The organism is Bacteroidota bacterium (assembly GCA_013360915.1).
Taxonomy (GTDB): domain Bacteria; phylum Bacteroidota; class JABWAT01; order JABWAT01; family JABWAT01; genus JABWAT01.
The window spans coordinates 1-57,671 of the sequence record JABWAT010000012.1 but is presented as its reverse complement, the minus strand read 5'-3'; the positions used below and the strand labels follow the sequence as shown (position 1 = coordinate 57,671).

Genomic DNA, 57,671 nt, shown 5'->3' with positions numbered 1-57,671 from the left:
TGTACCATCTGGCTTGTGTCATGGTCAGCAATTACCTGGTCACGCTGTCGGCCCTGTCGGGCGATGTGCTGGCTGCTTGCGGGGTTAATCGTGAAGATGGCCGTAAAATGATGCTTCCGCTCATTGAAGGAACTCTCAGGGGACTCGAAGGCAGGTCTCCGGTGCAATCCCTTACCGGCCCGATTGCCCGGGGTGATGAATTCACCATCCGACAACATATTGACGAATTGGGTAATCAGTTGCCCCATCTGGTGCCGGTTTACGCCGAACTGGCTCTCGAAACCCTTCGTCTGGCCGTCAGGAAAGAAACGCTCTCTCCAGCCCAGGTTCAGGAACTGAACCACCTGCTGACCGATGCACTCAACCGTCACCGTCCGGATCGGGAGTGATGCGGATCGTTCTGATCGGTCTGTTGCTTGTCCCTCTGATGACCACTGGTCAGACCACCCTCCGTTATGATTACCGGCAGTTTCTGAAAACCTGGAAGACCGACTGGATGGCCTCGGGAATCCATCCCCTTCTTGACTGGTCGGTGAACTGGCAGTCCGTTGTCAATGAGACCACCACCCGTCAGCTTCGCGATGAAGTCTCTGCATCTTTTCTGGGATCCTACCCGCTGATTGATTCCGTTTCCGCCATCGTTCGGATGGAGGGGCTGAGTCTGTGGCAACGTCAGGATGGGCCGGTCAGTACCAGTCATGACTGGAAACCGGCTGCCGGTCTGCAATGGATCGGGGAAGGACATTCCACCGCCGGCGGGGCCGGTATCTGGATGGTTTCTCAATCCAATCAATCCCTGTCGGGTCCTTCTCTCTGGCTGAATCATGAATCGCGCCTGGTGGCTGCCGACCGGTTGGCCATCGACCTGAGTGGATCCCATTACAGCAGCACCGCCGACCGTCGCGGATTGAAGAAACAGCAGGTGAGCCTTGCCTTAAGTGATCCGGTTATGCAGGCCTTCGATATCAGATACACCCGGTCCGTGAATGAACGGGATTTTGTGACCACTCTCGTCACATCGGGGTATCAGCTCGATCATCGTGAAGAAACCACCGATCAGCTGACCGCCGGATTCACCCTGCCTCTTTTCTTTTCAGATCTGACGTTGGCTTTTTCGGGATCCTGGAAAAACCGGCAGATTGACCGGAAGACCGATCTGGCCGGACCGCAAAACCCAAATTACCAGGTTCTGGCAGGTGAAACGTTTACCGACTGGAATCTTTCATGGCAACCGGGGCCGTGGCAGGTCGGACTGATGGCTCAATTGGGCGAGGGAAGTGATTCCTACGGCCTTCTCGAAACGCAAGGCCTGGCAGGATTGAATGAATCCATCCAGTCGGAAAAACTAAAAAAACGTAACATCAGCAACCGGTTCATCCGGCTGGTTCAATCAACCACCTGGTCGTCGGGCGATTGGTCATGGAAGTCGGGCCTGTTAATTTCCCGTGATCAGCTGTTTAATCCGAACAACAATTCCCTCGATGACCGTGATGCAGGAACCATCGGAATCAGTCAGGGGGCTGTCTGGAAGGGAACTCAGCACCGGTTGTCGGGCGGAATAGACTATCAGCAGACCCATCAGGTGTTTATTCACCGCGACCGCTCGGGCGATAACTACCGAAACCACTATGTGCGGTTGATGTGGGAAGCCGATAACCAACTGTCTGAAGATGTGGCCAATTCAGTTAAAAGTCTGCTCAGTTCACAACTGAGATTCTTTGACTATGATGCCAATTTTCTGGTTCCGAAAAGCTTTGTTCTCCGGACGCTGACGGTTGAAGATTCACTCCGGATTTCCATACTCAATGAAGTTTTTATTCTTCGCGCCCTCTGGACCGAGACTCAGCAGGGAACACTGAACACGGAAACATTCCGTCAGTGGCCAACCCGGCGGTTATGGGGACGAATGGCAGAAGCGGGCTGGCTGATGGTGCCTGCGGTTTATGTGGGCTACCGTCTGTATATCCAGGATCAGGACAGGTGGCAATCAGAAACCTGGCAGTTGGTACAATCCATCCGCCAGCAGGGAGTGCTGTTTCGCCTGTTCTCGGCCGGAGCACGGCTGGATCTGTCGGCTGATGGCTGGCTGATGCAGCAATCCGATGGAGAAACCCGTGCGCGGTGGTATCCGACCCTGACCTTCCGGGCTGGTTATCGTTTTTAAAACCGGATTGGTTGCATCTGCATAATCTTCAATCGTATTTTCAATCACCACAACAATCTATGTCTACATCCCTATTTAACAGGCAACTCCAGTTTGCCTCCGATCCAAACAACGCCCGCCTGGTCGAAGATTGTATCATTGACATGGCCGAGTCCTGCGGGCTGGATGATGACACCACCAACTCACTGATGATTGCAGTGACCGAAGCCACCAACAATGCCATCCATCACGGGAATAAGGACAATCCGGCCAAACAGGTCTGGGTCGAAATGGATCTGAAAGCCGATCGTCTGACCGTTTCTGTCCGTGATGAAGGGGCTGGATTCGATCCGGCTGCCATTCCTGATCCTCTTTCCGAAGAAAACCTGCTTAAAACCTCGGGCCGTGGTGTCTTTCTGATGAAAAACATCATGAAGTCGGTCGATTTTAAATTTGAACCCCGTGGTACCACCGTCATAATGACTTTTCAGGTCGGATTTATCAGCTGATTCAGATCTGGTGAATGGTGATTGGTGAAGGAAAAACCAGGATCCAGGTTGGAAATCAGAAATCAGTAAAACCCGGACCCCGGGTGCCGAATCCGGTGGCTGAGGCGCTCGAAGCCACAAGGATAGGATAGCTGAAAGTCCGGCACTGACGGATATCGGGGGGACAAGGGTTTTTCAACGGTTGTGTGATCAGAGAGCCAGAAGCCAGAAGCCAGAAGCCAGAAAACTCCATGATCAGCTGTCATCCCGGCGCTGTGAGTCCGGCCCAGACGGAAAAGCCGGGGACTCTGAATGATGTAAATAAGCACTTTATCCAAATTATTTTAATATGAGATTCCTGCATCTTCGTTAGGGCCGGTTTTTCAGCGCCGGAACGGGAACCGTCTTTAAATAATGGTTTATTAGGAGTATTGTCCCTCTGAATTCTGTATTCTGAATTCTGACTTCCGGACCCTGAGGTTCTCGAAGGGTCTGACTCCTGTCTTCAGATTCTCTATCTTTGCCCCAATTGAAAGTTCCGGAGCCTTCTTGTCGAAAAAAACCTACGTCCGGTCGATGTTTAACAACATCGCCAGAACTTATGATTTGCTGAATCATGTCCTGTCCTTCGGGATCGACTATTACTGGCGTTACCGGGCCATCCGCCTGTTGCGACCTTCCCAACCTGGCCTGATTCTGGATATGGCCACGGGTACCGGAGATTTCGCTCTCGAAACTCTCAGGCAACTTCCCTCCTCACGGATTGTTGGCATGGACCTTTCTGAAACCATGCTGGCAGTGGGTCAGACAAAACTGAGAAAACGCCAGGTCACAGACCGGATCCATTTTGCCTGTGCGGATGCAGAAAATCTGCCGATACCCGATGCGATTTTTGATGCGGTGACGGTCGCTTTTGGTGTCAGGAATTTTGAAACCCTTTCCACCGGCCTGCGCGAAATGGGTCGTGTGCTGAAACCAGGTGGGCAGCTGATTATTCTGGAATTTTCCAGGCCAGTTTCCTTCCCGATGAAACAACTGTATTTCTTTTACTTTAAGCGGGTCTTGCCACTCATTGGCCGGCTGGTCTCCAAAAATCAAACAGCATATACTTACCTGCCCGAGTCGGTTCTTCAATTTCCAGATCCCGATCTGCTGGCCCGCATGCTGAAAACCGCCGGGTTTCAATCGGTCCGGATTGAATCCATGACGGCCGGCATAGTGACCATTCATCATGCCATCCGTTAAGCCATGGTTCGAAGAGTGGTTTAACCATCCGCTCTACCTCGATGTGTATTCACACCGCGATGATGCCGATGCGCGCCGTCTCATTGCCGCCGTTCTGCCATTCCTGAATATTCCGGCCGGGTCTCCCGTTCTGGACCTCGCTTGCGGAACCGGTCGCCATGCGGTGGTTCTGGCTGAAAGCGGACTTCAGGTAACCGGTGTGGACCTCTCCGAAAATCTGCTGGCTATCGCAGGGAAGGAAACAGCCAGACTGGGTCATTCCATCGAACTGATCCGCTCGGATATGCGGTATCTGAACCTGAAAAAATCCTTCTCGGCGGTCTTCAGTTTATTTACCAGTTTCGGCTATTTCGATGATGACCGGGAAAACTTCAGTGTCTTCCGGGTGATTTCTGACCACCTGGAACCCGGTGGATGGTTTGTCTTTGATTACCTGAATGATCCCTTTATCCGACAGCATCTGGTTCCATCGGATGAACGCCGCCTGGAAGGAGCCCGCCTGATTCAGAATCGCCGGATTGAGGGCAGGGTGCTGATCAAACAGGTAACAATCGAAAAACCCGGTCAGGAGCCGCTTCACTTTAATGAAAAGGTGCATTTATACACAGCAGATGAATTGGTTCCGGTCCTGTGGGCCATGGGACTGACCGAGATGCACCGGCTCGGGACGCTGGATGGTGATCCCTGGACGCCTGAATCACCCCGGTTGATTCTGATCTGTAAAAAATCATGAAATACCTGACAGGCTCACTGGTTGTTTTACTCCTGCTGACTGGTTGTGACTGGTTCGATCTTCGCGATCCGGAAGAACCTTCTCAGCGCCGGTCATCCTTTCAGGAACCCTTCCAGCCGGAATTCGTGCTCGATAATCTTCGATTTGCGTTCAGTGAAGCCAATCCCGAAAATTTCAGGAAATGTCTGGGATCCGATGGTGATTACCAGTTTATCCCGTCACCCGAGTTTCAGTCGAGTATTCCTCCCCTGACACGTGAAGATGAAATTGTGGTTTTTACCAATCAGATGCGTGATCTGCTTCCGCAGGAAACCATGACGGTAACGTTTATCAACGCGGCTTTTCAGCCAACACAGATTGATTCGGTGGAATGGGTGGCCGATTACCGGTTGTTCATCCCGAGATCCAGTACCGATTATCCGAGTAACATCGATGGTAAAATGGTGCTGAATTTGCGGAAATCGCCCGAAGGATTGTGGTACATTTACCGGTGGCGTGATTTTTCGGTGCTGAACAATTTCTGCTGGTCCCAGCTGAAGCTGCGATTCATGCAGTAAAAAATTCAATCATCCTCATCAACCTGCAGCGCTTTTCCGGTAAAATCAATGGATTCCGATTTCTGGTACTGATTAGAGGGGAATGAACGAATGACCCTGGCCGGCGTCCATCTGACCAGAATCCGGTCGGTACGGAAAAGTTCATCCGGGTAAACCGACTCGGGAAATGATGATTGACTGAGACTGATGGAGGCAGGAAGGGTAAACCACTGACGCAGGTCAGCCATCTCAGTCGCGGTTCCCACTACCTTCATCACCTGGCCCCCGATCCACAGGACCTGAAGGAACGTGTCAAATCCATCCGGTTCATCCACTTCCTTGTTTTCCTGTCGCTGTTTTTCCCGCTCTGCTTCCCGATCATCAAGAATGGCTCCCGTCACTGTGGTAACACCGGATGAAAGCAGAAATTTGGTTGCCGCCCGGCTAATCCGCTCCTTGGCCATGATCGATTCACGGGCATTAAAATCTTCCTCAAATCTAGCATTAACCGGCAGGGAAACGTCGTCAGACTTCTTCTCCCCCGGATAAACGGGATGACCGGGTTTCGGGGCAAACCGGTCAAACAATACCGGATAAGCGACCTTGATGCTGTGAAAATCAGACTCGGTTGTGATCAGCAGATGGATCGACCCTTCAAACAGTTCCTGAATAAATCCATCCAGCCGGATGGTAAGCGGTTGTTTTCCCGGAGCAGATCCGGCTGTGACCAGGGAATCATAATCCAGACCGGCATGAAGAAAAGACACCCGGGCATCATTCTCTTCACCTGCCATGGCAAACAGGTGACCCGCGTAAAGGTTCAGTAACCGGAAATGAGACCGCTTTCGCTTGTATGGCTCCGGATGATCTTCCAGATAAGTAAAACGCTCATTCATTTTCCGCATTTCAACCACCGCAGCATCCGGGTCATTTTTCTGCATCAGGGAAAGCGATTTGAAAAAATGCAGGAGCAGATGTTCAATCGGGTATCCTTCATAATTTTCGGAATACTCATTTGAAACCATGCTGGTTAGCTTTTGCGAAATCCGCCGGGTGTACTGATCGTCAATAATCCGCTCAGCCCGGTTCCAGTACTGAAGGGCTGTATCAGGCTGTCCGGCCGAAAAGGCCAGCATCCCGCTGTTCAGTGTCTGAAAAAGTGCCGATTGGTTTCCGGGTTGCATATTCCGGATGATCTGACGTTCAGCCGGACTGCTCTCACGGTTCTGAATGGCTTCCTGGATGGATTCCCGTTTCTGCAGGAAAGAGCTCTGCCCGCAGCCGGAAAGGATCAGAAGTGAAAGGACTAAAATGGGATAGAGTAACCTCATGCTCCGTCTTACGTTTCCCGGCTGGTGGAAGATTCAATCCGAATTGGTCCGGCGTTTTATCAGATCGGGAACCGGCTGAGCCTCCCTGATCCAGTCTGTCAGAACCAGACTTGCATGGCGGATGGCCATTTCTTCGTTGGCTTTCCATTGTGAATGAGAATCGGGACCGACCAGATTGCTGATACCCAGAATGGCGGTAAAGGAAATGTGGAAATAAGCGGCTACCCGTGCCACAGAAAAAACCTCGAGCTGTTCGGCATCGGCCCGGTAAAAATCACGCAAGGCCACCGAAGCGCTTGTTTCGCGGGTGATGGATGGTGTGGTCAGAACCACGCCGTTTTTAACCTTGAACGGGTAGTGAGGTAACTGGCAATGGCGTTCGAAGGATAGCTCGGATGGCTGCGGATCGGGCATGTAGGAGTTGCCCATGGCTGTGGCCACGTCTCCGAACCGGTATGAAAATGGAATAACCACATCGCCAGGTGAGAGAAACCGGTTTGGATAAGAACCGGCGGTTCCGATAAAGAAAATTTCGGCCGGATGAAGACTGGTGATGTACCGGGTGGTATGAATGGCCGCTTCCACCGGACCAACACCGGTGAACGCCGATTTCACATTCGGTTGGATTTTATCGACATTGAGAAAACGCTGCTCCGGTTCATAAGCGCTCAGGATCAGTCTGAGGGAAGAAGAATGACGATTCATATCAATTACAGCCCCGATTCCGATGATTTTTTTATGTTCTATCCGGCGCTGGCAGGATTGATTCCCACCGGGGATTACCGGTTTTCCGCAATGACCCTGGACACTCAGAAGTTAAACGATCTGGCATCTGAAAGCAATCAGACCGATGTGTCTGCTATTTCACTGCATGCATACGCCGGACTGGCCGACCGGTTTCTTATTCTCCCGCATGGTGCCAGTGTGGGACGAAATTACGGTCCTGTTCTGATTGCTGGTAAACCCATGACTGTCGCTGATCTGGCCGGCAAACGAATTGCCATTCCCGGATTAAAAACAACCGCCTGGCTGATCCTGAAACTCATGGTTCCTGATGTGCAGCCGGTTGTGGTGCCGATCGAACCGTTTTACCGGATTTTCGATGCCATTTCCTCGGGTGAAGTGGATGCTGGCCTGGTGATTCATGAAGGCCGGCTGATTTATCAGGAGCGAGGTTTCCACCTGGTAGCCGATACGGGTCAGTGGTGGCATCAGACTTACGGTCTCCCGCTTCCTCTGGGGGTGAATGTGATCCGCCGCGGGTTGGGAAAAAAAGTGATACGGGAGGTTTCCGCCATTCTGAAGGATTCCATCCGCTTTTCACTGGACCACCGCGATGCCATGATCAGAAAATGGGTGAAAGAAGATCCCCGCGGTATTCAGGAACTGGCCGATTATAACCGGGTTGATGATTATCTGGCCCTTTACGCAAATGCAGATACCGCCTCCATGACTTCCGAACTGAAAAAAGCCTGTCAGATGGTTCTTGATGAGGGTTTCAAAGCCGGAATCATTCCCAAAAAGGTGAAAATTGACTGGGCGTGAAGGCAGAAATGCAGGAGAGAGAAGTCAGGAGTCAGGAGTCAGGAGCCATTACCCGGTGGCTGAGGGTCTCGAAGCCACCGGAGGACAGAATACAGAATTCAGAATTCAGAATTCAGAATACGCAATACGGAGTACGGAATACAGAATTTCTCCCTCTCCGCCGGAGAGGGAAGGTGTGAGGGTCTGTTGGCTGTTTTTTCCTGAAAAACCCACGATGTCTTTCTGGCGCTGTGAGTCCGGTACTGACGGAGAAGCCGGAGTATTCACCTGTGATGTCATTCTGGCGCAAGCCGGAATCTCTATTTTAAATAATTTGGATAAAGTACTTACCTACATCATTCAGAGATCCCGGCCTGTCCGTCTTGGCCGCACTCACAGCGCGGGGATGACAGTTGATCATGGATTTTTCAGTCTCCTGACTCCTGACTCCTGACTCCTGACTTCTGATATTTTTAACCCCGTCACTCTTAACCGCAAATCCCCACCCCTGTCCATTTCACCATTCATCTCTTTGATCAGAAAAATAGACAACTCAGGAACCAGAACGACCGTTTATCCCGTTTTTGATACAGGGCACAATTTTTGCACTAAAAGGGACCATGGAATCTGAAAGTTGCATCCGGCTGGAGTGCCGGAGTCAGTTAGAGCTCGATCTGCTCATGGAACTGATGAATCAATACAATCTGCATCCGCTCGGGATGCACCGGCTGAAATCGGACGGAATAGAAATCATCCTCCGGGTCAGCGACCGGATCAACAAACCGGCCTTTTTTGGCAAGCTCGTTCTCTACGAAATCTACTACACCCCCTACGCCAACTAACCCATCCTGATAAAATACTTGCCCGGTAACTGCCGGACGAGTCCCTTAAACTCCATCGTCAGTAACTGAATCAGCAAATCGCCGGTTGTTCGGTCTACCAGATCGGCAAGAACATCCACATGGACCGGGGTAGATGATAACTGATCATAAATTGCTGCTTCAAACAGCGTAAGGTCGGGAGGAGGAGGCAGTGGCTGTCTGGGTCCGGATCCCGAAAAGCCGGGAAGTTCCTGAAGAATATCCTGTGCGGTGATGACCAGCTTGGCCTGACCGTTCTGGATCAGCCGGTTGGTGCCAACCGCCCTGGGCTGAAAAATGTCGCCGGGAACCGCAAACACCTCACGGTTCATATCCAAAGCCATGGCAGCGGTGATCAGTGCACCTCCCCGGTCGGCGGCTTCGACCACCAGTGTTCCCAATGATAAGCCTGCGATGATCCGGTTGCGATCAGGAAAATGCCTGGCGTCGGGTGGTGAATCGGGTGGGTATTCGGTTATGACACAGCCAGTCCGGCACACATCATCGACCAAAGGCTGGTTTTCGGGAGGATAAATCTGCCCCAACCCGCTGCCAAGTACTGCAACGGTGGTTCCCCCAGCCGCCAGGCAGCTCTGATGAGCCACTGTATCGATGCCACGTGCAAATCCGGAAACAATGGTAAGACCTGCCTGAACCAGACCTGTCGTGAGTTTTTCTGCGGCCAGTTTTCCGTATGGCGTGGGAATCCGGGTACCCACAACAGCCATTGAAACGGCCGATAATGCAGACGGATCCCCCAAACCGAATAAATGAGTAGGCATGCCGGATAGCCGGTTCAGGGAAGCCGGGAAACGCTCATCCCAAAAGGGAAGAATCCATCCACCCGTGTCATCCACCTGCCGGATCAATTGGTTGTGGATTTCTTCATCCACAGGAAAGACAGTCAGGTCAGCGGCATATTTCGGACCAATAACCGGATTGGCAGCCAGATGATCGGTTCTGCACCGTTTCAGCTGGCTGATGGATTGCATGGAGGAAAAAAGAGACCGGATCCGTGTGGGGCCAAGACCGGGCACACGGGTCAGGTGAAGCAGTAAATGCAGTTTGTCGTCGGATATCATGGCGGATCAGGGCCGCCAGGTTGTCTCCGGTTTGGGATTGGCCTTTTCCTCATCGCCGGATGTGCCCGAAACGAGCAATTCCCACAATGAATGGACAAGTGGTTTAAGTCCTTCTCCCAATACAGCCGAAACCAGATAGACCGGGCCGTGTTTTTTTATACTCGTCAGTTTTTTCTTCAGGGAAGCGGAATCCTGAGCAAGATCGGTCTTGCTGATGACGATTACAAATGGCTTGGTCAGCAGATCGGGTGAGAACCGTTCACATTCCGAGCGTAAAATGGAGAATTCCTTTGCGAAATCTTTCGAATCGGATGGGATCAGAAAGGCAAGCACCCGGGTTCGTTCTATGTGCTTCAGAAACTGAATGCCGAGTCCTTTTCCTTCCGAAGCTCCTTCAATAATCCCAGGCATGTCGGCCATGACAAAACTCTGTCCCTGATCGTGGAACACAATACCGAGCGCAGGAACCAGCGTGGTGAATGGGTAGTCGGCAATTTTCGGACGGGCAGCAGAAAGGGTAGAAACCAGAGTGGATTTTCCGGCATTGGGAAATCCGACCAGCCCGACATCGGCAAGTAGTTTCAATTCCACATGGATGTCTCTTTCCTCACCGGGTTTTCCTTCGGTGGCATAGCGGGGCGCCCGGTTGGTTGGTGTGGCAAAGTTTGCATTGCCCAATCCGCCCGATCCACCCCGGGCGACACAAAGCTCCTGCTGATCGGCTGTTATTTCGCCAAGCCTTTCGCCGGTGTTGTGATCGTGAACAATGGTTCCAAGAGGAACTTTGATACGGATATCGTCGGTGTTTTTCCCGTGCTTGAGGCTTCCCATTCCATGCTGGGCACGGGGAATCTGATACTTTTTCTGATACCGTAGGTCAAGCAGGGTATTAATGTTACGGTCCCCGACCAGAAACACCGATCCGCCATTTCCGCCATCGCCCCCGGAAGGGCCGCCTTTGGGAATAAATTTTTCGCGGCGGAAGGCCACGCAACCATGCCCGCCACCGCCGGCTTTTACATGTACGACAACTTCATCAATAAAATTCATGGCGCAAAGATACCCCATGACCCGTCCGAATTGAATTCGGATGCCGGTGCGGACTACCTTTGGGCGTGTCTGAACCCATCACCGCCGACCTGATTCTGTACGGATATACCCGTGGGGTGTTTCCCATGGCCGATCCCGATACCGGGGAAATCGCCTGGTATTCACCAGATCCGCGGGGTATTATCCCCATCGACACCTGGAAACCCAAACGTTCCCTTCGCAATCTGATGAACCGCGGTTGGTACGAGTTCCGGATCAACACCGATTTTGATGCAGTCATCCGGCACTGCGCCAACCGGGATGAAACCTGGATTTCCAACGATATCATTCACCTTTACACCGAGTTGCATCACCGTGGATTCGCCCATTCGGTGGAAGTCTGGCGTGACGGTGAGTTACGGGGCGGGTTGTATGGAGTCGCTATCAACGGGGCATTTTTCGGAGAGTCGATGTTTTCACTGGAAAGCAATACCAGTAAACTGGCCCTTCATTTTCTTGTTCAGACCATGAAACACCGGGGACTGGTGCTGTTGGATACCCAATGGATCACCTCCCATCTCGATTTTCTTGGTGGAGTATATATTTCCCGTCAGGAATACATGCGCCGTCTGAGCCGGGCCATGCAACTGGCGGTCAGTTTTTTATGAGAAAACGGGAAGGATGAACAGGCAAAATGTGTCGGGTATTATCGGTCATCGAGTATCCCGCGAAGCGGGATGCTGAAAGTCCGGCGCAGACGGATATCGAGATGACCAGCAGGGCCGTGAGTCGTTTTTCTTTTTTAACGATTCAAGTATCCTTAATATACTACTCAAGAATCCCGGGAAAGTTATAATGGCCTATATGTACATTCTGCATTGCAACGATGGTACTTTTTATACTGGAAGCACTATCGATTTAACACTTCGCTTCATACAATATCAATCTGGATTTGGTGCAAATTATACGAAGCGACGGTTACCGGTTACCCTCGTCTATTGGGAAGAGTACGACAGAATCACAGATGCATTTAACCGGGAAAAGCAGGTACAGAACTGGTCACATCAGAAGAAATTGGTATTAACCGAAGGTGAATCCGGTCTATTGTCAGGGCTTGCGAGAAAGGTGTTTACCGTCAGCAAGTGAACCGGGCCCCTCGATACAATTCTCCCTTCGGTCGAATCACTCGGGGACCGGGGAAAATCGGTCATCGAGTGACGAACGCAGTGAGTCGTATCGAGATGACCGGAAGGTTAGGAAGCCGGCCCCCTCCCCGATTTAATCGGGGCAAGCGGGATCACTCGGGGTCCGGTGGCACAAAAACTGGTCCACGGTTATAGAAATAAGCGTTTCTGCCATGAAATTCCTCACTCCTGCTGCGTATTTTCTTGGTGTTTTCTTTTCTTCTGAACCCAATCAGTCTGAAAAACTGAAATTACAGTGACAAAAAAGTCCATAAAAAGGACGATTTTGCAGGTATGAAGACACCCGATATTTCACGGTTGGACCGGGAACGGAAAACCATCCGGGTTATGATTGCTCTCTGGTGCCGGGGGAACCATAACAGGGACCTCACAGAGTGTCCCGATTGCACCGCCCTTTTTACTTATGCCCTGAACCGGATTTCCCGCTGTCCGTTTGCCGGGAACAAACCCACTTGTGCTCAATGCACCGTTCATTGCTACCGGTCCGATCCGCGCGAACAGATCAGAAAAGTCATGCGGTATTCCGGTCCCAGAATGCTGATTTATCATCCCATCCTGACGGTCAGGCACTACTGGGATGAATGGTCCCACGCCCGAACCAGCACCTGAAGCCGTTTTATTCTCCGGTCAGTTTGATCATTTGATGGCGGTTTGCTATTTAGCAAGGCCTTTTTTTAACTGAAACGGAGAAACCATGATCAGAAAATCACTCCTGCTGGTGCTCTCGGCCCTTCTCGTGGCCGGTGTGGCTGTTGCACAGCAGAAATCTGCCAAGAAGCCGGCTGCAAAACCGGCAAAAACCGCAAAGGCACCTGCCAAAGCAGTGAAAGCCGACAAAGTTCCTGCTGCCTGGGAAGGCATGACCGCAGAAATTCCCTATGAGGAATTCACGCTTTCCAATGGTTTGCGTGTGATTGTTCACGAAGACCGGAAAGCACCCATCGTGGCTGTGAATGTCTGGTACCACGTGGGCTCTAAAAATGAAAAACCCGGAAAGACGGGTTTCGCCCACCTCTTTGAGCATCTCATGTTCAACGGCTCGGAAAACATGGATGATGATTATTTCCAGGTGATGGAACGGATCGGTGCCACCGACCTGAACGGCACCACCAACAATGACCGCACCAACTATTTCCAGAATGTACCCACCCATGCCCTCGATGTGGCTCTCTGGATGGAATCGGACCGGATGGGTCACCTGCTTGGTGCTGTCACCCAGGCCAAACTGGATGAGCAGCGCGGTGTGGTACAGAACGAAAAACGCCAGGGAGATAACAATCCTTATTCCATCGGATGGGAACTGACCACCAAGGCCACCTGGCCGGCCGGTCACCCCTATTCCTGGACGGTGATCGGATCATTGGAAGATCTGAACAATGCCAAACTGGAAGATGTACATGAGTGGTTTAAAACCTATTACGGTGCTGCCAATGCGGTGATTGTACTGGCTGGTGATATCGATGTGAAAACAGCACGGACCAAGATGGAAAAATACTTTGGTCATATTCCATCTGGACCCCCGGTTGCAGCCTTCGATTCCTGGGTGGCCAAACGAAGCGGCGAGCAACGTCAGGTTGCTCAGGATCGGGTAAAGCAGACCCGGATTACCATGACATGGAATGTCCCGGCCTGGAGAACTCAGGAGGCTACCGTTCTGGATATCGCCACCGATGTGCTTTCCGCGGGCAAAAACTCCCGCCTGTATAAGCGATTGGTTTATGATGATCAGATTGCCACACAGGCTTTTGCCTATATCGATCAGCGTGAAATTGCCTCACAGGTAACCATCGGAGCCATGGTGAAACCCGGTATCGATGTGGCCAGAGTTGAGAAAGCACTTCGTGAGGAGCTGACCCGCTTCCTGACCGACGGTCCGACAGTAGAAGAACTGGATCGCGCAAAAACCGAATCCATCGCCGCTTTCATTCGCGGAATTGAGCGGATTGGCGGATTCGGAGGAAAGTCAGACATTCTGGCTCAGAATGCCATCTATGCCGGCCGCCCGGATTTTTACAAAACCCGCTATCAATGGATCAGGGAAATCACGCCTGAACAAATGAAAAAAGTATCGGTGGATTGGCTGAGCGATGGGGCTTATGTTCAAACCATCAACCCGTTCCCCGAGTTTACCAACGCCGACAGCAGCGCGGTTTCCCGCAAATCATTACCGGTGACCGGTGCAACTGTCGAACCCAAATTCCCTGCTTTCCAGTCAACCACGCTACCCATGGGACTGAAAGTGTATCTGATTGAACGGAAATCCATTCCAACAGTTCAGATTGATCTGCTGCTCGATGCCGGCTATGCGTCGGATCAGGGCATTAAAGCAGGTACGAATCGTCTGGCCATGGATATGCTCGATGAGGGAACCGCCACCCGGACCTCCCTGCAGATCAGCGAACAGCTTCAGAAAATCGGAGCAACGGTAGGAACAGGTTCCGACCTGGATGCCAGCTATGTTTCTCTGGATGCATTGAAAGCAAATCTGGATCCGGCACTGGAAATTTTTGCGGATGTCATTCTGAATCCGGCTTTCCCTGCTGCCGATTTCGATCGGATTAAAAAGCAGACTCTGGTTGGCATCCAACAGGAAAAAACCCGTCCTGTACAAATGGCCCTGCGTACGTTCCCGGCGTTGCTTTATGGTAAAGGTCACGCCTACTCGAATCCGCTGACCGGATCGGGCACCGAAGCATCGGTTGGTTCGCTTACCCGTGACGATCTGAAAGCCTACCATGCAGCCTGGTTCAAAGCCAATGCGGCTACTATGATTGTGGTGGGTGATATCACCATGTCTGAGTTAAAGCCGAAACTGGAAAAATTGTTCGGCGGATGGCGCTCGGGTGATACTCCGAAAAAGAACCTGTCCGAGGTGAAATTGCCGGCCAAACAATCGCTCTACATCATCGATAAACCGGGTTCACCCCAATCGGTGATCATGGCGGGGCATCTGGTTATGCCGAAAAACAATCCGGATGAAATTGCCATTGAGTCCTTTAACAATGTGCTGGGTGGATCGTTCACCTCCCGCATCAACATGAACCTGCGCGAGGATAAACACTGGTCATATGGTGCCTCCAGTTTTATGCGCGATGCAAAAGGACAGCGGCCGTTTATCGCTTATGCCAATGTGCAGACCGATAAAACTGCCGAATCGATGGCTGAAATCCGGAAGGAATTCAACGACATTCTTTCAACCCGGCCGGTCAATGCCGGAGAGCTGGAAAAAATACAGAAAAGCATGATCCTCGAATTGCCAGGTGCCTGGGAAACCAATGCATCGGTTCAGGGATATCTTACTGATCTGCTCAAATTCGGCTATCCGGAAGATTACTATACTACCTATCCGGGGAAAATCCGCGATCTGAATCTTGAGAAACTGGCCGAGGCAGGTAAAAAACTGTTGCGTCCTGATCAGGTGATCTGGGTAATCGTTGGTGACCGTGCTAAGATCGAAGAGAAGATCAAAGCATTGGGCTACGGCGAGGTGAAATACCTGGATGCCGATGGAAATGAAGTAAAGTAATTCAGCAAAGGATGAATCCCGGTCTGTAAATGGCCGGGCCATCCCGGGGGTTGTCTTAAAGGAAATGGTTGCCGGTTCCGGTTGAATGACGGAATGGAGACCTGCGAAAAGGGGCAGTCAGCAAACCGTAAGAAAGGGAGCTGACCAGAAACACGCCGCTTTTCTTCTTTTGGGGCACCCCCCTTTGTTTTAAAAAAGGAAGGAACCTGCATGTCTGGATGCGGTTGCGGCCCGGATGAAAAGGAACTGATCAGCAGACGGGTGCTTTTATCGGTTTTCTGGATCAATTCGATCATGTTTCTAACCGAGGGTATCCTGGGTTGGCTGGCCGATTCAAGTGGTCTGTTGGCTGATTCCCTCGATATGCTTGCTGATGCTGCCGTCTATGCCATTGCACTGTCGGCCGTCGGGAAAAATCTTCAGAGAAAGAAGCGTGCAGCCAGTGTGAGCGGGTATCTTCAGGTCGGTTTGGGAGTCCTGGTTCTTGCCGATGTGGTAAGAAAACTGATCACCGGGTCCGATCCGGTGGATTGGCTCATTATGGGGACCGCATTTCTCGCTCTGGTCGCCAACTCGGCCTGTCTGATGTTGTTGAATCCGCATCAGAAAGGGGAGGCACACATGCGTGCTTCCTGGATTTTTACCAAAAATGATGTCATTGCCAACGCAGGGGTGCTGCTTGCCGGCCTTCTCGTCCTTTTAACCGACTCATTCCTGCCCGATCTGATGGCCGGCGTGTGTATTTCGGCTCTGGTGATCAGAGGTGGATGGCAGATTCTCCGTGAGAATGAACCGAAGGACAATCTGAATGTGACTAAATAAATGATGCAAATTTAGAGTAACTGCTAAATAATTAAGGCATAAACATAAATACACATTACAATAGTATTGTAAATCGGTTTACCATTGAATATCTTTAACCTGTCATGACTGCTGCAAGATCTTTTTCTTCATTTGAATCGCCATTGGTAATGGTTCTTTCTGAGCCCAGGTTGCATCAGTTTATTGATGATCTGGCCCGCCGAAAAGAGGAATTGGAAAGCAGACCCGGCAAGCAGCAGACGCTGACTTTTTCAAGGAGTTATCTTGAGCAGGTTCGTCAGGCGTTCAGAACCCAGATTCTGAAGGGTGAAAACAATCTGCATCAGTTGGCTCACCTGCTGTCCTCGTGTTTCTTCTACAATGAGTTTGAACTTCACAGCAATGTAATTGGCGTTCTGCCGGGTGGTGAACGCCCGTTTATGATCAGGGAACGGATTTTACGTCAGGATTTGCTCTCCTTGACCGATCTCGATCTAGGCAACCAGATGATTGGAAATTTCAGGTATCAGCACCAGGGAGAATGGAAAAGCCTGGTCCTGTCAGCCAATTTTGTTGAGTACATCCCCTCAGGTAAAACCCTGTTCAATATCAACCGGATTACCAGCCGGGTGAAAGCAGAAGAGGAAATCTGGAACAAGGTGACTGATGAACTCTTTCACATTGACCAGTTGATCCGCCGGGATAAGCAGCTCAGACAATACAGCAAGTACGTGAAGGACGTGTTTGGTGTGAAAGTGGTGTGTGAATCTGATCGGGATTGCAAGGTGGTTCAGGAAGTACTTGAACAGGATGGTCTTACCCAGATTTCCTGGCTGAGCAGAGTCAGACATCAGGGCCGGAAGGTTAGTCCGGTCAAATTTATCGAAACGAAGGATTACCTGTTCTGTCCGCCGGAAGCCATGAAAAAGACCGGTTGGAAAGCCATTAAGTCGGTGGTGAAATGGAATGACCACCTGTTCGAGATTCAGTTTCAGCCGTTGAGTAATTACTACCTGGAACTGGATCACATGGCTGAACCCAGTCACCGATCATTTAAACTGAACCGCGATCAGATGCGGGAAGAGCTGTCCCGTCACTTACCCTTTTACGGATTTTTCAGGGATCTGCTCAGAATGGTGTTCATGGAGAAGGTGATGGAATTTGATCATCCGGTGGCGCGGGTGATTCTTACCGACTAACCGGATCGGCCAGATATCCTGCCACCTGTCTGGCAATGGACTGTCCGAATTGCCGCACGGCTTCCTCCCTTGACGTCCCTGCCGATTTTCCTGCTGCAGAAAAGGTGAATACAACCTCACCATTTTCATTCAAACCGGTTCCTTCCACCCGTCCCCGTAATTTCAGATCCGGTCCATCCTGCTGAAAAGTGAGTCCCTGCAAACGGATATTCAGAAAGAGAGTGTCTGATGAGGCAGTATTCCACAACCAACCAGAAACCCGTTGGCGTATGGCTGGTTCAAATCCGGAAAAAATCAGCTGATCCACACCATCCGGTATGCCGGCGGTGGAATCGGTAGAAGTTTGAAAGGACGTCCGGATGGAATAGTACCTCCGGTCTGCTTCATAACGATCGCTTACTGCTTCCAGATTGGTTTCCGGAGCAGGAACCCCGATTACATCTAAGTACCGGGCAAACAACCGTGCATCTTCCCGTTTACGTTCAGATCGGTAACCCGCCATCAGGCGTTTCCACGGATCATCGCCAGCTGCAGAAAAATCGCGGTCGGTATTGGCAGCGATGGTCTCAATCCGCCCGGTTAAATCTTCTGCAAATTCGGTGAGATCAAGGGTGGCCCTGATCACCGTTTGTCCGTTTGAAGTACCGGGCTCTGAGTAACGGACTCCAGTCAGCCGGTTCTGGGTCGATTGAAAGATGGTTTCTGACCATGCATCGGTTCGTTCCACAGTGGTCTCATTGCCAGTGGTGGTTTCCGTGAAATCGGTCTTGAGCATGCTGCGTGAGGAAATTTTTACTTCGAACCAGGAGGAGAGTTCACGCAGCGCCTGCCGTTTGGCCATCTCGGGGGTTGATCCGGTGCCGGTTCCGGTCAGAATCTGACCGGATCGCTGAACACCTGCAGTGATGACATCGGTTTTGGCGGTTTTAGTGTTGTCGGTACTCCCGCAGCCAATGAGCAGAAGCAGCGAAACGCTGATGATTCCCGTTTTTACCATTGCCATTTATCCTGTTCAATGAACTTTTTAATTTTTTTCTGTCCGGTCCAGACGATTTCCCCGGTTTCGATGTCAACGGCTTCAAGATCCATCTGGTAGAAAATCACCGTTTTTCCTTCAAAACGGTCCGGAACGGAGGACAATTGACCTTGTAACATCACATCAGCTCCGGTTTCGGCGGCCATTTCCTTCACCGTTTCCTCCCGGGCAAATTCCTGCTGATCGCGTTTCTCATCGCGCAGTTCTTTCCGTTGAGGTTTGGATGCAATGAATTTTGCTTTGCCCGATTCGACGATGGCCTTCTGAAGATCTTTGATAAACACAGACACATCGATGTGTTCAGAGGTTTTGTTCCGGATGTTTCCAACCGTCACAACAGGGATTTTTCCCGAAAAATCGGCCTGCTCCAGCCAGGCAGAGGCAAATACATCATTAATCAGAGCATCGGCAACCAACCGGGAGTCGGAATCATTCCACCGGCCAGAAAGGTCGATGGTTTTTTCAACCTCCACACGTGAGACCGTTCGTTGGGCAGGTTCGGTGGATGAGCATCCCACGAGGACCATGGTCATCAGTGCAAGAGGAAAAGTGGTAAGGGGGTTCATACGTCACTCCATGAGCAGTTTCTGATCCGGTTTACGACCGCCGGCGTGAAAAAGTTACCGGATGTCCTATTTTTGTCGGGTATGAAAACATCGCATATTTTAACGGGAACATCAACCGGGATTGGCAAAACACTCGCTTCTGCTATCCTGATGGCAGGAACCAGCGCAAGGTACTGGAAACCGGTTCAGAGTGGCATCACCGAGGGCTCAGACACCGATTTTGTTAAACAGGTGACGGGTCTTCCCGATGACCGGTTTTTTCCGGAGGCCGTCCGGCTGACTCAGCCATTGTCTCCGCATCTGGCCGCCGATCTGGATGGGGTTTCTCTCGATCAGGATTTGCTTCTTCAGGTCCCTCATTCTTCAGAACCGCTTCTTATTGAAGGGGCCGGCGGGCTGATGGTTCCGCTTACCTGGTCCTGGCTCCAGATCGACTATTTTGCCGAACTGGGATTCCCGGTCATACTGGTCACCAGCACACAATTGGGGACCATCAATCACACCCTTCTGTCACTTGAGGCCCTCAGACACCGTCATATTCCTGTTGCGGGCCTCATTCTGAATGGTGAGTGGAACGATGGCAATGACCGGTCCCTTCGTCATTTCGGAGAGGTACCCGTTCTTGGTTGGATTCCCCCGCTTGCCGGACCCTTCACGCCAACACTCCTGACTTCGGTTTTCAGGCAACATTTCGATCTGAACTGGTTTGGTGCTGAATGAACTGGCTGGCACAAAGCAAGGCACACGTCTGGCATCCTTTCACCCAGATGAAAACGGCGCCCGATCCGTTACCGGTTAAATCCGCAAAGGACGAATTTCTTTACCTGGAAGATGGCCGCACCCTGATTGATGGGATTTCTTCCTGGTGGGTGACTTTGCATGGTCACAGTTATGAACCCCTGGTCAGGGCCCTTCAAAACCAGGCCACCCTGCTGGATCAGGTCATTTTTGCCGGATTTACCCATGAACCTGCCGCCCGTCTGGCTGCCCGGCTGTCGGCACTTTGGAACCATCAGCTCCCTCGGGTTTTCTATTCTGATAATGGCAGCACCGCGGTTGAAGTGGCCCTTAAATTGTCGGTCCAGAGCCGTATCAACCGGGGAGAATCAGATCGGACAGGCATCGTGGCTCTCGAAAATGCCTATCATGGTGATACCCTCGGTGCCATGTCGGCCGGAGACCGCGGCCCCTTCACGGTGGCATACGGGTCTATGTTGTTTGATGTGTACCGGATTCCTTCACCGGCCGGTTTGACTGGTCCTGTCTCGGATGAAACGGGAAAAGCAAGTCTGGATGCTCTCAGTGTCCTTCTGGACCGGCATGGTAAGACCATCAGTGCGGTAATCGTTGAACCAGCCGTTCAGGGAGCCGGAGGAATGCGCATGTGGCCTGCGGGAATTCTGAAAACCTTCAGAGAAATAACCGCCAGACACGGGGTTCATCTTATCGCCGATGAAGTGATGACCGGTTTTGGCCGGACCGGTTCCCTCTTCGCCTGCCAGGCAGAGTCGGTGGTTCCTGATCTGCTGTGCCTGTCAAAGGGGATTACCGGCGGAATGATGCCTTTATCGGTCACCATGGCCTCTCAGGACATTTATGACGCTTTTCTGAGCGAGGACCGGTACAAAACCTTTTTTCACGGACATTCGTACACGGCCAATCCGATGGCCTGTGCCATTGCAAATGCCTCACTGGATGTCTTTGAAACTGAACCGGTGATGGATCGGGTTTCAGCCATCGGAAAGGCTCATCAGAACCGGTTTGCCGATTTCAGAATGCTGAAAAATGTCACGGATGTCCGACAAAGGGGCACCATCCTTGCCGTGGAACTGGATACCAGCGATGCGGGGTATTTTTCAGGGTCAGGACCGAAACTATACCAGCATTTTCTGGAAGCGGGAGCACTGATCCGACCATTGGGGTCGGTTGTGTACCTGTTGCCGCCTTTTTGCATTTCACCAGCCAGTCTTGACCGCTTGCATACGGTCATGCTGGATCATTTATCGGATCTGAACAGACAACCATAACTGATCCGACCGGTTTTTTTCCGATATTTACTGGACTGAATGGAAGGTAAAGATTGAGACATCTCCTGATTGCCCTGTTCTTCCTGTTTCCGGCACTGACCGGCAGGTCACAGCCAGGCATACAATCCCAGAACGACTCTCTGTTACTTGCTGCTGGTATCACCGTTCTCGATACCACAGCGGTCAGAACCTTGTCGCAAAAATGCTGGGAACTCAGAAATACCGATGTGAACACGGCTACCGTCTATGGGAAGCTGGCCATAGACATTGCCCGTCGTATCGGATTCCGTGCAGGTCTTGCCCAGGCCCTGAATCTGACCGGTGTTGTTTACAGGAATCGGGAAAACTATCCGAAGGCGCTCGAGTTGCTTCTCGAGGCAAAAACCATTGCTCAGGAAGATTCCATCCTCACCGAATTGGGTTACGCCTATAACAACATTGGTGAAATTTACCGCTACGAGAAAAACTACAACGAATCCATCCGTCACATCGACAGGGCCCTGGCCATTTTCTCCCGTCTGAATAATCTGACCGGCATGGGATATGCCACCATTCGTCTTGGCGAAGTTTCGGTCGATGCAGGATTGTATGAACAGGCAATGGCCTATTATGAACATTCCGCCCAGATCAGAAAACAAATGGGAGATGAGCGTAATTACTCGGTTGTATTGAATCGGGAAGGCGAACTGAACCTGCTCATGGGAAAATATGATCAGGCCATGGAGTCTCTCCGTGCAGCACTCGAAATCAGAGCACGGTTACAGGATCACCGCGGAAGAGCCGAAACACTGACCACCATCGGATCGGTCTATCTGAAACAGGGAAACTACCCGAAAGCCATTGAATATGCCTCTGACGGATTGGCTGTTGCCCGTCAGGTAAACTCCTACCTGCGCATTTACACAGCAAGTGAAATTTTAACCCGTGCCTATGCTTTATCGGGTAATTACCGCCAGGCATGGGAAATGCAGAAGGTGTTTATCCAATACAAGGATTCGGTCTTCTCTCTTGAAAAAAGCAGGCAAATCCGCACCATTATCGAAAACACCACCGAAAGGGAACAGCAGGCACGAATCGAAGCACTCGAACGGGAGACCCTGCTTCAGGAAGAGGAGTCCAAACGTAAAAACCTGGTACTTATCATCGCCATTGCAGCCTTTTCGGTTTCCACTCTGATGGCCATTTTTCTGTTCAAGGCTTACCGTGATAAACGGACCGCCTTTGACCTGATGGAAGCCAAAAATGAGGAAATCAGAAAACAACGGGATGAAATTACCTTTCAGGCAGAAAGCCTGACCGCAGCCAATCAGCTCATTCAGGAATCGAATCAGCAGTTGTCCCACATCAATCAGGCATTGATTACAGAAATAAATGAACGGAAACAAATTGAAATGGCCCTGCTTGAGGCTAAACAAGTGGCCGAGGCAGCCACACGGGCCAAAAGCCGTTTCATTTCCACCATGAGTCATGAGATCAGAACTCCCATGAATGCGGTTATCGGGATTACCGATTGGTTACTGCAGGATCAGCCCAAACCAGAACAGACCGAATACCTTCAATCACTCAAATTTGCCGCCAATAACCTGATGGCCATTCTGAGTGATATTCTTGATTTCAGTAAGATTGAAGCAGGTAAACTCGATATTGAATCGGTTCCCTTCAGTTTATCTCATCTCTGTCAGAACCTGGTAAATACCTACCGTACTGAAGCCTCCCGGAAAGGGTTGTTGTTTACTTACGAGGCAGTTGGTCCGTTACCAGACCGTTTGTTGGGTGATCCGGTCCGAATGGGACAGGTGCTTACCAATCTCATCAGCAACGCCATCAAATTCACCCGGTCCGGTGCGGTTCAATTACGTTTGACACCTGCAAAACCGGCTTCCAACGGATCCGTTCAGGTATTGTTCGAGGTCATTGATTCCGGAATTGGAATACCTCCCGAACAACAGATCCGGATTTTCGAAAGTTTTACTCAAGCCAGTTCTGCCACAACACGTGAATTTGGAGGAACCGGTCTTGGACTGTCAATTGTGCAGAAACTGATCAACCTGATGGGTGGTCAGATCCGTGTTAAAAGTGAACCCGGCATCGGAAGTACTTTTTATTTCACGCTGACCTTCCGGCCTGCCTCTGAAATGAAAGATGCATCCGATTCCGAGGTACCTACCCAGATCGACTGCCTGGTTGGTAAACGGGTGCTGCTGGTAGATGACAATCACCTGAATATTAAAATGGCCAGCCGGTTCCTGACCAGGTGGGGAATGGAAGTCGATACGGCCGATAATGGGGAAGTTGCTGTGGAGAAAGCCACCAAAACCCGGTATGATGTCATTCTGATGGATATTCAGATGCCGGTGATGGATGGATTGACAGCCTCCCGGAAAATCAGAATGGAACGGCCCGACCAGCCCATCTTTGCACTCACAGCTGATGCCATGGAAGAAAACCGTGAGCAGGTTTTTAATGAAGGTCTTAATGGTCTGATTATAAAACCGTTTAAATCGGAAGACCTCCGGTCAAAACTGGAACGGTTGTTCCCTTCCGATCCTGCCTGAGAAAACTACCATTATAATTTCAAAAAATCATATGTCTGGATTTTTTAAGAACCTTTTTTCTGGAATTTCCTTCGGGAAACAAATGGATATGGTCTCTATTGTATTTTTCCTGAAGGAAAGAAGGACGATTGATTTATCAATTATTGAAAATGCATGTGACTCTGCATTCAGAAATAAATTCCTACCAAAAAATGAAACCAATTTTGTTGTTGACGGAAGTAAAGAAACTGAACGAACAGACGAAATTGATAAAATACTGATTAAATCTGTGATTCCGGAAAACTCCGGATTATTTTTAATAACCATTGGAAATGGAAAGTACTCCCAAACACCACCGAGTAAAATTGTTCTTGATAATACTCTGATTGGCAATAAAGGAGACATTGAACACAATCAATATATACTTTTTGACCTGATTGGTGAAATTGGCTCAAAAGCAGATGCATTCAGATTTATTGGTAAAGTTGGATCCTTTTTATCAAAAGAATTAAACCCCGGAATAATATACCTGCCGAATCTATCGAGATTTTATTCTGTAAATGAAAGCACCCTTGAAAAACTTAATTCCAGATACGTTATTGACGAGTTATTAAAAAATTGAATTTATAATTCCAGTAAACGAGAAAGAGGATGTTGATGCGGTTTGAAGACAAACTGGAAACGATATTACCCCGTGTAACCAACCCCGGCCGGTATATCGGCGGGGAAGCCAACCTGATTAAAAAGGATCCTGAAAAAATTCTGGCCTCCATGGCTTTGGTATTTCCCGACGTCTATGAAATCGGCATGTCACACAACGGGACCAAAGTCCTCTATCACCTGATCAACCGGGAATCAGATCTGGCTGCAGAACGGGCCTTTGCCCCCTGGCCCGATATGGTGGCCGAAATGAAAGCCAACGACATACCTCTGTATTCCCTGGAAAGTTACCGTCCGATACGGGATTTTTCGGCCATCGGACTTTCGCTTCAGACCGAACTGAACTATACCAACATACCTTTTTTACTTGAGTTGGCTGGTCTGAAGGCATTTTCACGAGATCGATCAGGGGCAGATCCGTTTATCATCGGTGGAGGTCCCTGCATGGCCAACCCGGAACCAGTGGCCGATTTTTACGATCTGTTTGTTATTGGTGACGGAGAAATTCTTGCAGTACAGATTTTGCGGATGATCGGTGAAGGAAGGCGGGCTGGTTTATCTAAACTGCAAATACTTGAAAATCTGGCTGGTTTAAAAGGAGTCTATGTCCCTGTTTTGCTGCCAATGCGTCCCAATTCCTTTGGTGAACTGGTTCCCGATACCGATTCGGCCAGGGGGGCTTATCATGGGTCAAAGGGAATAAAACGCCACTGGGTCGATGTGTTGAACAAGGAAGATTACCCGGTTAAGAACGTGGTTCCCAATATGAATCTGGTTCATGACCGGTTTTCGGTAGAAGTCATGCGCGGCTGTACACAGGGTTGCCGCTTCTGCCAGGCTGGATACTGGTACCGCCCGAACCGTGAACTGGCCGCCGATGATGTGATCGATCTGGCCCGAACCGGGATCGAACAAACCGGCGAGCGGACTCTTGGATTGTTGTCGCTTTCAACAGCTGATTACGGACAGGCCGAAGCGGTGACCAATTTTCTGCTGCAGGATCCTGGTTTCGAAGGTGTGGACTTGTCACTTCCTTCGCTGAGGGCAAACAGTTTTGGTCAGAAACTGGCTCAGAAAGTCGGGGCCATGACCAATGCCCATTCGGCAACCTTTGCGCCCGAAACCGGAAGCGAACGCATCAGAAAGATCATCAACAAAACCATTTCCGATCAGGACATGATCGAAGCGGCAGACAGTGTGTTCCGCAACGGCTATCACAACATCAAATTGTACACAATGGTCGGGCTTCCCACCGAAAATCTCGATGACATGAAGGCGTTTTGCGGCCTGATTGATTCACTCGTTGCGGTGGGTAAAAAATATGGTCATGGTAACACCATCCATCCCAACATCGGAATTTTTGTTCCGAAATCATTTACACCTTTTCAATGGACCGGTTTCATGGAAAAGGAAAAAGTCATGGCACACATCAATTATGTGCGTGATCATTTCCGTGGAAACCGGAATGTCCGTGTAACCTGGTCCGATTGGGAACTGGCACAGGTTGAAGCGTTTTACTCCCGCGGTGACCGCCGCTTATCGGGAATGATTTATGAAGCCTGTCAGCGCGGGATGATCTTCGAGTCATTTTCTGAATACTTTAATTATTCAGGATGGCAGGAAATCTGGCACAAGAACGGATATGATATCGGGTCGACTTTCCGCTGGCGCGAATTGGATGAAGTATTTCCATGGGATTTCATTCATGCCGGTACGTCTAAAAGTTACCTGAAAGCAGAGTTTAAAAAAGCATTTAAGGAAGATTCAGACCCAGTTCCCGACTGTAAATGGGGAGACTGCCAGCATTGCGGTATACCGGGAAATTATGAGGATATAAAATTATCAGAAAAACCGGTGGTTCATTCGGCGCCAGATCTGACGGTTGAGCAGGTTCGTGAACTGGTTGAAACGCGGAAAAAACAGCAGCACACCATTTATCATTACCGCATCGTTTTCAGAAAAACCGGACTCTCGAAATTCCTGGCTCATCATGTGACCATCGAAATTTTTGAAAAGGCACTTCGCCGGATGAAAATCCGGTTTCAGTTTACTCAGGGATTTAATCAGCGGCCGGTGATTAAGAACATGGGTGCGCTTCCGCTCGGGATGGAATCCAACTGCGAGCTTTTCATCATTCAGCTCAGGGATCCGTTGCCCGGTGACCTGTTCCAGGTGGCAAAGGACATGTCGGAGAAACTGCCTGCCGGGATGGATGTTCTTTCCATTGAGCAGGTTCCCAACTCGCGGGTACCAACTATTTCCTCGTGTATGTACCGGCTGATTCTGCCCGACCATGAAACCATTTCACCCTCAGACATTCTGGCATCGTGGAATCGGTCAGACTGGAATCCAACCGTCGTGAACCGCGAGAAAACAATTGATATCCGGCAGGAAATAATAACCTTGCAGACCGATGACAAAGACCTGTGGCTGACCCTGCGGACCAATGGGTCGGGGGCCACCATCAGCCCCTATGCCATTCTGGCCGGACTTACCGGTCGGGCAACGGCAGATACCCGACTCTGGAAGGTCGTGAAGGAACGAATGACCATCGAAGGACCTGAACCGGTGCCTGTGTGAGCGGATCGGTTTTGATCAGGTTCCGATCAGGTATTGCAGCTTAATAAAAAATTGACGGTTCTGAATCCGCGGATCGGTCGAAAATGGATCAGGTGACCAGTTACTTGTCATCCCGGCATAAAAGACTGAAAATGGATTCATTTTGTAGCTTACCAGTGGCTCAAGCGAATAAGCATCGCTGAATTCATCATACTGTGCAATCAGTCTTGCGGACAGCTCACGGGTGAATTGGTATTTCATCCGCATTCTGAAAATATATCCTTCATAAAATTCTTCTCCGGTTTCTTTGTCCTCCAACTGGAAGTAATCAACTCCCGGTTCGATAACCAACTGGTCGGTGGGCCGGAATGACAACCAGTATCCGGCACTGCCACCCAGACCATAGGTTTGCTGCCGTCTGGCAATCTGCGTACCATAATTACCATAGAAATTAATGGTCATCCAGGAAAGGGCACTGGAACCAGCATTGATAAATACACGGTTAATTTGCGAATAGTAACGGTCCCGGAAACGTTCATTGTTTATCAGGTACTGCACATTGAACCAGTTCTGATTGGTAAGATCCACATTGACCTGAAACCGCAGGAATTCATCCTTGCTGACTCCATCCATATTCAGGTTCTGACCAATCACAAAACCTGGGCGGATCTGATTGATTCCCTTGATTTCCGGATAAAAATTGTATCCATTCCAGAACCAGTATTCCTGAATATTGTTCTGATTGATGAATCCGTTATCTGCCCTGAATGTGCCGGTGACGGCACTGGCCTGCGTTTCGAAATTATAGGTATCGGTGTAACGGTCCAACCGGATGAGAGCTCCCCATCCGTTGTAAGACTCCCCATCAAAGCCGGCGGTATAACCATCGAAGGTGCGGTGCGATATCTGATCCGACAGCACAGAATCGTTGGGTTCAGAAGTGTGACTGACCAGAAACTGTCCCGTCACATTAAAACTATCCCCGAAACGATAATTGCCATCTACTCCTCCTACTGTGTTGGTTCCTTCATTTGAATACCGGCGATCGGTAATGATGGCACCTACCGATGAATTATTTCCCATGGAATACCGGATCCGGCCGATATTTGACCAGCTTTCCCCATCCTGAACGATATCGGAGCGTTCCTCACCTGAGATCAGAATCGGTGTGAACTCGTCGCGGGCGATTAAGTAGACATAGCTGAGGTTTTCGGTGCGTCCGGTCAGTTTGGCTGCCACATCAGGCGCATTGATCCGGCGGGTGTACACCACATTACTGGGTGACTGAAACAGATCGCTTCCCTCCTGAAAAAAGGGACGGCGTTCTTCATAAAACAACGCAAAATTGGAGTTGACATCAATCTGTGCAGCATCCGATTCAATCTGGCTGAAATCGGGGTTCAGGGTCAGCTCGGTAACCAGTTCCGGACTTACCTGATATTTGGCACTTAATCCTACCTCTCCAAGGACCGGACCTGGTTCCATATTACCGGCCGACTCACGTTCTGAACTTTGATTTACAACCAGGTAGGGAAGTACGTCGATCGTAGAGGGACGGGAGATACCCGTAATTCCGCGAACGGTACCAAATTGGCATGGGAAGCAGGAATTATCCCGGTTGATGGCTGCCCAGGAGTATCGTTTACGATCACTGGATTTATGATCACGCCAGAAGGTCATTTTCCAGATTTGTTCGTCAGCATCGGGGAACCGGAGATTCGAAAATGGTATGGCTATTTCAACCTGATAACCGGTTGGTGTGACCTGTCCTTCCGATTGGAAAATAAAATCGGCACCAATGTCTTCTCCCTGATTGGAAGCAACCAGATCGCCTTGTACTCCCAGCGGATTGACGAAGATCTCATAATACCAATTGGCCGTTCCGTAAGTATCCAGCAGGATGCCCACATAATCGTCATTCCAGATTTCATCGCGGTCTCTCAGGCTGGCTCTGAGTTCCTGAGGATCTCCTTCTGCCCGGATGGCAATATAGAGGTAGGACTCATCGAAGGTCATCATAGCCTCGGTGGTTACCGGCGGCTTAACCAGGCTTTGGGGCCAGTGCTGGGTGAACTGATCGGAACGTGCTGCTGATTTCCAGCCTTCATCAGTCAGGTCTCCATCAATGATGATCGAACCGGTTCTTGGTGACAAGGTCATCTCTGGATTGAATACAGGCACAAACGGGGTGCCTTCTCCTGATGGGTTTTCGCCTCCCTGATCCGGCATCAGAGTCGTCAGAAAAGTGGTCAGAATCAGGATGGTCAGCATAAAGTTGGCTCCGTCTAGGTCAGGTTACTGTCCGGTTTTACGGAGATTTCGCGGAAGAGTTTCATGACTCTAATCCGAAATTAACGGTACCAATCATTCCTTTTTCCTAATTTGGTTTTCGGACAAAATGATCAGGAATTGTCCTGAGCAGTCCGGAAATCAATACAGAAAAGGAGACCTCATGCCAACCCTCCCGGGAAAAATCCCGCCTCCATCCGATGACAAACGGTGGGCTCTGGTGGTTTCGACCATGAAACGGCATGGTTATGCCACCAACGCCATGATTGAGACGCTGCATACCGTTCAGGAGTCCTTTGGATACCTTGATGATGATGCGCTTCGTTTTGTAGCCAAATCGCTCCGGATCCCGCTCAGCAAAGTCTATGGAGTGGCTACTTTCTATCACTTTTTCACACTGAAACCACAGGGCAAACACACCTGTACCGTTTGTATGGGAACGGCCTGCTACATCAAGGGTGCCGGTGAGATTATCAAGGCAGTTGGTGAAACACATCAGGTTCATCCGGGAGAAACCACCAGGGATGGTGAATTGTCACTGGTAACCGCCCGTTGTCTCGGGGCATGCGGACTGGCACCAGCCGTCGTGTTCGATGGAGAAGTGCTGGGCAAACTGACACCTGAAGATACCCTGGCCAAAGTTGCCAAATGGAGGAAGCCATGACGCATGAAGAATTACTTCTGATCAAGAAACTGGAGCTTGAAGAGCAGGCTCACCATAAAAAATGCCTGAAGGTCTGTGTGGCAGCCGGATGTGTGTCACAAAACTCTGAACAGGTAAAAGAGTCTCTTGAAAAGGAATTGAAATCCCGCCGGTTGGAAGATGAATACCATGTAAAAGGAGTGGGTTGTCTGGGCCTTTGTGCAGCTGGTCCGCTGGTTGCCATCGATGAAGACAAACGGATGCTCAAAGAGATCAATCCGGAAGATGCCGTTCACGTGGTGGATCAGCTGAAAAAACCGGGGACCAGTAAAAAGGAATGCCCGACCAGCATGCCTTTCTTCCAGCGTCAGCAAAAAATTGTGTTGGAAAATTGCGGAAAAATCGACCCGGAACGGATTGAAGAATACATCGCGGTGGATGGATATGAAGGTCTGTATAAAGTCCTTCATGACATGAATCCGAATGAAGTGGTTCAGGAACTCATTGCCAGCGGGCTGAGAGGACGTGGCGGTGGAGGGTACCCGACCGGATTGAAGTGGAGTACCGTTGCCAAAACACAAAGTGTGAAAAAGTATGTCATCTGCAATGCAGATGAAGGAGATCCCGGAGCCTTTATGGACCGGGCTGTATTGGAAAGCGATCCTCACCGCATTCTGGAAGGCATGGCCATCGCTGCCTACGCCATTGGTGCCGACGAGGGGTTTATTTACGTCCGTGCTGAATACCCGCTTGCCATTAAACGTCTGAAAAATGCCATCAAACAGGCTGAAAGGAAGGGACTGCTTGGTACCAACATTTTCGGTACCCCGTTTTCCTTCAGCATCAGCATCCGGCTGGGAGCAGGTGCCTTTGTCTGTGGTGAAGAAACCGCATTGATTGCTTCCATTGAAGGTGGAAGAGGGACTCCGCGTCCGCGTCCGCCGTACCCGGCCGAATCGGGTCTGTGGGGAAAGCCAACCCTGATTAACAACGTGGAAACTCTGGCCAATATTGCGCCGATCATCCGGAAAGGGGCCGATTGGTATTCTTCCATCGGGACAGAAACCAGCAAGGGAACCAAGGTTTTTGCGCTCGCTGGTCAGATTGAAAACACCGGTCTTATCGAAGTTCCGATGGGAATTACACTGCGAGACATCATTTTCGAAATCGGTGGTGGTATCCCCAATGGAAAAGCCTTCAAGGCTGTTCAAACCGGTGGACCTTCGGGTGGTTGCATTCCGGCAGACCATCTAGATACTGCAGTAGATTATGAATCTCTGACCCGACTGGGGTCGATCATGGGATCGGGAGGAATGATTCTGATTGATGAAACCAGCGACATGGTTGAAGTTGCCAGATACTTCATGGAATTCTGCATGTCAGAGTCCTGCGGAAAATGCGTTCCGTGCCGTGTGGGTACTGCTCAGATCTATGATCTCCTGTCGAAAATTTCGGGTGGTGAAGCTGTTGATCAGGATTTATCACTGCTGGAAGACCTGTGCGATGTGGTGAAAAACACCAGTCTGTGCGGATTGGGGCAATCGGCTCCGAATCCGGTTCTGAGTACCCTGAAGTATTTCAGGAAGGAATATCTGACAAAAATCCAGCAGCCAGAAGCGGCTCACTGACGGAGGTAACTATGCCAAACGGATCCAACATCAAAGTAAAAACACTTAAAATTGATGGAAAAGACGTCAGTGCCCGCGAAGACCAGACCATTCTGGATGTCTGCAAGGAAAACGGTGTCTTTATTCCAACTCTGTGTCATTTGGAAGGGTTATCGAACATCGGTGCATGCCGGTTGTGTATGGTCGAGGTGGAAGGAAGTAAGAAGTTGTTTCCTTCCTGTACCACAGCCATAACGGAAGGCATGTCGGTGATTACCCAGACCGACCGGCTGAAACACTACCGGAAAATGATACTGGAACTGATTTTTGCAGAGCGGAATCATACCTGCTCGGTGTGTGTCTCGAACAGTCATTGCGATCTTCAGTATCTGGGCCAGAAGATGGGAATCGATCATGTGCGGGTTCCTTACCGGTTCCCGAAACAATCGGTCGATGCCTCTCATCCTTACTTTCAGCTTGATCATAACCGGTGCATTCTTTGTACCCGTTGTGTGCGGGTTTGCGAGGAAATTGAAGGAGCTCACGTCTGGGATGTCTCTGGACGTGGAATCAATGCCAAAGTCATCACCGATCTGAATCAGCCATGGGGTACTTCTGAAACCTGCACCACCTGCGGAAAATGTGTGAATGTCTGCCCGACCGGTGCACTGAGTGACAAAGGCCGCTCGGTGGCTGAAATGACCAAACGCCGTGAATTTGTGGCCCTTCTGGCTAACCGGAGAAAGGAAAAAGTATGAAAGTGAAAATTGCAACCGTGTGGCTGGATGGATGCTCGGGCTGCCACATGTCATTCCTCGATATGGATGAGCGGATTCTGTCCATTGCCGACAAAATTGAGTTGGTTTACAGTCCGCTGGTCGATCATAAAACCTTTCCGGACATGGTGGATGTCACCATCGTGGAAGGGGCTGTGGCAAGCACCGACGATCTGGCTAAGATTAAAAAAATCAGGGCCCATTCTAAGATTCTCATTGCTCTTGGTGATTGTGCTGTCAATGCCAATGTTCCCAGCATGAGAAATCCGATTCCGGTGGATGAGATCATTAACCGGGCTTATGTCGAAAATGCCCTGATCAACAAGGACATGCCGGTTCATCCCGCTTTACCGCCGCTGCTGAAACGGGTGATGCCTGTACATGAAGTGGTGAAGGTGGACCTGTTTATTCAGGGTTGCCCGCCCAAAAATGACACGATCTTCTTTGCCATTGCCGAACTGCTTGAAGGCCGTGTTCCAGATTTAACGACCATGACCCGGTTCGGAGCCTGAGGAGACACCATGAAAACGATCAGTATCGACCCCGTAACCCGGATTGAAGGCCATGCCCGGATTTCGCTATATGTTGATGACAATGGCCACATCAAGGATGCGCAATTTCATGTGACACAACTGAGAGGTTTTGAAAAACTGTCAGAAGGACGTCCATTTACCGAAATGCCATCCCTCATGGCACGTATCTGCGGTATTTGCCCGGTAAGTCACCTGATGGCCTCGGCAAAAGCCTGTGACAATCTGCTGGCAGTGAAGGTCCCGAGAACCGGGCACCAGCTGCGCCGTGTGATGAATATGGGCCAGATTATTCAGTCGCATGCACTCAGCTTTTTCCACCTGTCATCGCCAGACCTGCTCTTTGGAATGGATGCAGACCCTTCATTGCGGAATATCCTCGGTGTGGCAGCACACCGGCCAGACCTGGCCAAGGATGGGATCCGGCTTCGTCAGATCGGTCAGGAAATGATTGAACTGCTGGGTGGAAAACGAATTCACCCGTCATGGGTGGTACCGGGCGGGGTGAATGCACCTCTGACCAAAGAACACCGCGATATCATGCTGGCCTGGGTACCTGAAATAGTTGACATTACCCGCCGGACGATTGATTGGTTCCGTCCGATGATCGGTCAGTTTGGAGAAGAAATTGAAACCTTTGCCAATTTCCCCACCCTGTTTGTGGGACTGGTTACCGAGAATGGAGAACTGGAGTATTACGATGGTAAACTTCGGTTCATGGATGCGGCGGGTAATATCGTGGCCGACATGGTTGATCCTGCCCGGTACATGGATTATATCGCTGAAAAATCAGAATCCTACAGTTATCTGAAATCGGCCTATTACAAACCCATGGGTTACCCGGGTGGCATCTACCGCGTGGGTCCGCTGGCCCGGCTGAATATTTCAGATTCAACCGGAACACCAATGGCTGATGAGGAACTGAAAGCCTTCCGCTCTCTGCAGAAAGGACCGGTTTCCAGTTCATTCCATTACCACTATGCACGTCTGATCGAAATCCTGAATTGTGCCGAGCGGATTAAGGAAATTCTCAGTGAACCGGATATCCTGTCTCCTCACGTCAGAGCCATTGCCAATCCGAACTCCTTCGAAGGAGTGGGTGTGAGTGAAGCACCACGTGGCACGCTTTTCCATCACTACCGGATCAATGAGAACGGACTCATGACCTGGGCCAATCTGATCATTGCCACAGGTAACAACAACATGGCGATGAATCGGGGAATCCTGCAGGTATCACGTCATTTTATTGACGGAAAGGAGCCAACTGAGGGCTTGCTGAACCGGGTTGAAGCAGTTATCAGAACATTTGATCCCTGCCTGAGCTGTTCCACCCATGCCATTGGTCAGATGCCCATGCAGATCGATGTGAAGCAAACCGATGGAACCATCATCAAAACCCTGAAGCGCGGATGAAGGCTTCCACTCTGATTCTCTGTATCGGAAACCCACTCCGGGGCGATGATGCCCTGGGGTGGGTGGTTTCCTCACATCTGGATCACCTGTCCGATGTTTCGGTAATCAGGGCGCACCAGATATTACCTGAGCATTCGTTGCTTGCTTCGACCGTTAAACAGGTTATTCTGGTCGATGCCTCGGTGGCTGTGGCACCAGGAGAGTTGTCCGTTTCACGACTTGAACCGGGCACATCCTCGCACAAAGCAATGGGACATGAATTTAATCCGGATGACTTTCTGGCCATGATCCGTCTGTACTCCAAACAACCTCCGGTACTCTGGCAGGTATCGGTGGGGGCGGTTCATTTCAATCTGGGTCAGGGACTTTCAGAAGCAGTGACCCAACGGTTAAAAGATGTGGTGGGTCAGATTCAGAAACTGATAACAGAAGAAACTGAAGAATGGACAAACACTCATGCATGTACCTGTTAATTCAATGACCGATCTTCTCGATAAGATCGAAGAAGTTGCAGAAGTTGAAGGTGCCAAACGGGTAAAACGGATAGCCGTCCGGTTTGGAGCCAACAGTTTCATTGATCCTGACAAATTCAGAACGTATTTTGGAGAGATTTCAACCGGATCGGTGGCCGAAGGTTGCCGCCTGTCTCTTCAGTTTGTCGAAACCGAAGACGATCCGTTTGAGAATAATATCCTGCTGGTCGGAGTGGACTGCGACTGAGGCCACCTCCCGGCAGACTGCCTGATGCAGACTTTAGTGGAGGCACCCATGAAACGTTTTTTTTCTGCCATCATCCTGGTGGCACTGGCTACCATTTGTTCTGCGCAAACAACAGAATCCTTTACCACGTACCTGACCTTGAAGCAGTCTGGTTTGAACGAGTCTACCTGGAACACCAATTGGTCGGCAGGTTTTCTGGTGCCTCTATACACAACTGAAAAATGGTCGGTTCAGACAGGGCTGGAATACCAACGACTGGTGATGGAAGGCCCGGTTTCCTTCTCTATACCTGCCATTTATGGTCTTGCACAGACTGAATCGGATCCCGGTCATGGCCTGATGCTTTATGTACAGTCAACATTCAGACACGCTGTCGGGATTGGGCATTTTCTGTTGCCGCTTTCTGCCGGAGTTCAATATCAACGGACAGGTGAAATCAGGATGATGGCTGTTGACGTTTCCAGGACACCCTATGATCCGACCCTTTTTGTCAGGGTTGGGACCCGTCGGTCAACAGACGTGTATGGACTTGCACTGGCTGCCGGTGTGGGGTATCAGTATCCGGTTACCGATTGGCTTGGGATTCAGGCTGGTGTACGTTTCACCTTGTTGCAATCGTTTCAGGAGTTATCAGGTAACTCCACAGAAATGCCAACCGGACCGGTAGCCGTGAATTATCTGTTTGGAATTACCTTTTAGTTCGAATCGGAAACCCAATCATCCGGGAAAAACATTGTACCGGATGATGCAGTAAAACGCCCGGATTCCATCCTTCCATCCGATTTTTTTCCCTTCCTCATAGCTGCGGCCAAAGTAGGAAATGCCCACTTCATAAATGCGGATTCCACGGATCTTACTGATTTTGGCAGTGACCTCCGGTTCAAAACCAAAGCGGTTTTCCCGCAGGCGGATAGATTGAATTTTCTCCCTTCGGAATACTTTATAACAGGTTTCCATGTCGGACAGATTCAGATTGGTGAACATGTTGGAAACAAAGGTCAGAAACTGGTTTCCAACATAATGCCAGAAATACAGCACCCGGTGGGCTGAACCACCCATGAATCTTGACCCATACACGACATCGGCATCGTCTGATAAAATAGGTGCAAGCAGGGAAGGATATTCCCGGGGATGGTATTCCAGATCGGCATCCTGAATGAGAATCAGGTCACCGGTGGCCTGGCTGATTCCGGTTCGGATAGCGGCCCCTTTTCCACGGTTTTTCTGATGAGTGAAAATCCGGATGGACCGATCATTCAGCGACGCCAGAATAACGGGCGTTTCATCGGTTGATGCATCATCCACCAGAATAATGTCCTTTTCCAGTCCACAGGTGTCGGCTGCACGAATTCTTTCAATAACCTGACGAATGGTTCGGGCCTCGTTGAAAACCGGTACGATGATGCTGATGGATGTCATTGGATGCTTTTCTGCATTTCAGTCACATGCAGAATCAGTACCAGCCACGCAAGCTGAACAGCATGGAGGGGTAACTGATACCGGTAATGAAACGGATGACCCCAGATACTGCCTCCAAGATAGATGATGGTGAAACCAGCCAGGGTTAGCATCAGCAGCCAGGGAAATTGATGGGCTGGAACCTGAAATCTGATTTTCACCAGATAAATCAGCGAAAAAATGAGCAGGCTCCAGGTGATCAGTGACACGACAGGAACAATCGGCCGGATGAGCTGACCATACCAGTCCATATTCACAGAAAAAGTTCGGGTATCAACGCCATAAACTTCACGGATTTTTTTTACCTGGGCAGATGGATTTGAGAAGCCACCTTCAACAACTCCCGGCCAGAATACATTCAGAATATTGGGCCACAGATAGTGCCTGAAAAACAATCCCGGATGATTCCAGATGAGGTAATCGGCATAGAGCCCCAGAATTTTACCAGTGAAAAGCCAGGTATAGGTATAATTTTTAATCGGATGGTTTTTCTGAATAAAATCCATCACTGTTTTTCCCGCATGAGCTGGATTCCAGATAAACTGTGTGGTCATTACCGATGTTTTGTTGTAGAATGAATCGGGTTTTGCCAGAATAAACTGGTGAAGGGGAATGAGAGCGGGCAGAATTCCCGGAAGACTATCCTGCCGGATATATGGAATGACAGACACCGCATTATTGGCCTTTGCCCAGTTACCAAACTCGGAATACGTTCTGATACGGAATCGTTCTTCCATGGCGGTTTCAGTCATTTGTATAGAAACAACCAGCACGGTTACCAAAGGCACCAGAATCAGAATGGATTTCCATCGGTGAGCGAAAACCAGTGCAATAATGGCAGGGATCAGGTACACCAACCCGATATAACGAGTATTGATTATCAGAAAGAACGCGAGTGTGAATCCAACCGCCGAAAGGATTGAAAAGCGGTTAATCAGAACAATCAGGAACCCGGTATAAGCAAGGGTAAGGCTCAGGAAAAAGGAATCGCTCATGATCATGGTATGGGTGAACCAGACCGAAGGAGCCAGCCAGAGAAAGGCATCGGGCAACCAACCCATCCAGCCGCCGGGAAGGGAATAGAAATACCGGAGTGTCAGCAGTAAAAACAGACCAGTCAGCAAATAAAGGAATGCGTGAACAAAAACGGTAAAGTGCAACGAGGGCCATAGACCATTAATTCCACCCAGCAACCAGGAATAGCCAATGGGACGGAATCCGTTTAAATGAAAAAATTCGGATGAAACCACGTAGCTTCCGGAATCGCCGGTAATAACCGGATCGGGGTAAGTGGCAATTAACAGGAGAAAGCAAACCAGCCAGATGACCAAACCAGCCAACAGATGCAGCTTTGTTTCCCGATGTGACAGAAAACCAGCCAGCGATTTCTGTTCAGCCTGAATGAGGATCGGAGTATTTTTAAGGGACAACTTTTTGGCCATGATTAAAAATACACCGGTGTGAAGCGTAATTAAAAGGAACCGGGGATATTATGGTTAGGGCAGTCTGAAGGCACCTCACTTACCGACTGGCATCAGACGGTAAATCTTTCCAGGGTTTTCTATGGAAAAATAGATCCATCCATCCGGACCCTGAGCAATGTCTCGCACACGGCCGATTCCAGGAAGCAATTCCTCCTGTCCAATCACAGAATTCCCATTCAGAATCACCCGACGGATGTGAGTGTAACTGAGCGATCCTGCCAGCAGGCTGCCTTTCCACCCGGGATACCGATCGGAGGTAACCAGTTCGAGCCCGCAGGGAGCAATGGATGGCGTCCAGACCAGCACGGGTTGTTCCATCCCTTCCTGGTGGGTTTTGTCGGTAATTTTGGTCCCGCTGTAATTGACGCCATAAGTGATTACCGGCCAACCGTAATTGATCCCTTTCCGGATGATATTGATTTCATCTCCGCCCTTGGGTCCATGTTCATGGGCCCACAGAATTTGCCGTGTTGAATCCCACAACATGCCTTGCGGATTCCGGTGACCATAGCTGTAGATACTTGGAATCGCCCCCGCTGTTTTTAAAAACGGATTATCGGAGGGGATCCGGCCATCATCATGGAGACGGTGGATTTTACCGGAGTGGTTGGTTAGATCCTGAGCATTTTCCTTGCTGCCTCTTTCACCAATGGAAAGAAACAGATATCCGTCTTTATCAAAGGCAATTCTCGAACCAAAATGGACATTTCCGCCGGATGGAGGGGTTCCTGTCAGCAGTATTTTTTGTTCTGACAGGGTGGTTCCGTTCAGTTCGGCCCGCATCAGCCGTGTGTTTCCTTCGCGTGAACCCTTGGTCGTGGTGGAGTAAGACAGATAAATCCAACGATTTCTGGCAAAATCAGGATGGGCTTTAACATCGAGAAGTCCCCCTTGTCCATTCAGCCAGACTTCGGGGACACCAGTGACTTTCTGAAGGGGTTTACCCGGAGCGGAACGATAAAGGGTTCCCGGTTTATCGGTGATAAGCCAATCACCGCCGGGAAGAAATTCGATGGCCCAAGGACTGGTCAGGCCAGAAACCATTTCTTCCGCACGAACAGGGGAAGAAGTTGGTGGTGTCTGATCGGCGTTGTGAAAAAGCCAGGCAGAACCGATAAAAAGGAAGGGCAGAAGAGATGGAATCAGATTCATGATAATCAATGAATTTTATCGCGGAACATGAAGTAAACCGCACCCAGCAGGCAGAGTCCGGCCCACAGGTAGTCAAGTTTCAGAGGTTCCTTCAGGTACATCACTGAAAAGGGAACGAATACCGATAGCGTGATTACCTCCTGAATAATTTTCAGCTGACCGACCGATAAGGTGTTGTAGCCAATGCGGTTGGCCGGCACCTGAAGCAGGTATTCGAACAGGGCAATGCCCCAACTGACCATGGCGGCGATAATCCAGGGCCGGTTATTCAGTTCCTTCAGATGGGCATACCAGGCAAATGTCATAAAGACATTGCTGAGGATGAGCAGGGATATTGAAATGAGAACGTGATTCATAGGGTTTCCGTTTATTTTGCAAAAATACGGAAAAGCAGGATACCAAGAGTTGTGAGTGACCAAACAGGTTGGTTTCCTGAAAACGATGCATGGTTGTAAGGAATTCCAAAACCAACCGACCAATCCCAAAAACAGGACTATCGATGAAAAAAATCCTGATACTGCTTCTGCTTGTCGTGATACTGATCGCCTGGTTTCTGCTGCCTGCAGAGATGAGAAATCAATTGTCGCTTGCTGGTGTCCAGGCAAATCTGCAAACATGGTCCCGGTGGGTTGATCAAAACCTGATTGTCGCAATCATTTCATTTGGATTGATTTACGCGGTGTCGGTGGCCTTCAGTCTGCCGGTGGCGACGATTCTCACTATATCAAGTGGCGCCTTGTTTGGATTCTGGATCGGAATGCCACTGGTGGTGGTGTCTGCCTCGGTTGGGGGGCTGATCGCTGCCTGGATGGCCCGAACAGTGTTGCGGGACTGGGTAATCAGGAAAGCCGGTTCAAGGCTGACAGCCTTTGATGAAGGTGTAAAAAAGGATGGGGCCTTTTACCTTTTTGCCCTCCGTCTGGTTCCGGTCTTTCCCTTTTTCCTGGTGAATCTGGTATCAGGACTCAGCGCCATACCATTGCGCACCATTTTCTGGGTGACGGCGCTGGGAATTATTCCGGGCACATCGGCTTATGTTTTTGCCGGACTTCAGATTTCCCACCTGTCCAGTCTGAGTGGCATTTTGTCACCGGGCATGCTGGTGGCATTCACCATTCTTGGCATTACGCCATTGATATCCAAAAAAATTCTGACCGGAATTCAATCACGGAAAGTGTACAACCGGTTTAAAAAACCAAAGCAGTTTGACTATAACCAGATTGTCATCGGAGCTGGCGCCGGCGGATTGGTGACAGCTTACATCGGCGCGACAGTCGGTGCGAAAGTTGCCCTCATCGAACGGCATAAAATGGGTGGCGATTGCCTGAATTATGGGTGTGTTCCATCGAAGGCGCTGATACATGCGGCACGTCTGGTGCATGATGCCGGTAAAGTATCAGAGTTCGGAAGCAACGCCGTGTCTGTCGATACAGCAAAAGTAATCGAACGTGTGAAACGGGTGATCAAAGCCATTGAACCCCATGATTCGGTTGAACGGTATACGGGATTGGGTGTCACAGTGATTCGCGGTGATGCACGATTGGTCGATCCGTGGACGGTGGAAGTGAATGGGACTAAACTAACCGCGCGGACCATTGTTCTGGCAACCGGCGCTGAACCGCTTGTACCTCCATTTCCCGGTCTGGATCGGGTCAGTTGGGTGACCTCCGATACGCTCTGGAATCTGGATGAATTGCCTGCTCATCTGGTCATGCTGGGAGGCGGTCCCATCGGTGTGGAGTTGTCTCAGGCATTAAACCGGCTGGGGACCCGGGTCACCATCGTGGAAATGGCATCGCAGATCATGGGCAGGGAAGACCGGGATGTGGCCGATCTGATCCGAAATAAATTACAATCGGAGGGCATTCAGATTCTTACCGGTCGAAAGGCCCTCAGGTTTGAGAAAACAGCAGGAGACCAGTCTGTTCTGATTCATGCGGCAGCTTCAGGCGAGCCGGATGAACAGTCGCTTGCCTTCGATACAGTCATGCTGGCTCTGGGCAGAAAATCCCGTCAGGGATTTGGTATGGCAGAACTGGGAATTGCTTTGCGGAAAAACGGTACGATTGAGGCCAATGACCTGATGCAGACTAATTTTCCCAACATTTATGTTGCAGGTGATGCAACAGGTCCGTACCAATTCACACATGTAGCTGCCCATCAGGCGTGGTATGCGGCGGTAAACGGATTGTTTTCTCCGTTCTGGAGTTTCAAAGCCGATTACCGGGTGATTCCGTGGGTGACGTTTACCGATCCGCAGGTGGCACGGGTTGGTTTGTCTCTGACCTCAGCAGCCGAATCGGGAATTTCTGTTGAGGAAACAACGTATCATTTCGATGATCTGGACCGGGCGATTGCTGATGGAGAAACGGCCGGATTTATCAGGGTGTTAACACCACCAGGAAAGGACTCCATTCTCGGGGTGACCATCGTGGGCGACCAGGCAGGTGAATTGCTGGCCGAATGGGTGTTGGCCATGAAACATGGCATCGGATTGAATCAAATTCTGGGAACCATTCATGCCTACCCGACCAAAGCCGAATCGGCCAAGTATGTCGCCGGTGCCTGGAAACGGGCTCATAAGCCTGAGAAACTTCTGAAATGGACAAAGTGGTTTTTTGAGTTAAGTGTGAAAAGTTAGAAGAAAATTCAAGGGAGCAGAGAACAGAAATCAGTGATCAGTAAAAACCCGGACCCCGAATGCCGAATCCGGTGGTTGCATTTCGACTTCGCTCAATGACCAAAGTTTACCCCGATGAAGTCGGGGAAGCCACAAGGATGAGGATTGCTGAAAGTCCGGCACTGACGGATATCGAGGGGACAAGGGTTTTAAAGTGACAAGTGACAAGTGACGAGAAAATACATTTGACTGGTGATTGGTGAATGGTGATGGAAAAACCCGGACTCTGAGGTGAAAGTTTATCCCGATGAAATCTGGTAAGTGCGGGGACCGGAAACAAAAAAAACCGGAAATTGAATAATTTCTTTGATCCGGAAAAATTTTTAAAGGAATTAACATGCAACCATTAATTGTGTATTCAGCCTCGTGGTGCAATGACTGTCAGGCTTTGCGTTCCTGGATGGATGACCATCACGTGAATTATGAAATACGGGATATTCAATCGGATCCGGTTCATCGCGATAACTTACGAAACGGAATCGGGAAAGAAGCCGTGCCGCATTTACTCATGAACGGGCAATGGATTCGTGGCTATCAGGTGGGAAAAGCCTTCGATCCGGAGTGGTGCCGTGATCTCTTTACCCGGTTGGAAATTCCATTCAACAGTCGGAAGGTCAGTATATGACACTTGCTGGTTTTCTGCTGCTGTTTACCCTTTCCTTTGATCACAATTTTGCAGACTGGGATGCACTGTTGAAACGATATGTAACGGTGACTGAAAACGGAAAAGTGACCCGGGTCGATTACACCGCCCTGAAAAAAAAAGAAGCCGAATTGGATCGGGTGCTTGTGACTCTCAGCAGGGTTTCACAACAGGAATTTAACAAATGGACCCGTAATCAGCAGCAAGCCTTTCTGATAAATGCCTATAATGCCTTCACCTGGAAACGGATTTTGCTTGATTGGCCTGTAAATTCAATCAAAGATGCTGGTGGATGGCGTGGGCCATGGAAAACTGCTTTTTTCACCCTGCTTGACGAGGAACGGCACCTCGATTGGATTGAACATGAGCAATTGCGTCCGGTGTACAATGATCCGCGCATTCATTTTGCGGTGAATTGTGCCAGCAAAGGATGTCCTCCGTTGCGTGGGGAAGCCTATCGGGCCAGCGACCTTGACAGACAACTAGAAGAACAAACAAGGTTGTTTTTATCGAATACTGCCGAAAACGAAGTGAATGTGAAATTGAAAACACTTCGCCTGTCGAAAATCTTTGATTGGTTTGAAGATGATTTTACGCAGAACAATCAATCTGTCGGGAAATGGGTGAGTCAGTACCTGCCTGAAATGGCGAAAAGTTCCTTTAAATGGAAAGTGACCTACACCGATTATGACTGGTCTCTGAATGGAAAGTAAGACCGTTACCATCATCATTCCGGTCTGGAAGGATGCAGATCCGTTAAAACGGTTGCTCGCTGAGTTGGTTATCCTGAATCCACAACCGGAAGTGATTGTGGTTCAGACTGAAGAAGAAGTTCCGTTTTCAGCAGATCCGGTCTGGGAAAAAAATCTGATGGTACTCTGTGCTCCAAAAGGACGTGGGTCGCAAATGAATGCAGGTGCCCGGGCTGCTTCCGGAGATGTTTTTTTATTCCTTCACGCCGATTCCATTCTGATGCATGATTTCTGGGAATCTTTTCATGACTGGTTGGTACATGCTCATGATGTGATGGGTGGTTGTTTCCGGTTCAGTTTGCCACATGCGACTGGATTCTGGCCACGCCTATACGAAATCATGGTGTGGATCCGGGTCAATGGATTGAACCTGCCCTACGGTGATCAGGGTTTTTTTATCCGACGACTGGCCTGGAATCAAGCCGGCCCGTTTCGCGACTGGCCGCTGATGGAAGATCTGGAATGGTGGCGCCGGGCTGGCAGGAAAATACGGCTTAAAAAATTGTCCATTCCGCTTGGAACGTCATCCCGTCGGTTTGAACGCCGGGGATGGGGGAAAAGCGCCATCCGGAATATATCTATTCTGACTTTGTATTTACTTGGAATAAAACCTGAAACTTTAAAAAAACTCTACACTTAGGAGACGTTCATGGCCGATTATTATGATTCCAAAGACCTGAAGAAATTTGGGAATATCACCCGGGTCAATCCTGAACTCGGGAATAAATTCTTTGACTATTACAATGCCTCAATGGCTGAAGGTGCATTGACAGCCCGCGAGAAATCCCTCATTGCGCTGGCAGTCGCTCATGCACTGAAATGTCCGTATTGCATCGATGCCTACACGTCTTCCTGTCTCGAAAAAGGGGCCGATGAGCAGCAAATGAGTGAAGCGGTCCACGTGGCAGCTGCTATGGCTGCCGGAATTTCACTCGTTCACTCGGTTCAGATGATGAACCACATCGATAAACTGAGTATATGATCCGATCCAATCCGGCCGATCAGATTCCGTTTCTCACTACCCAGTCGGTCTCCTTCGCCGATCGGGTGGCTCAGGCTGGGTATCATCCGCTGAAGCCAGCAAAGGACATCCGTATTCTTCAATTGAACGTGGGTAAATGGTGCAATCAGGCGTGCAGGCATTGCCATGTGGACGCCAGTCCGATACGCACAGAAACGATGCCGGAATCCGTTGCCCGGCAGTGCATGGAACTGGCTGCTTCCATTCCATCCATCGATACGGTGGATCTGACTGGTGGTGCACCCGAAGGACATGCCGTTTTTCAGTATTTGGTGACTGAATCGAAACGGCTGGGTAAGAAGGTGATTGACCGGTGCAACCTGACCATCCTTTCCGAGCCAGGTTTTGAATGGGTGTCGCCATTTCTGGCCGACCATGAGGTGGAGATAGTGGCGTCGCTACCGCATTTTTCACAGTCGCGTACCGATCAGCAACGCGGACTGGGGGTGTTTGACCGGTCTGTAACCGGTTTAAAGCGCCTGAATGAATTGGGATACGGACGGTCACCGAAACATCCGCTGTATCTGGTTTACAATCCGACCGGATTGTTTCTTGCTGGCAATCAGGGTGAATTGGAACGGGAATACAAGACGGAGCTTAAACGTCGGTTTGATATTGAATTTACTGGCCTTTACGCATTGAATAATCTGCCGGTCAGCCGGTTTCTCGATTCGCTGGTTCGTGCAGGTAAGCTGGAAGATTACATGGAAGTGCTTACCACCAACTTTAATCCCGGAACCATTGACGGCCTCATGTGCCGGCATCAGATCAGCGTGGGATATGACGGATCGGTGTACGATTGCGATTTTAATCAGATGCTGGAACTGAAAGTGGCAATAACACCCACTGTTTTTGACTTTGATCCCGATCTGTTTACGCAGCGGACCATCATGACGTACGATCATTGTTATGGCTGCACGGCTGGTGCAGGCTCTTCCTGCGGAGGGTCCATTCAGTGAGTAAAAGCCATCTGGCCTGTTTTGTTAAAACCCCTGACCTGTCCCCGGTTAAGACACGACTGGCAGCAGACATTGGGACTGAAGAGGCGACCCGATTTTACCACCGGTCTGTGGATGCAGTTCGTCAGTTATTTGACAGCCTGAATCAGGAAACGACGTGTACCTGGGCCGTTGCAGAATCCGACGGACTTGCTCATCCGCTGTGGGTGGGGTATCCGGTTCTGTCACAGGGAGTGGGTGGATTGGGAGACCGGTTGGCGTGGGTTCACCAGCAGCAACGAAAACTGGCAGGCCTTACTCTGATGATTGGCAGTGATGCGCCCCAGGTCTCTGCAGAATTGATACGACAAACGGTGCAGGTATTATCGGTTTCAGATGTTGTGTTTGGCCGGGCCGCTGATGGCGGATTCTGGATAGTGGGTTCCCGCATTTCCATTCCGGATTCTGTATGGAAATCCGTTATTTACAGTGATTCTGCAACCATGCGGTCGTTGGTTGATGCCATTATTGGATGGAAACCTGCAGTCACAATAGATACTGATTCGCTCCCGGTCCTGACCGATGTGGATACCCTCGTCGACCTGCAGATTCTGCCATCAGAAATGAAACACTGGAATCCGGCTCTGTTACATGAATGGAAAGAGGACCTGATTTCCTGGATAGGTGATTAACCAGGTGACTCTTTTTCCGGTATTCCTCATCTGATCTGCAGTGCTTTCAGAGGATGTTATGATTGGTCCGATTTTCCTTGTCACTTTTCTGGTGATCTTTCTGCTGATCGGTGAGTGGAGACCCCGGTTACCGGTTCGGATATCCCGGATGAAACGATGGATGATAAATATCGGAAGTGGGGCAGGGGCTTCACTGGTTGCCGGTCTGATCTGGTTCCTTCCGCTGAAACTGATCCCTGATTTTTCCCTGAACGGACTCGATGCGATAAATCCCGACGCCTTCAACTGGATGCGGCTGATTCTGCTGTTTCTGGTATATGATCTGGCCTTATGGGGCTGGCACAAGCTGATGCATGAGGCCGACTGGTTGTGGGTATATCACCGGTTTCATCATCTGGATGCCGAACTGGATACCACCACCGGACTGCGTTTTCATCCCATGGAATTTGTTCTTTCCGGGGCCTGGAGATTGGTGATATTGCTGATCCTGAATCCGTCACCCGCCGAATGGCTGCTGGTGACGCTCACCGCCTCCTCTTTTGCCTTGTTTCACCATAGCCGGATCCGGTTGCCCGCTAAACTGGATAACCTGCTGTCGCTTGTTGTAGTCACCCCCGACTGGCATCATACCCATCACCATCCTGACCGGGCCACCCATGATTCGAATTACGGCGTGATTCTGACTGCCTGGGACCGGCTGTTCCGGACAGCACGGCAGGCACCGGATGAACGACTTGGACTTTATGGAGCTTCACCTACCGATTCCTGGTCGGTGGGTGCAATGATGAGGTTGTGGTAGAGGGTACCTGTTTCAGGATGATGGAACCGGACTGCCAACAATATTGATATTTACCTGGGATATAGATCCCTGCCTGCTTAGGGGTAACAGACCTGACGCCAGAAAGATGGGCGTTTTTAGATCAAGTTTTGGATCGGAAGGAAATGAGTGTGGTAATCAAACCAGCCCGAATAGGGAGGGAAAGGCGGAACACCCGCCTTTCCTGGTCCAATTATTTTCCGGTTTATTTTAATGCTGAGGCTTCGCTGGTTTCCAGATCAGAGATGCAACAATGGCGATGGCAAGAATGCCACCCACGATTCCGAGTGAAAGCAGAACCGGAATTTTGATCCAGCTGACGATGATCATCTTAATTCCCACATAAACCAGAATCACGGCCAACGCATATTTCAGGTAGGTGAACAGATTCATGATGCCAGCCAGCGCAAAATACAGCGATCGCAGACCAAGAATAGCAAACACGTTCGAGGTGTAAACGATAAACGGATCGGTGGTGATGGCGAAAATGGCCGGAATGGAGTCAACCGCAAACACCAGATCGGTGAATTCGATCACCAGTACCACGATGAAGAGCGGGGTTGCCCATAGTTTGCCATCAATCCGTGTGAAAAACCGGTTGCCCTGATAGTCGGGAGTGACATTGATAAACCGCTTGGCCAGTTTCACCAGCGGATTTTTCTCTGGCTCCAGCTTCTTCTCTTCTTCCAAGCCCATCTTCAGACCGGTCAGGATCAGGAATCCGCCAAAAATGTAAATGATCCAATGAAACTCCTGAATGAGCGCAGCGCCCGCCAGAATCAGGATAAAGCGCATGACCAGCGCGCCGAGAATCCCCCAGAACAGGACTTTGTGCTGATACTCGGAAGGAACAGCGAAATAGGTAAACACCATGACGAAAACGAAAATGTTATCGACGCTGAGGGACTTTTCGATCAGATAACCCGTGAGGAATTCCACTGCCTTGGTGGACCCCATGTACTGCCAGACACCCAGATTGAAAACGAGAGCAAGACTGATCCAGATGGCGCTCCAGATCAGCGCACTTTTTACCGTGACGGTTTGCGACTTGCGGTGAAAGACCCCGAGATCGAGCAGCAGCAATATCAGGATGAAGGCATTAAAAATGACCCAGTGCCAGATGGTGATTTCCATGGAGTTCCTTTAAAATAAAACCAGTATAACATCCGGTCAGCCTGTTTCGTTTCCGGATTGTCAGGGGATCTTCGTCAAACTGTCGGTTTCCCAAGTGTGATAATGGTCATTGAAATGTAGTGTTTGTATCTTACATAAATGAAGTCTAAACAAGAAAACCAGATAAACCGCCCGGATCCTCCACCTGAAACCATTCTGGAAAACAACCTGACTTACACTCTTTTTCCCTGGAGCAAACAGAAGGGTCTGAATCCCCTGGTGATTGACCGGGCGGAAGGCGTGTATCTGGTGGATGCTACCGGCAAGCGCTACCTCGACTTCTCATCCGGATTAATGAATGTGAACATCGGACATGGCAATCAGCGGGTGACGGATGCGGTCGTGAAACAGATGCAAAAGGTCAGCTATATCACCCCCGGGCATGTGACAAACGTTCGCGGCAAATTGGCTAAAAAACTTGCTGAATTAGCAGGTGAGTCCTTCGGGAAAACCTTGTTCACGGTTTGTGGAGCCAGTGCGGTGGAAAACGCCATCAAACTGGCACGGATGGCAACGGGCCGTCATAAAATCATTGGCCGGTACCGGGCTTTTCATGGTGCATCGTATGGTGCGCTTTCTGCTGCCGGCGATCCGCGGCGTCTGGCCATGGATTCCCAGCAGGTTCCAAACATGATTCATGTGGAAGATCCCTATTGTTACCGGTGTCCGTTCGGGCAACAGGTCGGAGCCTGCAGGTATGAATGTGTTTCACACATCAGACGGATCATTGAATTTGAGGGCCGGGAAAGCGTCGCCGCCATCCTCATGGAAGGGGAAAGCGGGACGAGCGGATGTATTAAGTATCCGCCTGACTATTGGCGGCAGCTCAGGGAACTCTGCGATGAGTACGGCATTCTGCTCATTGCCGATGAAGTCATGTCTGGCTTTGGCCGCACCGGTAAGTGGTTCGGATTCCAGCACCACGGCGTTGTACCCGACATGATCACCATGGCAAAAGGCATCACCTCGGGGTATCTGCCACTCGGTGCACTGATGATCAGTAACCAACTTGCAGCACTGTTCGATGATAAAGCGCTCATGCTGGGATTAACTTACGCCGCGCATCCGGTCAGTTGTGCTGCTGCGCTCGAAGTGCTTTCCATTTATGAAGATGATGAGTTGATTAACCGTGCTGCCGAAACGGGAGCACTTGTTGAACATCACGTTGCTGGATTGATCGCCCGGCATCCATCCATTGGTGATTTCAGAAATACCGGACTGTTGGGCTGTCTGGAACTGGTGAAAGACCGGCAAACAAAAGAACCGCTGGTGCCCTACAATGCAAAACCTGCAGAAATGGGCGTGATGAATACCATTGCCAGCCGGTTGCGGGAATTGGGTTTGTTAACTTTTATCCGGTGGAATTATGTATTTATTGCACCCCCGCTGACCATCAGTCCGGAGGAACTTCAACTGGGAATTGACAGGTTGGATGAAGCACTGTTGCTGGCTGATGAGGCCATTGGAAAAAACTGATGTTCCGATCCGTAACCATATTCAGTTCAACTTCTCCAGACAACGACCCGAGCAGAAACCTAACCAACCAGACAGGACACGTTTAATCATGGATTCATTACTGATTTGTCCACGCTGCCAGGAACCACTGGAACGACGGTCAACGGGTATTCTCATCAGGGAATCGGCTTTCGACCTGATGATGTGCGGGAAATGCGTCACCGCCACCCCGGCTGTGGGAAGACTGTATTTTTTCACCGAGACGCGCGACATGCTTTCCGATGATCTGGTGGGACCGTTTCAGACATTGATTAACCTGCTCGGTCAGCCACCAGCGGTCTATGAGGATTTTCTGGAGAAGAAGGCAGCCCGCAAAGTGTATGATATTTACGCCGGTATGCAGCCGTTCAATGAATCCTCAGTTGCCTTCGAACCCTTTATTGAAAAAATCACTCCGCGGTTAAAACCCGGCGAGGTTATTCTCGACACCTGGTGCCGCACCGGCTGGACTCCCGGCTACCTGAGCGGATTGTTTCCCGATCAGCAGATTGTGTCGGTATGGGAAGGAAACAATGATACACTTGGCTATCCCGGTTTCTGGTATTGGTATGGCGAAAACCGGTTGCCCGACAGGGTTTCGGTTCTGTTTCACTCCATGAATCAACCGCTTCCCCTTCTCAGCCAGTCGGTGAAACTGGTGTACGGTCTCGATACCATGCACCGGTACTCCATGAGCAACGTGGTGAATGAGTTGCTTCGGCTGCGCACATCAGACGGACTCATTTTCTTCCCACACGTTCACATGTCGAACCACGAACCCGATCCCTTTTTTGAACGGGGCGGATCCATCCGGCATGGAAAAGAGTACGACTTCTACTTTAAAAAACGCCTGAAAGACCTTCCGCTGAAAGGACTGGTCCTTTCCGAACCGGTGCTGTATGATCGCCCCGAAACCATTCAGGCAGAATCCTCTCCCGATCAGCCGGAATACAACGGTCTGCTCGCCATTCTTCCCAATTCGTTTCCTGTTGTTCCGCTTAAAAAACGCCCGGTTCCTGGTCTGAGTGGCTCCGATCTGCACATCATTGTCAATCCGGCCATCCGGCTGGATCTGAACCGTGGAATCGCCACGCTGGATCCGGCTTACCGCAACGACACGGTCAGCTACTTTCTGTTCCGGCATCCTATTTTCAAAAAACAATTCAGTGACTTTCCGGTTGATCTGTCGGTAACCGACTGCAAAATCCTGTACCTGGCCGGGGAAGGATTGTCGGTCGATGAAATCCGGCAAAAACTCCCTCTGCCTGAATCCGAATTCGAGTCCAGACTCACACACCTCATTGATTTGAAAGTGTGTTCGGTTTTCCGGGTACCCTCTTCCACCTTCCGGTTGCAGTTTCTTCATTCCACCCAGCAGTTGCACACCTCCATGGATCAGATGACGCTGGCCCATCTGTGGAAAAAAACGCAGGATCACGCTCCTGATACCCAATGGCTGGTTTCAGGAGCAGACGGATCGGGTTATACCTTTTCGCAAGCCGATGAACTGGTTGGTCTTATCAGAAACCGGTTGTTGCAGCAAAGATTCCGGCCGGGTGACCGTATTCTGATTCAGTCCCCCTTTCAGGAAGAGGTGGCCCTGATTATCTGGGCGGCTGTTCTGGAAGGCATGGTGGCGGTTCCCATCGATCCGGCCCTGCCTGCCGACAACTGTCAACGGATTATTGAACAGGTGAAACCGTCACTCATATTTGCGCATCCTGGTTCGCCGGTTACCAATGTGACACTGACTGTTCCACTCATCGAAACCGATGATCCTGAAGTAAACAACAGCGGCAACTTCCCAACGCTTTCCGGCTGGCTCGAGGAATCGGATGGTGGGTCCTATCCGACCAGGTCTCCGGGACCCGAAGATCTGGCTGTTATTTTGTTCACATCTGGAACAACCAATCTGCCCAAGGGAGTTTGTCTGTCTCACCGGGCTATGTTCCGCAGTACCTGGAATGCAGAAAAAGCATTCGGGATGAATGAAGAAACCCGTTTTCTCTCACCCGGCGATGCCTTTACCATGAGCGGACTCAGGAATCCGGTCTTTGCCACCGTTGCAGCCGCTTGTCCGGTCATCATTGCCCCGGCGGAAGACCGTGGCCATTTACCGGCCCTGCTTGATATCCTCTACCGCAATCAGGTCACCCACATGAGCACCGTTCCTGCGTTTCTAAGACAGGTGCTGGCTTTCAGGGAACACCTTCCTGTTTATGCATTTAATCATCTAAAGCTGGTTCTCTGCACCGGAACGGCACTTCCGGATGCTGTGAAAACCGGATTTGAACAACTGACATCCGTTCCGGTTTTGAACTATTACGGCCTGACGGAAACTTCGGGTATCTGCGTGTCACAACGAGCCGGTGAAGAACCGGTACCGGATTCCATTGGTAAACCGGTCGATTGTCTGGCGCATGTATTAGATCCGGATGGAAATCTGATACGGGATGATCAGCCGGGCGAACTGGCCATCTTCAGTCTGAATCTCATGTCGGGATACTGGAATCAGCCGGGATCCAATCCCGGAACGGGATATTTCTTCACAGGCGATCGCGTGGTTCGTCTGCCTGGCGAGGATATTCTGATCAAGGGACGGATTCGGGACATCATCAAAACCCGGGATGGCAATATTCTGATTCCGGATGAACTGGAATCGGTTCTGGTTGCACATCCCGATGTGGAACATGCAGGTGTGGTTTCAAAGACGAGTTCAACCGGTGAGGAGCGTATTTTTGCAGCTTTGGTTCTACGCACGGGCGTTTCCATCGACTCCATTCAATCTGGTTTGAACCAGTTTATCACCAGTCATCTGGGGCCGGGGAAATTACCCGACCGGTATTTCAAAGTGGAATCCATTCCCTCTGGCGTAAATGGAAAAACACTGCGCACACAATTAGCCAATTTGTTACCCACCGATTAAGGAAACCATGCTGAATCCTCAATTACTTTTCAAGCGCGCTTTTCAACCCGATTCACCCGATGATCTGTATCTGATTACCGGGAGCGGACAGTACACGTATGGTGATCTGGCGTTGGCCTGCCGCCGGTTCAACGCCTGGCTGGTTGCCAATCATTCCTCTGATAACGAGATACTGATTGCGCTTTCCGATCCATGGCATCAGGCGGTGGTGATTTACACGCAGTTGCTGTCGGGCAAACCCGTGCTGATTGCCGATGCCGGAACCACGCCTGCCGGATTGAAATCGCTAATTGAAAAAACCGGCGTGAAAGTGGTCGTTTCGGATCAGACGGTTCCCGGAGTGTCCGCTGAAGTCCGTGTGCTGACTCCCGGTTCCGCAGTCAAAAAAACCGGGTCCCTGCTTTCGAAATTTATCAAAACCACAGCACCCGATTCCGCGGCAGAACCATCACTGGTCTCGATTCTTTCTTCCGGTGATGCACTTAATCCGGCCCCGGTTACTGTCCCATCCGAAACGTTGGCTTACGTGTTATTTACCTCGGGGACGACATCAGAACCCAAAGGGGTCATGATCTCTTACGGAGCACTGATTGCCCATCTGGAAACCTTCCGGAACGTTTACGGATACAAACCCGGCGACCGGATGCTGAATATTTTACCCGGTCATCATGCTGATGGTCTGATTCAGGGTTTGTTTCTGAACGCCTGGTGCGGATCGGCCTGGGTTCGACCATTCGGATTTTCCATTCAAACCATTCCCGACCTGTTTCAGGCTTTCAAACGGTATCGGATCACCCATTTCGTGACTGTCCCGACCATGCTGATGTTCATGCAGAAAATGTCGGAAGGATTCACCGATTCGCTGAATAGCCCCGATTTCAGATACTCCCTTTCCAGCGCCAGTAAACTGGAAGTGTCCTTATGGGAATCGTTTGTTTCCACCTTCGGAAAACCCCTGTATAATATGTACGGTCTTACCGAATCGGTTACCGGTGGCATTTTTTGCGGTCCGTCTGCTGATATCATGAAGATCGGAACCATTGGTAAGCCGGTGGATTGTGAGATCCGGATTGATCGGGAACCCGGTCAGGATTCCGGACCGGGTGAATTATTTCTGAGGGGCCCCAACCTGTTGACTGGATATTACCGGAATCCGGCAGCAACATCAGAAGTGATGGCAGATGGATGGTTTAAAACCGGTGATCTTGCAATGGTGGATGAAGATGGATTTGTTCACATAACCGGCCGGAAGAAAAACCTGATCATCCGTGGTGGAGTAAATGTGTATGCCGAAGAAGTGACGGCTGCTATTAACCGGAATCAGGCCGTGCTGGAATGTCTCGCGGTCGGATTTCCCGATGACACCTGGGGTGAGCGGGTTCTGGTAGCCGTTCATCTAAAAGAAGGTCAGCATCCATCCGAACAGGATATTCTTCAGGCAAGCCGGGAGTTTCTGGCCCCCGAGCACGTCCCCGATCAGATTGTGTTTCTGGGTGATTTACCCAAAGGTCCGGCAGGGAAAGTTAAAATCAACGAAGTCCGGGAATTGATTCAGAAGAAAATCAGCGAAGGTGCGTCCCATCCTTCAAACGCCACTGATACCCACGACCGGGTGTTCCGCATTGCCGCAAAGGCATTCAGCAGTCCGGTTCAATCGTTGACCGAGCAGACCAATGCGGCTTCGACCCGCGGCTGGGATTCTCTCGGTCACATGAACCTGGTCACAGGACTTGAAAAGGAATTTGGCATCCGGTTTTCGACCCGGGATGTCATTTCCATCGATTCACTCGGAACCGCTATCCGGATGGTCAATGAACGACGTAAAAACTGAGCAGCGGTTTCCCGGCCCGGGTGTCTGGCTAACCGTCCTTCTGGCTGCTGGAGGCCTGGCAGTCTGGTTGCTGTCGGCAGAAACCGGAGCTATTAAGGCGGCATTGAACCAGCAGGCACAGGAGCGATTGCTGCAAATCAGAACCAAAACCGAAACCCCGGTTGTGGTATTTCTGGGCTCCTCGATTCTGAAACATGCGGTTCCTTTCGATAACTCCTTTGAAACAGCATTTACCCAAAGGACAGGAAAAGTCGTAAAATCTGTCCGGTTCATTCGGTATCAGGGATCGGCATTGGACTACCTGCCTGTATTGGATATGATTATTCAACATCCGCCCGATTTGCTGGTGATTGATCAGTCCTTACTGCTGACGAACCGACCGACACCGGCCGAAAGTCCGCTTGAAATTTTCAGGGGAAAGATTCGATCACTTGCCGGAGCAGAGGACAATTTTCTCAAATTTGCCCTCCGTGCCAATTCTCCCGAGGATGAGACAGAATTTCTGACCAATAAAAGAAACAAGCGTCAGCTGAAACGGGAAGTAAAACCAGAGGAACTGGAATCGAAAGCAGATGGTCTCAGCCAGGGTTTTCTTTCCGATCATCCACTACTGTCTCCCGACCTGATTCAGCGCTTGCTCGATCTATCGGCAATGGGCACCCGAATCCGGATTCTGGTATTGCCTCGAATTGCCCAATTTGAAAAAAACCCAATTTTAGTTGGATTGAAAACCCAATTCACGTCCGAATTCAGCCGTGCGTTTTCAGATAGTCAGGCAGTTGCTATCTGGCCGTCCATTCCGGTACCTGAAAACAGGCTGTTCCGTGATCCGGGACATCTGAACATTCAGGGCCGCCGACAGTTACTTCCTGCCATTATTCAACTGGTCAATCAGGAGGTGTATGCAGATTCTGTCCGTTGAATTCACCCTTTTTCTGACCGGATCCATTCTGCTGCTTGCCGTGGCTAACCGGCTGGCCTGGCCCTGGCTGATGGCGTTGACCGGAATGGTGTTTCTGGCCATCATGATGCCATGGTCTCTGGTGTTTTTTGGGTTTTCAGCCGTCAGTGTCTGGTGGTTGATAAGAACCGGATCGTTATCCTCCGCTGCCTGGCTGGCCGGACTTTCGATTCTCGCTGTTTTATTTGTGGTTAATAAATGGCTGACCGGGCAGGGACCCGACGTATCACCGGCCTGGATGCTGGCAACCATCGGCGTCTCTTACCTGATACCCAAGGCCATTCATCTTCTGACAGAGGTTTATAAGGGAAAGGTGGAATCTCTGTCCTTTTCCGGCTTTCTGGCCTGGTTGTTTTTTCCACTGACCATGCCGGCTGGTCCCATTCACGGTTACCCCGACTTTGAAACAAACCGTCAAGCACATTCATGGTCTTTGGATCAGGTTTCTGAAGGACTGGAGCGACTGCTTTTTGGGTATTTTAAAATTGTGGTACTGGCCAATTTTCTGGTTTCGATGAAGTTTAATCAGTGGCTCAATAGCGGTGCCGTCACCGATCCCGGGCTGGCTGGTTATCTCGATTGCATCCGGTATGGAGCTAACCTGTATTTCCAATTCTCGGGCTTTACCGATATCATTCTGGGAGCGGGGCTTTTGGCCGGATTCCGGTTACCCGAAAACTTTAACTTTCCTTTTTTGGCCGTCAACATCAATGAGTTCTGGAAACGCTGGCACATGTCGCTTACCGACTGGACCAAACGATATGTGTTTTTTCCCATTTTTGCCCAGACCAGAAATGCCTATATCGGTGTGATCTGCACAATGCTGGTGATCGGGTTGTGGCATGAACTTTCCTGGCGATATCTGTTGTGGGCGTTGTATCATGGTGCAGCTATCGCCATCTGGCAATGGTACCGGTCGGTTCGGCCTGCACCTGAAAGCAGTCCCTGGTGGAAACGGGCCATCAGTATTGTCTTTACCCTTCAGGTGGTCATCCTCAGTTTTGCCATCACCAAGGAACACAGTCTTGAAAAATCCCTGACCATTTACACCGACTTATTCCATACCATCGGGCGTTATGTATTCTTTTTTATGTAAATACCTTCCCAAACCTCTCGCCAATGGACTCATCACCGTTGTGTACCTACTGATGATTCTGTTCATCCTCTACGCCCTGGAAACACCGGGAGCCGAATTCCGGTATTTTGGGTTGTGAGATATTAACTTAAACGACTTTCCTATTTCCTCGCATGAAAATCACCACACCCTTTTTGTAGCCTGAACATTCAGATGCTCCGGGGCGACCACATCCACATGCCAGGAGATTGGTGCATGTTCGTTCAGTTTTGAAGCCAGGTTCCGGGCAGGTTGTAAGGGACAGGCAGGTTCGCAGATGGCGACTTCAATGTCGCAACCTGATCGGGAAAACCCGGTTAAACGACACTGAGAAAAGTAAACCAGTTGAAACAGATTGATACTCAGGGCGGAGTGTCAGAAAATTGACACAACAACCAAAAAACGGTCAAAAAAGAGCCAAAAAGGCATAAATCAGTGGAGGTGGCGGGATTGCCCCTTGCTTCCTATTGTTGTTGAATGTATTGAAAATTAATAGTTTTTGGTTGTCAAACTGTATATTATTACAGTGTTTTCCTCAATTCGATTGCATCACATTGACCCAGAATTGACACACAGGCTGACACATCATGGCAACAATAAACTTCTACCTTTGGCATCAAAGTACTGATGGCCTCCGTCCTATTTTTCTTGTCTACCAGGATCGGGGGAAAAAATTCAGATTCTATACAGGCGAAAAGATTGATCCCCGATTTTGGGACGAAAAGACCCAAAGAGTAAAAAGAAATGCGCGTGGCTCAATAGAGCTCAACCTTCTTTTACAGGCATTTGAAGATAGACTTCGGAAATATGTAAGGCAAGAACGGGCGGAAGGGCGGATGCCATCTGTCCAAAATGTCTCAGACTTCATCCGGCCACAAGAAACGGATCAGAAGGACTTTAATCGTATAAAATTAGATTTTCTCGAGCACAAAGCACCTTACTCAAAGGAAGCTTCAATGAAAATTTATAGGGGAATGTTCACCCACTTGGAGAGCTTTTTCAACCATCTGAAGCGAAAACCAGACTTAGCTGAACTCAACCCTGAGTTTTTGGATTCATACGTTAGCTTCCTTTATAACAAGAAGGGAATGACCGATAACACAGTCCATAAGCAAATCGGAACCTTGCGGACCTTTGTGTCATGGGCGAACAAACGGGGAGCCGGCATTCAGGGGGACTTCAGCGAGGTGAAGGTTACTAAACGCGAAGCCGCCAAAGTTTACCTGACAATGGAAGAGTTGAAGAACCTGGCCAGTTGTACTCCGGACTCCCAACGCCTGGAGCACGTCCGGGATGTGTTCATTTTTGCATGCGTGACCGGACTGCGTTATTCGGATTTGGCTCAGTTGGCACCCGAACATATATTCACATCGATAAGCATCAACGGCCAACCGGTACGGGAAATCAGGATGAACATGGTCAAGACCGAAAGGGTTGTGACGATCCCGCTCAACCGAATGGCTCTTGAAATAT

General features: G+C 50.1%; 54 protein-coding genes (1 of these 54 running past the window's edge). 41 read left to right on the top strand and 13 right to left on the bottom strand.

Going from position 1 to position 57,671, the window contains the following annotated elements; translation table 11 throughout:
• From HUU10_12120 to HUU10_12095, 6 genes are all read left to right on the top strand, one after another.
• A protein-coding gene (locus HUU10_12120; protein NUQ82348.1) for a DUF2520 domain-containing protein crosses the window boundary here: on the top strand, nucleotides 1–389 show its 3' portion. It extends 535 nt beyond the left edge of the window; the window shows 389 of its 924 coding nt (coding positions 536–924); the start codon falls outside the window, past its left edge; its stop codon occupies nucleotides 387–389.
• Nucleotides 386–2,164: a hypothetical protein gene (locus HUU10_12115; GenBank protein NUQ82347.1), complete on the top strand. Its 1,779-nt coding sequence runs from the start codon at nucleotides 386–388 to the stop codon at nucleotides 2,162–2,164. The genes HUU10_12120 and HUU10_12115 overlap by 4 nt, the downstream gene beginning before the upstream one ends.
• A gap of 59 nt (nucleotides 2,165–2,223) precedes the next feature.
• Nucleotides 2,224–2,652 carry an ATP-binding protein gene (locus HUU10_12110; protein ID NUQ82346.1) on the top strand — a complete coding sequence of 143 codons (429 nt, stop codon included), beginning with the start codon at nucleotides 2,224–2,226 and terminating at the stop codon, nucleotides 2,650–2,652.
• Nucleotides 2,653–3,207: 555 nt separating this feature from the next.
• A complete protein-coding gene (gene ubiE / locus HUU10_12105) occupies nucleotides 3,208–3,876 on the top strand; it encodes a bifunctional demethylmenaquinone methyltransferase/2-methoxy-6-polyprenyl-1,4-benzoquinol methylase UbiE (GenBank protein ID NUQ82345.1) in 669 nt (222 codons plus the stop codon).
• The gene (locus HUU10_12100) at nucleotides 3,863–4,609 is read left to right on the top strand and encodes a class I SAM-dependent methyltransferase (protein NUQ82344.1); all 747 of its coding nucleotides are present in this window, start codon (nucleotides 3,863–3,865) and stop codon (nucleotides 4,607–4,609) included. Before ubiE ends, HUU10_12100 begins: the two co-directional genes overlap by 14 nt.
• A complete protein-coding gene (locus tag HUU10_12095) occupies nucleotides 4,606–5,166 on the top strand; it encodes a hypothetical protein (protein NUQ82343.1) in 561 nt (186 codons plus the stop codon). The genes HUU10_12100 and HUU10_12095 overlap by 4 nt, the downstream gene beginning before the upstream one ends.
• A gap of 5 nt (nucleotides 5,167–5,171) precedes the next feature.
• Here the strand turns inward: HUU10_12095 and HUU10_12090 are convergent, their stop codons facing one another.
• Together HUU10_12090 and HUU10_12085 are read right to left on the bottom strand one after the other, a co-directional pair.
• Nucleotides 5,172–6,476 (bottom strand): hypothetical protein, encoded by a 1,305-nt coding sequence (locus HUU10_12090; protein ID NUQ82342.1) that lies wholly within the window; start codon nucleotides 6,474–6,476, stop codon nucleotides 5,172–5,174.
• Nucleotides 6,477–6,509: 33 nt separating this feature from the next.
• Nucleotides 6,510–7,181, bottom strand: a complete 672-nt coding sequence (locus HUU10_12085; GenBank protein NUQ82341.1) for a hypothetical protein — start codon at nucleotides 7,179–7,181, stop codon at nucleotides 6,510–6,512.
• Here HUU10_12085 and HUU10_12080 point away from each other — a divergent pair.
• The gene (locus HUU10_12080) at nucleotides 7,170–8,021 is read left to right on the top strand and encodes an ABC transporter substrate-binding protein (protein NUQ82340.1); all 852 of its coding nucleotides are present in this window, start codon (nucleotides 7,170–7,172) and stop codon (nucleotides 8,019–8,021) included. The genes HUU10_12085 and HUU10_12080 overlap by 12 nt on opposite strands.
• Nucleotides 8,022–8,126: 105 nt before the next feature.
• Here HUU10_12080 and HUU10_12075 read toward each other — a convergent pair whose 3' ends face one another.
• Nucleotides 8,127–8,300 (bottom strand): hypothetical protein, encoded by a 174-nt coding sequence (locus HUU10_12075; GenBank protein NUQ82339.1) that lies wholly within the window; start codon nucleotides 8,298–8,300, stop codon nucleotides 8,127–8,129.
• 320 nt (nucleotides 8,301–8,620) lie between these two features.
• Between HUU10_12075 and HUU10_12070 the strand changes: the two genes are divergently transcribed.
• Nucleotides 8,621–8,842 (top strand): hypothetical protein, encoded by a 222-nt coding sequence (locus HUU10_12070; GenBank protein ID NUQ82338.1) that lies wholly within the window; start codon nucleotides 8,621–8,623, stop codon nucleotides 8,840–8,842.
• Here the strand turns inward: HUU10_12070 and dprA are convergent.
• Both dprA and obgE read right to left on the bottom strand, forming a co-directional pair.
• On the bottom strand, nucleotides 8,839–9,942 hold the full coding sequence (gene dprA, locus HUU10_12065; GenBank protein NUQ82337.1) for a DNA-protecting protein DprA: 1,104 nt from the start codon (nucleotides 9,940–9,942) through the stop codon (nucleotides 8,839–8,841). The two genes, HUU10_12070 and dprA, sit on opposite strands and share 4 nt — an antisense overlap.
• 6 nt (nucleotides 9,943–9,948) lie before the next feature.
• Entirely contained in the window at nucleotides 9,949–10,992 is a 1,044-nt protein-coding gene (gene obgE, locus HUU10_12060) for a GTPase ObgE (GenBank protein NUQ82336.1), read from the bottom strand.
• A 65-nt stretch (nucleotides 10,993–11,057) separates the two neighbouring features.
• Here obgE and HUU10_12055 point away from each other — a divergent pair, with 65 nt between their 5' ends.
• The 6 genes from HUU10_12055 (at nucleotide 11,058) to HUU10_12030 (ending at nucleotide 17,702) form a co-directional block, all read left to right on the top strand.
• Entirely contained in the window at nucleotides 11,058–11,639 is a 582-nt protein-coding gene (locus HUU10_12055) for a leucyl/phenylalanyl-tRNA--protein transferase (GenBank protein ID NUQ82335.1), read from the top strand.
• Nucleotides 11,640–11,835: 196 nt separating this feature from the next.
• Nucleotides 11,836–12,117, top strand: coding sequence for a GIY-YIG nuclease family protein (locus HUU10_12050; protein ID NUQ82334.1), 282 nt, complete (start codon nucleotides 11,836–11,838; stop codon nucleotides 12,115–12,117).
• Nucleotides 12,118–12,449: 332 nt separating this feature from the next.
• The gene (locus HUU10_12045; protein NUQ82333.1) at nucleotides 12,450–12,785 is read left to right on the top strand and encodes a nitrous oxide-stimulated promoter family protein; all 336 of its coding nucleotides are present in this window, start codon (nucleotides 12,450–12,452) and stop codon (nucleotides 12,783–12,785) included.
• 85 nt (nucleotides 12,786–12,870) lie between these two features.
• On the top strand, nucleotides 12,871–15,702 hold the full coding sequence (locus tag HUU10_12040; protein ID NUQ82332.1) for an insulinase family protein: 2,832 nt from the start codon (nucleotides 12,871–12,873) through the stop codon (nucleotides 15,700–15,702).
• Between the two features lie 210 nt (nucleotides 15,703–15,912).
• Complete coding sequence (locus HUU10_12035; GenBank protein NUQ82331.1) at nucleotides 15,913–16,524, top strand: cation transporter; 612 nt, start codon at nucleotides 15,913–15,915, stop codon at nucleotides 16,522–16,524.
• Nucleotides 16,525–16,628: 104 nt separating this feature from the next.
• Complete coding sequence (locus HUU10_12030) at nucleotides 16,629–17,702, top strand: hypothetical protein (protein NUQ82330.1); 1,074 nt, start codon at nucleotides 16,629–16,631, stop codon at nucleotides 17,700–17,702.
• Here the strand turns inward: HUU10_12030 and HUU10_12025 are convergent.
• Together HUU10_12025 and HUU10_12020 are read right to left on the bottom strand one after the other, a co-directional pair.
• Nucleotides 17,692–18,705, bottom strand: coding sequence for a hypothetical protein (locus HUU10_12025; GenBank protein NUQ82329.1), 1,014 nt, complete (start codon nucleotides 18,703–18,705; stop codon nucleotides 17,692–17,694). The two genes, HUU10_12030 and HUU10_12025, sit on opposite strands and share 11 nt — an antisense overlap.
• Entirely contained in the window at nucleotides 18,693–19,304 is a 612-nt protein-coding gene (locus HUU10_12020; GenBank protein NUQ82328.1) for a penicillin-binding protein activator LpoB, read from the bottom strand. Before HUU10_12020 ends, HUU10_12025 begins: the two co-directional genes overlap by 13 nt.
• A gap of 81 nt (nucleotides 19,305–19,385) precedes the next feature.
• Here HUU10_12020 and bioD point away from each other — a divergent pair, with 81 nt between their 5' ends.
• From bioD to HUU10_11995, 5 genes are read left to right on the top strand one after another with little or no spacing between them, the layout of a single operon-like run.
• On the top strand, nucleotides 19,386–20,024 hold the full coding sequence (bioD, locus tag HUU10_12015; protein ID NUQ82327.1) for a dethiobiotin synthase: 639 nt from the start codon (nucleotides 19,386–19,388) through the stop codon (nucleotides 20,022–20,024).
• Nucleotides 20,021–21,331 carry an adenosylmethionine--8-amino-7-oxononanoate transaminase gene (locus tag HUU10_12010; GenBank protein NUQ82326.1) on the top strand — a complete coding sequence of 437 codons (1,311 nt, stop codon included), beginning with the start codon at nucleotides 20,021–20,023 and terminating at the stop codon, nucleotides 21,329–21,331. Before bioD ends, HUU10_12010 begins: the two co-directional genes overlap by 4 nt.
• A gap of 53 nt (nucleotides 21,332–21,384) precedes the next feature.
• Nucleotides 21,385–23,886 carry a response regulator gene (locus tag HUU10_12005; protein ID NUQ82325.1) on the top strand — a complete coding sequence of 834 codons (2,502 nt, stop codon included), beginning with the start codon at nucleotides 21,385–21,387 and terminating at the stop codon, nucleotides 23,884–23,886.
• Nucleotides 23,887–23,917: 31 nt separating this feature from the next.
• Nucleotides 23,918–24,487 (top strand): hypothetical protein, encoded by a 570-nt coding sequence (locus HUU10_12000; GenBank protein ID NUQ82324.1) that lies wholly within the window; start codon nucleotides 23,918–23,920, stop codon nucleotides 24,485–24,487.
• A 35-nt stretch (nucleotides 24,488–24,522) separates the two neighbouring features.
• Nucleotides 24,523–27,105 (top strand): TIGR03960 family B12-binding radical SAM protein, encoded by a 2,583-nt coding sequence (locus tag HUU10_11995; GenBank protein NUQ82323.1) that lies wholly within the window; start codon nucleotides 24,523–24,525, stop codon nucleotides 27,103–27,105.
• Nucleotides 27,106–27,120: 15 nt separating this feature from the next.
• Here HUU10_11995 and HUU10_11990 read toward each other — a convergent pair whose 3' ends face one another.
• Complete coding sequence (locus HUU10_11990; protein ID NUQ82322.1) at nucleotides 27,121–29,355, bottom strand: carbohydrate binding family 9 domain-containing protein; 2,235 nt, start codon at nucleotides 29,353–29,355, stop codon at nucleotides 27,121–27,123.
• Nucleotides 29,356–29,536: 181 nt separating this feature from the next.
• Between HUU10_11990 and hoxE the strand changes: the two genes are divergently transcribed.
• The 8 genes from hoxE to HUU10_11950 are packed head-to-tail and all read left to right on the top strand — an operon-like array spanning nucleotide 29,537 to nucleotide 35,761.
• Nucleotides 29,537–30,037 carry a bidirectional hydrogenase complex protein HoxE gene (gene hoxE, locus HUU10_11985; protein ID NUQ82321.1) on the top strand — a complete coding sequence of 167 codons (501 nt, stop codon included), beginning with the start codon at nucleotides 29,537–29,539 and terminating at the stop codon, nucleotides 30,035–30,037.
• Nucleotides 30,034–31,644: an NAD(P)H-dependent oxidoreductase subunit E gene (locus HUU10_11980; GenBank protein ID NUQ82320.1), complete on the top strand. Its 1,611-nt coding sequence runs from the start codon at nucleotides 30,034–30,036 to the stop codon at nucleotides 31,642–31,644. The genes hoxE and HUU10_11980 overlap by 4 nt, the downstream gene beginning before the upstream one ends.
• Nucleotides 31,645–31,655: 11 nt before the next feature.
• Entirely contained in the window at nucleotides 31,656–32,381 is a 726-nt protein-coding gene (gene hoxU, locus HUU10_11975) for a bidirectional hydrogenase complex protein HoxU (GenBank protein NUQ82319.1), read from the top strand.
• Nucleotides 32,378–32,911, top strand: coding sequence for an NADP oxidoreductase (locus tag HUU10_11970; GenBank protein NUQ82318.1), 534 nt, complete (start codon nucleotides 32,378–32,380; stop codon nucleotides 32,909–32,911). Before hoxU ends, HUU10_11970 begins: the two co-directional genes overlap by 4 nt.
• 9 nt (nucleotides 32,912–32,920) lie before the next feature.
• The gene (locus HUU10_11965; GenBank protein NUQ82317.1) at nucleotides 32,921–34,342 is read left to right on the top strand and encodes a Ni/Fe hydrogenase subunit alpha; all 1,422 of its coding nucleotides are present in this window, start codon (nucleotides 32,921–32,923) and stop codon (nucleotides 34,340–34,342) included.
• Nucleotides 34,339–34,815: a hydrogenase maturation protease gene (locus HUU10_11960; GenBank protein NUQ82316.1), complete on the top strand. Its 477-nt coding sequence runs from the start codon at nucleotides 34,339–34,341 to the stop codon at nucleotides 34,813–34,815. Before HUU10_11965 ends, HUU10_11960 begins: the two co-directional genes overlap by 4 nt.
• A complete protein-coding gene (locus tag HUU10_11955; protein ID NUQ82315.1) occupies nucleotides 34,799–35,062 on the top strand; it encodes a hydrogenase maturation nickel metallochaperone HypA in 264 nt (87 codons plus the stop codon). Before HUU10_11960 ends, HUU10_11955 begins: the two co-directional genes overlap by 17 nt.
• Nucleotides 35,063–35,110: 48 nt before the next feature.
• Nucleotides 35,111–35,761, top strand: a complete 651-nt coding sequence (locus HUU10_11950) for a hypothetical protein (protein ID NUQ82314.1) — start codon at nucleotides 35,111–35,113, stop codon at nucleotides 35,759–35,761.
• 18 nt (nucleotides 35,762–35,779) lie between these two features.
• Here the strand turns inward: HUU10_11950 and HUU10_11945 are convergent, their stop codons facing one another.
• The 4 genes from HUU10_11945 to HUU10_11930 form a co-directional block, all read right to left on the bottom strand.
• Entirely contained in the window at nucleotides 35,780–36,481 is a 702-nt protein-coding gene (locus tag HUU10_11945) for a glycosyltransferase family 2 protein (GenBank protein ID NUQ82313.1), read from the bottom strand.
• The gene (locus HUU10_11940; GenBank protein NUQ82312.1) at nucleotides 36,478–37,962 is read right to left on the bottom strand and encodes a hypothetical protein; all 1,485 of its coding nucleotides are present in this window, start codon (nucleotides 37,960–37,962) and stop codon (nucleotides 36,478–36,480) included. Before HUU10_11940 ends, HUU10_11945 begins: the two co-directional genes overlap by 4 nt.
• Nucleotides 37,963–38,037: 75 nt before the next feature.
• Nucleotides 38,038–39,156, bottom strand: a complete 1,119-nt coding sequence (locus tag HUU10_11935) for a PQQ-dependent sugar dehydrogenase (GenBank protein ID NUQ82311.1) — start codon at nucleotides 39,154–39,156, stop codon at nucleotides 38,038–38,040.
• Between the two features lie 5 nt (nucleotides 39,157–39,161).
• The gene (locus tag HUU10_11930; protein ID NUQ82310.1) at nucleotides 39,162–39,512 is read right to left on the bottom strand and encodes a DMT family protein; all 351 of its coding nucleotides are present in this window, start codon (nucleotides 39,510–39,512) and stop codon (nucleotides 39,162–39,164) included.
• 143 nt (nucleotides 39,513–39,655) lie between these two features.
• On the opposite strand from HUU10_11930, the gene HUU10_11925 reads away from it, so the two are divergent.
• The 8 genes from HUU10_11925 to HUU10_11890 all read left to right on the top strand — a co-directional run bounded on the left by HUU10_11925 (nucleotide 39,656) and on the right by HUU10_11890 (nucleotide 46,681).
• Nucleotides 39,656–41,797, top strand: coding sequence for an FAD-dependent oxidoreductase (locus HUU10_11925; protein ID NUQ82309.1), 2,142 nt, complete (start codon nucleotides 39,656–39,658; stop codon nucleotides 41,795–41,797).
• Between the two features lie 376 nt (nucleotides 41,798–42,173).
• The gene (locus HUU10_11920) at nucleotides 42,174–42,461 is read left to right on the top strand and encodes a glutaredoxin family protein (GenBank protein NUQ82308.1); all 288 of its coding nucleotides are present in this window, start codon (nucleotides 42,174–42,176) and stop codon (nucleotides 42,459–42,461) included.
• Nucleotides 42,458–43,192 carry a DUF547 domain-containing protein gene (locus tag HUU10_11915; protein NUQ82307.1) on the top strand — a complete coding sequence of 245 codons (735 nt, stop codon included), beginning with the start codon at nucleotides 42,458–42,460 and terminating at the stop codon, nucleotides 43,190–43,192. Before HUU10_11920 ends, HUU10_11915 begins: the two co-directional genes overlap by 4 nt.
• Entirely contained in the window at nucleotides 43,182–43,871 is a 690-nt protein-coding gene (locus tag HUU10_11910; GenBank protein ID NUQ82306.1) for a TIGR04283 family arsenosugar biosynthesis glycosyltransferase, read from the top strand. The genes HUU10_11915 and HUU10_11910 overlap by 11 nt, the downstream gene beginning before the upstream one ends.
• A 9-nt stretch (nucleotides 43,872–43,880) precedes the next feature.
• Entirely contained in the window at nucleotides 43,881–44,213 is a 333-nt protein-coding gene (locus HUU10_11905) for a carboxymuconolactone decarboxylase family protein (protein NUQ82305.1), read from the top strand.
• Nucleotides 44,210–45,211, top strand: coding sequence for an arsenosugar biosynthesis radical SAM protein ArsS (arsS, locus tag HUU10_11900; protein NUQ82304.1), 1,002 nt, complete (start codon nucleotides 44,210–44,212; stop codon nucleotides 45,209–45,211). Before HUU10_11905 ends, arsS begins: the two co-directional genes overlap by 4 nt.
• Nucleotides 45,208–45,882, top strand: a complete 675-nt coding sequence (locus HUU10_11895; protein NUQ82303.1) for a DUF2064 domain-containing protein — start codon at nucleotides 45,208–45,210, stop codon at nucleotides 45,880–45,882. The genes arsS and HUU10_11895 overlap by 4 nt, the downstream gene beginning before the upstream one ends.
• A gap of 58 nt (nucleotides 45,883–45,940) precedes the next feature.
• Nucleotides 45,941–46,681 (top strand): sterol desaturase family protein, encoded by a 741-nt coding sequence (locus tag HUU10_11890; protein ID NUQ82302.1) that lies wholly within the window; start codon nucleotides 45,941–45,943, stop codon nucleotides 46,679–46,681.
• 228 nt (nucleotides 46,682–46,909) lie between these two features.
• Here HUU10_11890 and HUU10_11885 read toward each other — a convergent pair whose 3' ends face one another.
• Nucleotides 46,910–47,833, bottom strand: coding sequence for a TerC family protein (locus tag HUU10_11885; GenBank protein ID NUQ82301.1), 924 nt, complete (start codon nucleotides 47,831–47,833; stop codon nucleotides 46,910–46,912).
• 138 nt (nucleotides 47,834–47,971) lie between these two features.
• On the opposite strand from HUU10_11885, the gene HUU10_11880 reads away from it, so the two are divergent.
• From HUU10_11880 to HUU10_11855, 6 genes are all read left to right on the top strand, one after another.
• Nucleotides 47,972–49,348: an aminotransferase class III-fold pyridoxal phosphate-dependent enzyme gene (locus HUU10_11880; protein NUQ82300.1), complete on the top strand. Its 1,377-nt coding sequence runs from the start codon at nucleotides 47,972–47,974 to the stop codon at nucleotides 49,346–49,348.
• Nucleotides 49,349–49,436: 88 nt separating this feature from the next.
• A complete protein-coding gene (locus tag HUU10_11875) occupies nucleotides 49,437–52,292 on the top strand; it encodes an acyl--CoA ligase (protein ID NUQ82299.1) in 2,856 nt (951 codons plus the stop codon).
• Nucleotides 52,293–52,299: 7 nt separating this feature from the next.
• Nucleotides 52,300–54,123: an AMP-binding protein gene (locus HUU10_11870; protein NUQ82298.1), complete on the top strand. Its 1,824-nt coding sequence runs from the start codon at nucleotides 52,300–52,302 to the stop codon at nucleotides 54,121–54,123.
• The gene (locus tag HUU10_11865; protein NUQ82297.1) at nucleotides 54,104–55,045 is read left to right on the top strand and encodes a hypothetical protein; all 942 of its coding nucleotides are present in this window, start codon (nucleotides 54,104–54,106) and stop codon (nucleotides 55,043–55,045) included. Before HUU10_11870 ends, HUU10_11865 begins: the two co-directional genes overlap by 20 nt.
• Nucleotides 55,026–56,180 carry an MBOAT family protein gene (locus tag HUU10_11860; protein ID NUQ82296.1) on the top strand — a complete coding sequence of 385 codons (1,155 nt, stop codon included), beginning with the start codon at nucleotides 55,026–55,028 and terminating at the stop codon, nucleotides 56,178–56,180. The genes HUU10_11865 and HUU10_11860 overlap by 20 nt, the downstream gene beginning before the upstream one ends.
• A 605-nt stretch (nucleotides 56,181–56,785) precedes the next feature.
• On the top strand, nucleotides 56,786–57,671 hold an 886-nt coding region (locus tag HUU10_11855; protein NUQ82295.1), incomplete at its 3' end, for a phage integrase SAM-like domain-containing protein.

What these genes read in the sequence shown, in the direction of transcription:
- HUU10_12110 (NUQ82346.1), top strand. Translation starts at nt 2,224, where the DNA reads ATGTCTACATCCCTATTTAACAGGCAACTCCAGTTTGCCTCCGATCCA.
- ubiE (NUQ82345.1), top strand. Translation starts at nt 3,208, where the DNA reads ATGTTTAACAACATCGCCAGAACTTATGATTTGCTGAATCATGTCCTG.
- HUU10_12100 (NUQ82344.1), top strand. Translation starts at nt 3,863, where the DNA reads ATGCCATCCGTTAAGCCATGGTTCGAAGAGTGGTTTAACCATCCGCTC.
- HUU10_12095 (NUQ82343.1), top strand. Translation starts at nt 4,606, where the DNA reads ATGAAATACCTGACAGGCTCACTGGTTGTTTTACTCCTGCTGACTGGT.
- HUU10_12090 (NUQ82342.1), bottom strand. Translation starts at nt 6,476, where the DNA reads ATGAGGTTACTCTATCCCATTTTAGTCCTTTCACTTCTGATCCTTTCC.
- HUU10_12080 (NUQ82340.1), top strand. Translation starts at nt 7,170, where the DNA reads ATGACGATTCATATCAATTACAGCCCCGATTCCGATGATTTTTTTATG.
- HUU10_12085 (NUQ82341.1), bottom strand. Translation starts at nt 7,181, where the DNA reads ATGAATCGTCATTCTTCTTCCCTCAGACTGATCCTGAGCGCTTATGAA.
- HUU10_12075 (NUQ82339.1), bottom strand. Translation starts at nt 8,300, where the DNA reads ATGACATCACAGGTGAATACTCCGGCTTCTCCGTCAGTACCGGACTCA.
- HUU10_12070 (NUQ82338.1), top strand. Translation starts at nt 8,621, where the DNA reads ATGGAATCTGAAAGTTGCATCCGGCTGGAGTGCCGGAGTCAGTTAGAG.
- dprA (NUQ82337.1), bottom strand. Translation starts at nt 9,942, where the DNA reads ATGATATCCGACGACAAACTGCATTTACTGCTTCACCTGACCCGTGTG.
- obgE (NUQ82336.1), bottom strand. Translation starts at nt 10,992, where the DNA reads ATGAATTTTATTGATGAAGTTGTCGTACATGTAAAAGCCGGCGGTGGC.
- HUU10_12050 (NUQ82334.1), top strand. Translation starts at nt 11,836, where the DNA reads ATGTACATTCTGCATTGCAACGATGGTACTTTTTATACTGGAAGCACT.
- HUU10_12045 (NUQ82333.1), top strand. Translation starts at nt 12,450, where the DNA reads ATGAAGACACCCGATATTTCACGGTTGGACCGGGAACGGAAAACCATC.
- HUU10_12040 (NUQ82332.1), top strand. Translation starts at nt 12,871, where the DNA reads ATGATCAGAAAATCACTCCTGCTGGTGCTCTCGGCCCTTCTCGTGGCC.
- HUU10_12035 (NUQ82331.1), top strand. Translation starts at nt 15,913, where the DNA reads ATGTCTGGATGCGGTTGCGGCCCGGATGAAAAGGAACTGATCAGCAGA.
- HUU10_12030 (NUQ82330.1), top strand. Translation starts at nt 16,629, where the DNA reads ATGACTGCTGCAAGATCTTTTTCTTCATTTGAATCGCCATTGGTAATG.
- HUU10_12025 (NUQ82329.1), bottom strand. Translation starts at nt 18,705, where the DNA reads ATGGCAATGGTAAAAACGGGAATCATCAGCGTTTCGCTGCTTCTGCTC.
- HUU10_12020 (NUQ82328.1), bottom strand. Translation starts at nt 19,304, where the DNA reads ATGAACCCCCTTACCACTTTTCCTCTTGCACTGATGACCATGGTCCTC.
- bioD (NUQ82327.1), top strand. Translation starts at nt 19,386, where the DNA reads ATGAAAACATCGCATATTTTAACGGGAACATCAACCGGGATTGGCAAA.
- HUU10_12010 (NUQ82326.1), top strand. Translation starts at nt 20,021, where the DNA reads ATGAACTGGCTGGCACAAAGCAAGGCACACGTCTGGCATCCTTTCACC.
- HUU10_12000 (NUQ82324.1), top strand. Translation starts at nt 23,918, where the DNA reads ATGTCTGGATTTTTTAAGAACCTTTTTTCTGGAATTTCCTTCGGGAAA.
- HUU10_11995 (NUQ82323.1), top strand. Translation starts at nt 24,523, where the DNA reads ATGCGGTTTGAAGACAAACTGGAAACGATATTACCCCGTGTAACCAAC.
- HUU10_11990 (NUQ82322.1), bottom strand. Translation starts at nt 29,355, where the DNA reads ATGCTGACCATCCTGATTCTGACCACTTTTCTGACGACTCTGATGCCG.
- hoxE (NUQ82321.1), top strand. Translation starts at nt 29,537, where the DNA reads ATGCCAACCCTCCCGGGAAAAATCCCGCCTCCATCCGATGACAAACGG.
- HUU10_11980 (NUQ82320.1), top strand. Translation starts at nt 30,034, where the DNA reads ATGACGCATGAAGAATTACTTCTGATCAAGAAACTGGAGCTTGAAGAG.
- hoxU (NUQ82319.1), top strand. Translation starts at nt 31,656, where the DNA reads ATGCCAAACGGATCCAACATCAAAGTAAAAACACTTAAAATTGATGGA.
- HUU10_11970 (NUQ82318.1), top strand. Translation starts at nt 32,378, where the DNA reads ATGAAAGTGAAAATTGCAACCGTGTGGCTGGATGGATGCTCGGGCTGC.
- HUU10_11965 (NUQ82317.1), top strand. Translation starts at nt 32,921, where the DNA reads ATGAAAACGATCAGTATCGACCCCGTAACCCGGATTGAAGGCCATGCC.
- HUU10_11960 (NUQ82316.1), top strand. Translation starts at nt 34,339, where the DNA reads ATGAAGGCTTCCACTCTGATTCTCTGTATCGGAAACCCACTCCGGGGC.
- HUU10_11955 (NUQ82315.1), top strand. Translation starts at nt 34,799, where the DNA reads ATGCATGTACCTGTTAATTCAATGACCGATCTTCTCGATAAGATCGAA.
- HUU10_11950 (NUQ82314.1), top strand. Translation starts at nt 35,111, where the DNA reads ATGAAACGTTTTTTTTCTGCCATCATCCTGGTGGCACTGGCTACCATT.
- HUU10_11945 (NUQ82313.1), bottom strand. Translation starts at nt 36,481, where the DNA reads ATGACATCCATCAGCATCATCGTACCGGTTTTCAACGAGGCCCGAACC.
- HUU10_11940 (NUQ82312.1), bottom strand. Translation starts at nt 37,962, where the DNA reads ATGGCCAAAAAGTTGTCCCTTAAAAATACTCCGATCCTCATTCAGGCT.
- HUU10_11935 (NUQ82311.1), bottom strand. Translation starts at nt 39,156, where the DNA reads ATGAATCTGATTCCATCTCTTCTGCCCTTCCTTTTTATCGGTTCTGCC.
- HUU10_11930 (NUQ82310.1), bottom strand. Translation starts at nt 39,512, where the DNA reads ATGAATCACGTTCTCATTTCAATATCCCTGCTCATCCTCAGCAATGTC.
- HUU10_11925 (NUQ82309.1), top strand. Translation starts at nt 39,656, where the DNA reads ATGAAAAAAATCCTGATACTGCTTCTGCTTGTCGTGATACTGATCGCC.
- HUU10_11920 (NUQ82308.1), top strand. Translation starts at nt 42,174, where the DNA reads ATGCAACCATTAATTGTGTATTCAGCCTCGTGGTGCAATGACTGTCAG.
- HUU10_11915 (NUQ82307.1), top strand. Translation starts at nt 42,458, where the DNA reads ATGACACTTGCTGGTTTTCTGCTGCTGTTTACCCTTTCCTTTGATCAC.
- HUU10_11910 (NUQ82306.1), top strand. Translation starts at nt 43,182, where the DNA reads ATGGAAAGTAAGACCGTTACCATCATCATTCCGGTCTGGAAGGATGCA.
- HUU10_11905 (NUQ82305.1), top strand. Translation starts at nt 43,881, where the DNA reads ATGGCCGATTATTATGATTCCAAAGACCTGAAGAAATTTGGGAATATC.
- arsS (NUQ82304.1), top strand. Translation starts at nt 44,210, where the DNA reads ATGATCCGATCCAATCCGGCCGATCAGATTCCGTTTCTCACTACCCAG.
- HUU10_11890 (NUQ82302.1), top strand. Translation starts at nt 45,941, where the DNA reads ATGATTGGTCCGATTTTCCTTGTCACTTTTCTGGTGATCTTTCTGCTG.
- HUU10_11885 (NUQ82301.1), bottom strand. Translation starts at nt 47,833, where the DNA reads ATGGAAATCACCATCTGGCACTGGGTCATTTTTAATGCCTTCATCCTG.
- HUU10_11880 (NUQ82300.1), top strand. Translation starts at nt 47,972, where the DNA reads ATGAAGTCTAAACAAGAAAACCAGATAAACCGCCCGGATCCTCCACCT.
- HUU10_11875 (NUQ82299.1), top strand. Translation starts at nt 49,437, where the DNA reads ATGGATTCATTACTGATTTGTCCACGCTGCCAGGAACCACTGGAACGA.
- HUU10_11870 (NUQ82298.1), top strand. Translation starts at nt 52,300, where the DNA reads ATGCTGAATCCTCAATTACTTTTCAAGCGCGCTTTTCAACCCGATTCA.
- HUU10_11865 (NUQ82297.1), top strand. Translation starts at nt 54,104, where the DNA reads ATGAACGACGTAAAAACTGAGCAGCGGTTTCCCGGCCCGGGTGTCTGG.
- HUU10_11860 (NUQ82296.1), top strand. Translation starts at nt 55,026, where the DNA reads ATGCAGATTCTGTCCGTTGAATTCACCCTTTTTCTGACCGGATCCATT.